The sequence below is a fragment of the Bacteroides sp. D1 genome (assembly GCF_000157095.2).
GTDB lineage: Bacteria > Bacteroidota > Bacteroidia > Bacteroidales > Bacteroidaceae > Bacteroides > Bacteroides xylanisolvens.
The window spans coordinates 150,964-208,634 of the sequence record NZ_JH114331.1 but is presented as its reverse complement, the minus strand read 5'-3'; the positions used below and the strand labels follow the sequence as shown (position 1 = coordinate 208,634).

Here is a 57,671-nt window from a genome sequence, read left to right as displayed (position 1 = left end):
TATGGATGAATACATCGGTATACATCCGGAAGCCCCACAAAGTTTTGGACATTTCCTTAGAATTCGTATCTTTGACAAAGTTCCTTTCAAGAAAGTCAACTATCTGAATGGTCTGGCGGAAAACCTTGAAGAGGAATGTCAGCGATATGCAGACTTGCTGACTAAGCATCCGGTTGACATCGTTTGTTTGGGAATTGGAGAAAATGGGCATATTGCTTTCAATGATCCGGATGTAGCAGACTTTAATGATCCCAAACTTGTGAAAGTAGTTGAACTGGACCCAATATGTCGCCAACAGCAAGTCAATGAAAAATGCTTCAAGACACTAGACTTAGTACCCAAAGAAGCTTTAACACTCACGATACCGGCTTTGCTAAAAGCTGAATGGATGTTTTGTATCGTCCCGTTCAAAAATAAAGCTCAAGCAGTCTATCAGACTGTTTATGGTGAAGTTTCAGAAAAATGTCCGGCCAGCATATTGCGAAGAAAAGAAAATTCTTCGTTATATTTGGACCCGGAAAGTGCAGAAAGAATTAATTTATAAAGGATTATGAAAAACAGAATCTCACTTCTTCTTATACTACTGGCTATCAGCTTCAGTATACACGCACAAAAAGTTATGCGAATCGGAATTATTGGTCTGGACACATCCCATTCCACCGCTTTCACCGAATTGATTAATAGTGGTTCGGATGAGACCTTTTCCAAAGGTTTTAGGGTAGTAGCAGCGTATCCGTACGGTTCAAAGACTATTCAATCCAGTTACGAACGAATCCCCGGATACATTGAAAAGGTCAAAGCAAATGGCGTGGAAATCACCTCATCAATAGCAGATTTACTGGAAAAAGTAGACTGTGTCCTTTTGGAAACCAATGACGGCAGACTACATTTGGAACAAGCCGTCGAGGTATTCAAATCAGGTAAGATATGCTATATTGACAAACCTGTCGGAGCTACTTTAGGAGATGCAATCGCTATTTATGAAATGGCAGAAAAATACAATGCACCTGTTTTTTCCTCTTCTGCTCTTAGATTTACTCCTCAAAACCAGAAATTAAGAAATGGAGAATTTGGCAAAATCCTTGGAGCCGATTGTTATTCTCCTCACAAAGTGGAGCCAACGCATCCGGATTTCGGTTTCTATGGCATTCATGGAGTAGAAACATTATACACAATTATGGGAACAGGATGCGAATCAGTCAACCGGATGTCTTCAGATAGAGGGGATGTAGTAGTAGGACGATGGAAAGATGGTAGAATCGGAACTTTCAGAGCGATTATAAAAGGACCGCAAATTTATGGTGGAACTGCCTATACTTCAAAAGGAGCAGTAGCCGCAGGAGGTTACCAAGGTTATAAAGCGCTTCTTGAACAGATTCTTAAATACTTTCAAACAGGAATCTCTCCTATCTCCAGAGAAGAAACAATTGAAATATTCACTTTCATGAAAGCATCCAATATGAGTAAAGAAGAGAATGGAAGAATTGTCACATTGGAAGAAGCTTACCAAAAAGGATGGAAAGACGCCCGGAAATTAATCAAAACCTATAATAAATAAGAAAATGAAATTTATATATAAAGGAATCGGGCTTATATCAATCTTAGTTATAGTTTCTTCATGTTCTTTCTCCAAGAAACAGACTATGAATAAGGCGGAAGCCAATGATTCATGTAAAATAGAAGTAGTCGTTCTTGATCCAGGACATTTCCATGCCAGTCTGCTTCAGAAAGATGCATTAGCTGTTATTAATGATACCATCCGGATATACGCTCCTGAAGGAATAGGCGTCAATCAATACCTGGAAAGTATAGATTCTTACAACCATCGGCCAAAGTCTCCCACCACATGGAAGAAACAAGTATATACAGGCGAAGATTATCTCCAGAAAATGCTTTCAGATCATAAAGGTGATGTCGTAATTCTGGCTGGAAATAATCAGAAGAAGACACGATATATTATAGAATCTATCAAAGCCGGATATAATGTTCTTGCAGATAAGCCACTGGCTATTAACTCACAGGACTTCCAATTATTGACAGAGGCTTATCAGCTAGCACAACAAAAGGGGCTCCTTTTATATGATTTGATGACGGAGCGATATGATATTCTCAACATCATAGAAAAAGAGCTCTTACATCAAACAGAATTATTTGGAGAATTACAAAAAGGCTCACCGGACAACCCTTCTGTAATAATGGAAAGCGTACATCATTTCTTTAAAAAGGTTTCCGGTAAACCGCTGGTCCGTCCTGCATGGTACTATGATATAGCACAACAAGGAGAAGGAATTGCAGATGTAACAACACATTTGATAGATCTTATCAACTGGCAATGTTTTCCAGATGAAGCAATTCATTATCAATCGGATGTCAAAGTACTTTCGGCCAAACACTGGCCAACCCCAATCACATTGGCAGAGTTCAGCCAATCAACGCAAACAGACTCTTTCCCTATTTATCTGAATCAATACATAAAAAATGATGTATTGGAAGTTATGGCAAACGGAAGTCTCAACTACACCGTCAAAGGAATTTGTATGGGAATGAAAGTCACATGGAATTATATGCCACCAGTTCATGGAGGAGATACGTTTACTTCTATCAAAAAAGGTAGCAAAGCAACTTTAAAAATCGTTCAAAATGAGAAGAATGGTTTTGTGAAAGAATTGTATATTCAGAAAAAGCCAAACATTGACAGCCATACTTTTGAGACTCAATTGCAAAAGACGATAGAACAACTTCAAGAAAGCTATCCGTTCTTATCCGTCAAAAATAAAAGTAACTGGATTTATCTTATTGATATACCACAGGAATACAGACTAGGACATGAAGAGCACTTCAGTAAAGTAGCAAAAGCTTTCCTGCATTATATACGTAACAAAAACATCCCGGAATGGGAAAACGAAAATACATTAACCAAATATTACATTACTACAACTGCTGTAGAAATGGCAAAGAAAGAAAATAAATAAGACAATAGGTGTTAGAGACAGGATGTAAATATTATAAAGATGAAGCCATGTTTCATGGCTTCATTCCTCATATCATGGGGACACGATTCGATATATTGCTTATTCATTCTGATGCAGAACGTTTAAACGGACTTTGGTGCCATATCATCAACGAGCTGGAACGTTTGGATAAGATCTTGAACCGTTTTGATCCCCACAGTGAGGTCTCCGGAATTAATAAACATGCTTTGCAAAGTTATATTCAAATTAGCAAAGAACTGGAGGAAATATTGCAACTTTGCCAATATTATTACGAAAACACCTTTCATCTATTTGACATTACATTAAAAGATTTCTCCAAAATACAAATTCACGACCATCAACGCATTTCCTTTGCATCTTCCACTATTTCACTCGATTTCGGAGGCTTTGCCAAAGGGTATGCTTTGAAGAAAATCAAAGAACTCATAGAACAAGAAAACATCAACCATGCATTTGTCAATTTCGGTAATAGCTCCATTTTGGGCATGGGACATCATCCTTATGGAGACAGTTGGAGAGTAAGTTTTCTGAATCCTTATAATCTGTCTCTTTTAAATGAGTTCAACCTTCAAAATACAGCATTATCCACTTCCGGTAATACGCTGCAATATACCGGACACATTATGAATCCGCTTACGGGTTTATTTAATGAACAACGAAAAGCAAGCTCTATCATATCTACAGATCCGTTAGAGGCTGAAATTCTAAGTACCGTATGGATGATTGCGAATAAAGAACAGCAACAATTACTCACAGAGAATTTTAAAAATATACAAGCAACCCTATATGATTTATAACATGAAAGACAATAAAAAAGAAGGAGTAGACTTAGGGCTCAGACAATTTATAAAAAGTCTGGGATATGTTGCCGGAGGAACCGCTTTATTAGCTACCACTCCCTGGCTTACCTCTTGTACCCCCGAAAAATTGAAAGAGATTAAACATGAAAAAGCACGGATTGCTTTAATTGGCACAGGTTCCAGAGGGCAATACCACATCCATAACCTCAAGGAAATACCTCATGCACAAATTGTAGCCGTGTGTGACAATTATGCTCCCAATCTTCAGCAAGCATTGGAGCTTTGCCCGGATGCCAAATCCTATACAGATTACCGTAAGTTGCTGGAATCGAAAGACATCGATGGAGTCATCATATCCACACCACTAAACTGGCACGCACCTATTGTGTTGGACGCATTAGCTGCCGGCAAACATGTCTTCTGTGAAAAAGCAATGGCACGCACCCTTGACGAGTGCAAGGCTATCTATGACACTTACAACCAGTCTGAAAAAGTACTCTACTTTTGTATGCAACGAATGTATGACGAGAAGTATATCAAAGGGATGCAAATGATTCATTCCGGACTGATCGGAGATGTGGTAGGAATGCGCTGTCATTGGTTCAGAAATGCAGACTGGCGTCGTCCTGTTCCTTCACCGGAATTGGAGCGCAAAATCAATTGGAGATTATATAAAGACAGTTCGGGCGGACTAATGACTGAACTAGCTTGCCATCAATTAGAAGTATGTAACTGGGCAGCTAAAAGAATGCCGGTAAGTATCATGGGGATGGGTGATATTGTTTACTGGAAAGACGGTCGTGAAGTATACGATAGTGTAAATGTGACTTACCGATATTCCGATGGAACCAAGATTGCCTATGAATCTTTGATTTCCAATAAGTTCAATGGTATGGAAGACCAGATTCTAGGTCACAAAGGTACAATGGAAATGGCTAAAGGTATTTATTACCTGGAAGAAGATCATTCTACTTCGGGTATCCGCCAATTAATCGATCAGGTAAAAGACAAAGTTTTTGCCGCCATCCCAACGGCAGGCCCCAGCTGGCGACCGGAAACGAAAATGGAATACACTCCACATTTCATCATTGACGGAGATATTCACGTTAACAGTGGTTTAAGTATGATCGGAGCAGACAAAGACGGATCGGATATCATTCTATCCTCTTTCTGCCAATCTTGTATCACTGGAGAGAAAGCACAGAATGTAGTAGAAGAGGCTTATTGTTCTACGGTCCTTTGCTTACTTGGGAATCAAGCAATGAATGAACAACGCCATATCCTCTTCCCCGACGAATATAAAATACCCTATATGAAATTCTAAACTATGAAAGATATTATTATCACCTCAAAAAAGTTGAAACAAGAAAGGAATATCTTTCTTCTAAGTTTCCTGCTTGCATTTATCATCAATGTAATTGCAATCATTATCTATTCCCGCCCATGGATTGAAATAATATCCCAAATCGGGTATGTCATCGTGATTAATTTTTTCATCTATCTTATATTATGGATTCCCCGAGGAATCTTGATATTCTTGAGTCACCTTTTCCGAAGAAAAAAATAAGAGATTTACGTTTTTTGAAGGAGAATTGACGGAAAAGCTCATTCACATATTCTAATAACAACCTAATTTTGGAGAAAAATAGATACTATGACAACAAGAAGAGATTTTATCAAAAAAACAGTAGCAGGTACAGCTGCACTTTCATTAGGAAGCATACTTCCAGGATTCGGTTCAAGCCGTTATCAAGATATTCTGGGAGCTAACGAAAAAATACGTATCGGAGTCATTGGAGTGAATTCGAGAGGTAAGGCCCTGGCGCAAGGATTTGCCAAACTTCCAGATTGTGAAGTAACTTACATTTGTGATGTGGACTCAAGAGCATTAGAAAAATGTCAGGCTGCTATCCACAAAATTACCGGACGTACTCCCAAAGGAGAAAAAGACATTCGTAAGATGTTAGAGTCGAACGATTTTGAAGCAGTGGTGATTGCTACCCCTGACCATTGGCATGCCAAAGCAGCCATTATGGCTATGCAGGCCGGAAAACATGTTTATCTGGAAAAACCGACCAGTCATAATCCGGCAGAAAATGAAATGCTGATTCGAGCCGCTTTGAAATATAACCGAATTGTTCAAGTGGGTAACCAACGCCGCTCCTTTCCCAATGTAATTAAAGCTATGGAAGAAATCAAATCCGGTTCTATCGGAAAAGTGAGATATGCCAAATCTTGGTATGTCAATAATCGCCCTTCCATTGGAACAGGGAAAGTTGTACCTGTACCTGATTATCTGGATTGGGATTTATGGCAAGGTCCTGCCCCACGTGTTGCTGATTTCAAAGATAATTTCATCCATTATAACTGGCATTGGTTCTGGAATTGGGGAACAGGTGAAGCGCTCAACAATGGAACTCACTTTGTTGATATACTCCGCTGGGGATTGGGTGTAGATTATCCTACAAAGGTTGATTCTATCGGAGGTCGGTATCGTTTTCAGGACGACTGGCAAACTCCTGACACACAACTCATCACCTTCCAATTTGGCGACGAAGCATCTTTTTCATGGGAAGGACGTAGTTGTAATACGATGCCGGTAGACGGATATGGAGTAGGAACCGCATTTTATGGAGAAACCGGAACTCTCTTCATTGGCGGTGGCAATGAATATAAAATTGCAGATATAAAAGGTAAAACGATTAAAGAGGTAAAAAGTGATTTAAAATTTGAGACCGGAAATCTGTTGAATCCATCCGAAAAGTTGGATGCCTTCCACTTCCGAAACTGGTTTGATGCCATTCGTAAAGGAACAAAGTTAAATTCCGGAATTGTAGATGCCTGTATCAGTACCCAGTTAGTACAATTAGGTAACATTGCCCAACGTGTTGGACATTCATTACAGATTGATCCGGGAAGCGGACGAATTCTCAACGATTTGGAAGCCAATAAACTTTGGGGAAGAGAGTACGAAAAAGGTTGGGAAATACGGGTTTAAATCAACTTCTCATTAAATTATCAGAGATATGTCATGTATACGACATATCTCTTTCTACTATAAAATCCACCCATTATCATCACACTTCCTTCTCTCCATCTAAAGAAGCCACCCTACAAAAAGAGCAAAGAAGCTCCCTAATTGTTCCTTAAAAGTACGGAGAGCCAGTTCTATATGTTTCTCGACAGTACGAATGGAAATACCGAGTTTATCTGCAATCTCCTGATTAGTCAGAGATTTAAAGCGACTAAGGCAAAACACACTCCGGCGTTTAGGTGGCATCGTGTTAATCACACTTTGTACTGCCTCTCGCAATTCACGATAGTCTGTAGTCGGTTCATCTATACTTGAAGGTCGCTCCAATGTCATCATGTCTTCCGTTAACACTACATGAGTATTGTATTTGGCCCGAAGATGATTAAAGACTTCACGTTTGGAGAGTACATAAATATAGTTTTTGATTGACATTGTTTCGTCCAGCGCCTCACGGTGTATCCAGATTTTCATAAACACATTCTGAATAATATCTTCCGCTGCCCCTGCATCTTTCAGCATACCTTTGGCAAAAGCAAAAAAGGTAGGATAATAACGATGAAACAAGGTTTCATAGCTCCCCATGTCCCCTTCTCTCAACCGCTGTAACAACAGTTGCTCTTCAGTAGCAGAAGATAAATCAGTTTTATTCATCGTTTTTTCTAAAAAAGATTCTAGTCAACAAAGCTATAAATAATATAGAAGATATACCAAGCCATATTTAAAATCACATCATATTGTAATATGTAAGGGAGAAATAAACAGGGAGTAGCATACTTCTGGTGACAAAACTATGAAATTAATATGAAAAATTCAAGTCTTATTGAAAATAGTGATGATTAAAAAAAAAAGTTCAAATCCGATTACGTACCCCCGTTAGATGATGTGTTCTTCATTATAGAAACGAATCACACATAGCGCGCTATTAACCATTGAATCAATTTATTTAAAGAACATGAGAAATTTTCTACTTTTATTCCTGCTACTCATGCCCGTGATTGGCAGTTGCACCGATGACTATGATGACTCGGCTGCCTGGAAGGACATTGATGGAATCTACAAAGATCTCGATCAACTGAAAGAGAAGCTAAACAGTTTACAACTGCAAGCGAATGCGTTGAGCCAGATTGTGAAAGGAGGAGCCATCACCTCTGTCACAGAAGCTGCTAACGGTGGTTATGTCATTTCTTATAAAGGAAGTGACAATATTGAGCATAGTTTCACCATTGCTACCACTGACCAAATGGTTTCCAGTCCGATTATCGGAATACAAGAAGAAGCCGGAACATATTATTGGACTACTACCACCAAAGGTCAAACGACTTTCCTGCTGGATGCCAACAAACAAAAAATACCGGTATCAGGTAGCGCCCCTCAAATACGAGTGGATGAGAATGGATATTGGATTATTAACGGCCGGCAAATTCTAGACAGCAACCAAAAGCCGATTAAAGCTGAAGGAAAAACAACTTCACTTATTACTAAAGTGGAAATGAACGATAACGGAACTGCTTCAATTACTCTAGGCAACGGAGAAACTCTATCGGTCAATACCTTTACACTATTTAATGTGGAGTTTAAAAATGCAGATCAGACTGCCATTTCTCCTATTATTATAGAGGAAGGAACAAAAAACCTTACCTTAAATTATAATATCATTGGGAAAAAGGCAGCACAAGCATTGATGCTCATCACACGCAACGACGATGGATTAGAAGCCAGGTTAAATAGTAGTAATAAAACATTGGTCGTCACCTTCGCTGATGATTTCGAAGAAGGGGTAACAATGATTATGCTTTATGACACTGAAGATAACGTACTGATCAAACCGATGCGCTTCACTTTGCCTATCATTGAAAACGGAGGCATTGCTACTGCAACAGACTTCAAAGCATTTATAGATGCTGTGACCAGTGGAAGTAGTTTGCGTAAATTCAAAGATACGGAAGGAAATGTTATTCTGTTGAACGATATTGATATGAAAGATATCACGTTGACGAGCGGTGCAGGAAGTAATGTAACAAGCAATACGACCAACGCCAATACAAAAGTGGTTTATACAATCGGCGAGCAAACCTTTAACGATGTATTTGATGGTAAAGGACATTCAGTTATTAATCTGACTTTTACATATAATCTTGAAGACGGCAATATTGCCCATGGATTATTCAATGCACTCGGCAGTTCCGGTGTCATCAGGAATTTAGTGATTTCGGGTAATGCCACCATTACAGGTAAAGCTCCGCAAGGAGCTGCTATTGGCGGCTTAGTAGGCTATTGTGAGGGAAGCATACTGGCATGTACCAACCAAATAAATCTATCTTTTGAAGGAACAGACGCTGCTAATGTAGGTGTTCGAATGGGAGGTTTAGCAGGTGTATTATACGGAAATAAAATAGGCGACACAACACAAGCAAACGGTTGCAGCAACGAAGGTAACCTGACGTGCAGCAACATAGTCAACACTGCTTCCGGTGCCTATTCAGCTTTCAACCAAGGAGGTATTGCGGGATATATAGAAAATGATGAGGCTTATATCGGCTACGCAATCAACAAAGGAAATATCAGTGCACCTTCCGGGCGTGGTGGTGGAATTGCAGGAACTCTACAGGAAGGAATTATTGAAAACAGCACTAACGAAGGAGTCATTCAAGATGACGTGAATGGTGTTTTTGCTTCAACTTCCAAACGATATAATGTGAAACGCATCGGCGGACTTGCAGGAGGTATAAATACAGATAAATACCTCAAAAATTGTATTAACAACGGAAATGTCTATTCCCAAAACGGAAGTCGTGCAGGTGGATTTGTCGGACACAATGCCGGATTTGTTCAATCGTGTACAAACAATGGAATCATCTTGTCCGATGCAACTGCTGATGGAGCCAACAAACATGGTGCCGGATGGGCCTGTGGTTATAGTGGCACCAAAAACGGTACGGACTATATCACGGATTGTCATATCGGAGGTAAAGTTGGAGATTACAGTATTTACAAAAATAATCCAGAAGATACTCCGGGAGCAACTTACAGCAACGCTGTCCGTCACGGAGCTTTCTCCAAAGAAGCCAATAATTTCTCTAATCAGGATGAGGCATACTATGACTGGCAGGTGACCGAGGACCGTGAACTGGCATCAGGTATTGTGTACAAACACTACTCCTTTACCAATTTCAATCAAAATATCTATGCTATTGAAATTGACATGAACAACCCCAAAGTTACATTCGAGACAGTCATGGCAGACGAAATTTGCCCAAACCCGAATGGTAATAATAATTCAAATAATGGTAAAGTCCTCCGTGAAACCTTATCGGAGACTTGTACCAGACGAAGAGATGAAGGAAGAAACATTATTGTAGGTATAAATACCGGCTTCTTCAATTCACATGACGGCTTCCCCAGAGGAATGCATATTGAAGAAGGAGAACCGGTATTCATCAATAACCCGTATGTACGTTCTATCTTAACTAATCATGTTTGGGGATTCACCTTCTTTGACAACCGTACGGTTAGCTTCGAAAAAAGAGATTTCACAGGCAAACTGAAAGTTGGTACCAAGGAATATGAATATTATTCAGTCAATGATACTATTGTCCGTTTGAGTGGAAAACCATCATACGATGCAAACTTGTACACCTTCAGGTATGTAAAAGAGCCCCATCCCGGATTAACTAACCCGATAGGAACTAAAGCCCTATTTATCATCGGCAAGAACAACCAACCGCTAAAGGTTAACTCTGGTGATTTTGAAGCCACAATTACTAAAATCATTGACGGACGAGGCACTACAGTAGAAGCCCCATACGTAACAGATAAAAATGAATGGGTACTGCAAGTAACAGGAGACAAAGCTGACGAACTAGTTCAAAACCTAAAAACCGGTGATAAAGTACAAATCAGTGCCGAACTTAAAATAGGCAGTTCTACTAATCCAATCAAAGTACACAACTCCAGTATGTACCGCTATGTATATAATGGCGTATACTCTGCACCTCCTAAAAAAGAAGATGCAGAGACAATCAACCCGACCACCAATCTCGGTATGACACAGGATAAATCAAAGATTGTTATTTTCTGTGTAGACGGAAGGACAGATAGTGACAGAGGACTTGATTTCTACGAAGCTTACCGTGTTTGCAAAAAGTTGGGATTATATGATGTAATCCGTTTCGATGGGGGAGGCTCTACAGTAATGTGGACTTATGAGAATGGTATCGGAAAAGTAATCAATCACGTGTCGGATACGAAAGGTGAGAGAAGTTGTATGAACTATCTGCATGTCAGAGTACTCGAATAATGAATCAAACGAATGTTAATCACTGAATATATGAAAAAGTTTATAAGTATATCATTATTTATATCTGCCTGTTTTCTGGGAAGTTGCAGTTCTTACGACGACGAACGAATCTGGCAGGACCTCAACGAAATAGAAAAGACGATCGGAGATTATGAAGCTCAAGCCGAAACATTGACCAAGCAAATGACTTCACTGTCTAAAGTGATCGGGAGTTCGTTTATCACTTTAATCAGTCAGGATGCCGATGGCAACCACGTAATATCTTACAGTGACGGTGGTGGGGAAACCCACACCGTTACGATCGCTACTCAAAAAGATGCCATCAAACTTCCTATCATCACGGCCAAACAGGATACTGACAGTAAATTCTATTGGGCGCAGACGACTGATAAAGGGAAGACTTATACATTCATTCTCGACGGTGACGGAAAGAAATTTCCGATAGGCGGAACGATGCCTGACGTTAAAATAAACGAGAACGGTTATTGGAGTGTGAATGGCGCCAGCACCGGTGTATTAGCCAATGATTTAAGTAATCTGTTATTCAAATCGGCTTATATAGATGATAAAACAGAAGAAGCCGTATTTATTCTGGCAGACGGTCAGGAATTGCGTATGAGTTTACAAGAGGCACTCGGTATCCGGTTCAACAGTCCGGTTTACAATGCAGTAACAGACTATGCTACTCCGGTTAGTATTCCATATGAAATATATGGTACCCAATCGGAAAATGCATATGTAGACTTGTTTACTGCCTACAATATGGAAGTCAAAATAGATAAAGCCTCTTCCACCCTCATCGCTACCATGAAAGAAGGAGCGACTGAAGGAAATATTCTGTTGCTGGCAAGTGCAGGAAATAATACCGTATTGAAACCGATATACTTTACATACGGTACCGCAATTCTGGACGAGCCACTATACCAAGGTCATGTAGGTCCTATCCAACTCAAAGGCACCCAAATGGACATAGAAATGCAGATATCTGCCAACATATTCTATCAGGTCAGTACAGAAAACGAGTGGATCACTTACAAAGGAACCCGTGCATTAATTACAACCACACATGCCTTCACCATTCTGGCTAATGAAACGGGTGACGAACGTTCCGGGAAAATAATATTCTCTAATTCGCTGTATAATATATCTTCAAGTATCGATGTGATACAAGAAGCTAAAGAAGTGGAAGCTAAAGGAGGAATCAGTACTGCTGCCGATCTAGTTAATTTTGCAAAAGCCGTAAATAACGGAACAAGTACCTCCCGCTGGCAGAATGACGCCGGAGAGATAGTATTGTTGAATGACATTGATATGTCATCCGTGACCAGTTGGACACCTATCGGTGATATAGATGCTTCCAACTATACTACGGCCGAGCCCTATGTTTCCATACATCCGTTTACTGGAACTTTCAACGGACAAGGCCATGCTATCAAGAACCTGAATTGTAGTGCAGATATAACAAATGGTGGATTGGCGTATGGTTTATTCGGTTCGATAGAAAATGCGACAGTCAAAAATTTAGTTTTAGGAGATGCCAGTACCACTATAACTTGGATGATGAGCGGAACAGCACCTAAATATACTGTCATAGCTCCTCTTGTCTGCTTCGCCAAAAAATCGGTAATAGAGGGCTGTACCAACTATTATAATATCGACTTCACAGCCGATAATAAATCCGGAGAATTTAACGCACTTTCCGGCCTGGTAGGTACAATTGTCAACACAACCATTGGAGGAGAATCCAAAGCACAAGGTTGTTCCAACAAAGGATTTGTCCGTACAGGACGCATCAGCAATACAGCTAATGGCGGTACAGGTATGCAGACAGCCGGAATCTGCGCCTTCATGGCTAAAGCAGAAGGAGGAAAATTGAATTACTGCACCAACTATGGCGATATCAGTTGTCCGAGTGGAAGAACGGGCGGAATTATAGCAACACTAATGTATGGTAACATTTACAACTGTGACAACAGAGGAACCATTGAAGATGACAAAGTAGGGCAACATGAAGGCAAAGAAGCGAGTGTGACCTACAATTACAAACGTATGGGTGGAATTGTAGGAGGTACAGACGACCTGAAAACCAAACCGGAATATACAGTAGAGTCCTGCACAAATTACGGAAATGTCATGACTCACCTAAGTGTCCGCACAGGAGGCATCATCGGTCACTCTAACATACAGATTATCGGTTGCGTAAACAAAGGTGCTGTTTTGGGAGATGTATTCACCGAAGGAAATGGGACCAACAGACATGGTCCGGGCTGGTTATGTGGTTATTCTGGTGCTTCCACTGCAACCTGGACCAATTGCAAGGCTTGTGTATGTGGAGGCTATGTCGGTGATTACAGCAAGTATAAGGACGATCCTACTTCTGCACCAGATGCCACTAACCAGAATGCATTTTGTCATGCAAACCAAAATTTCGATCCTAGTATTAATTTCTAAAAGACACAAGATATGAAAAGAATATATTTTGTCTGTTCGGTGCTTCTTTCCCTCCTGCTCACCAGTTGTGGGGATTATGATGACTCTTCGATTCAGAATAAGCTCAATGATTTCAAAGAGCGAATAGCCGCCCTTCAAACCAAAGCGGATAAACTCAATGAAGATATCTCAAAACTGGGATATTTGACGGAAGGAAATGTAATTACCTCTGTTTCCCGAAACTCGGACGGGCAATATGTTATTACCTATAAAGACAACAATAATGAAGAAAAAGCAGTTGTTGTAGCAACCCAGGAAGATGTAATAGAAGCCCCTATACTCGGTGTACGCCTCAACGATGACGACCAGTTGTATTACTGGACCACCACTATTGGCAATGAGACAAACTGGCTCACAGATGATACCGAAAAAAAAGTACCCGTCTGTGGCTATACCCCCGAAATGGGGGTAAATGCCGACGGTTACTGGACAGTCAATGGTGAGATACTCAAGGATAACAAGGGGACTCCTATTACAGCTACAACCGACGAGACGGCCATTTTTAAAAATATTACCAAGACTGATGAGGGATATCTCAAAATCACATTGGGTAATGGGGAAACACTCACACTGGAAGTGTTCAGTTCTCTGAATCTCAGGTTAAAAGCAAATGCTGTTACAAAAATAACCGATCTTTCCAGTCCCCTAAAAATTGAATATGAAGTAACGGGAGCATCTGCAGAAGAAGCATTAGTCACTATTGCCCAAGCGGTGAACGTAAAAGCAACAATCGACAAAGAGACTCATACCCTTACTGTAATATTCGAAAACAATTTTGATGAAGGTCATGTGATCATCACAGCTTACGATCTTCAGCATCTTGTACTTCGTCCTCTTTTATTCAAAAAAAATTAATCCTTAAAATGATATGAATATGAAAAAAAGAATCTTATTCACCGGACTTCTTCTGTTGCTGACTCTAGGCACTTTTGCAGTCACTCCTGTCGCTCCGGACAAGACACATGCGCAAAAGATAGTAGAAGCCATTCACAATCCGAAAACAGACTATGTAGTGGTAGTATCCCACCGGGGAGACTGGCGGGATTATCCGGAGAACTCCATCCCTGCCATCGAATCGATTATCCGCATGGGAGTTGATGTCATGGAACTAGACCTGAAACTAACAGCAGACAGTGTACTTGTCCTTTGTCACGACGGTACTATCGACCGGACTACCACAGGAAAAGGCAGAGTCAGCGACGTAACTTACGACTATATCAAAAGCTGTTTCCTGAAAACAGGTCATAACTGCCCCACTAAATACAAGATGCCGACCTTAAAAGAAGCATTGGCCGTCTGCAAAGACCGTATAGTGGTTAACATAGACCAAGGGTACCAATATTATGATTTGGTAATGGCTATCACAGAAGAATTGGGAGTCACAGAACAAATCTTGATTAAAGGTAAAAAGTCGGTTGATTTTGTAGATGCACAAGCTAAGAAGTATAAACACGCCATGATGTACATGCCCATTATTGATATCAACAAACCAAGCGGACAAGATTTGTTCCGTCAATATATGGACAAGAAAATCATTCCTCTAGCATATGAAGTATGCTGGCAGCAAGAAACTTCGGAAGTAAAAAAATGCATGAAGGATATACTTGCACAAGGTTCTAAAATCTGGGTAAATACTCTTTGGGCCTCACTCTGCGGAGGTGAAGAAGCAGGTATGTACGATGACTATGCTTTTGAACATGGGGCAGAAGTTTACCAAAAGGTATTAGATCTCGGCACATCCATCATACAAACCGACCGACCGGAGTTATTAATCAGCTACCTGAAGAAAATCGGACGGCACAATTAATCCCCGAAAGTAATTATTCTATTTACCAGATAAGAAAACATGAGAAATTTCAGATTGCTCCTTTTGGCTTCGCTTTTGGCACCGACTATCCTATGGGGACAAAGTATAAAAGACATCCGCTATGTAGATGCCTCCCAATTGACCCTTGTAGGAAAAGCCTTGCCTACCCCACATCTATATCACCGTATAGATACGGTAGCTTTCAAGGGATTTTCAAAATCAGAAAACCAGCAAGCCAGATGTTCAGCAGGATTAGCGGTTGTTTTCAGGACCAACTCACCCCAGATTGACCTGCTTCCCTCGTATAAATGGGAATACAGGAAAGATAATGTAACAGGAATAGCAGCTGCCGGCTTCGACCTCTATATCAGACAGAATAATGAATGGATATATGCCAATTCGCTAGCTCCTGCTAAACGGAACGAAGCATTCACACTGATGTATGGTATGGAGCCAAAGGAAAAAGAATGTCTGCTTTACCTGCCGATGTACAGCGAACTCGAATCTCTGAAGATAGGCATTCAGCCGGGATCTTCAATCGAAACGATCCCGAATCCTTTTGGGCAAAAAGTCGTATTCTTCGGTTCCAGTTTTACGCAAGGTATTGGAGCAAGTCGTCCGGGGATGAGTTATCCGCTGCAAATAGAGCGTAATACAAACTTACATGTCTGCAATTTAGGATTCAGTGGCAATGCCAAACTTCAGTCTTATTTTGCGGAAGTGATAGCAGCCACCGAAGCCGATGCTTTTGTATTTGATGTGTTTTCCAACCCCGACGCAATGCAAATCAAGGAACGTTTACAAGCATTTGTAGATATCATTGTAGCCAAACACCCTAAGACTCCTCTGATATTCGTACAAACTATTCAACGGGGCAATGAAGCATTTAACACCTTGATTCGAGCCAGGGAGAGTGACAAACTGGAAATAGTAGAAACTCTTATGAAAGAGATCATCCGGAAATATCCGAATATCTACCTGATAGGCAATCCGTTGCCATCTCCCGAAAACAGGGATACCTGTACCGACGGAACCCATCCGTCTGACCTCGGCTACTACTTTTGGGCTAAGAATTTAGAGAAAAAAATAATCGAAATACTAAATAAAAACAAGTGCTTATGAATATGAGATCAGATTAAAAATACAAATCTATCCCAAATAGAATATCTTATTCAGAAATAATCAACATAATATACTCATTGATAAAGAAAAAAAATGCATTTTTGTACTTTAAACAAATACGCTATGAAGATAACTAATGACATATTAAAAGATTATTTCTATGATAAGTGTTCTCACGAGGAAGAAATAGAAATCCAAAAGTGGTTGACAGAAAATGACAATAGCCTAGTGGACCAGAGTTTCCGTGAGATTATCTCTGAAATTCAAATGGAGAATCATGAGTTATCTCAAAAAGCTTTTGAGAAATTTCAAAAAGCAACTCAACCCCAACAGGTCCGCACACCACGCCCGGGACTTCAGCGTTCAATCCGCTGGATGCAGCGTGTGGCAGCCGTCCTTTTTATACCACTCTTATTTTTAGCCGGATATTTACTTCTTGACAAGAAGGCAAATACACACTGGAATGATATCACCGTACCACACGGTATGCATCAGACACTCACTCTTTCGGATGGAACGACGCTCCATGTCAATTCAGGCACGCGAGTAATTTACCCTTCCGATTTCACAGAAAATAAAAGAGAAATCTTTGTCAGTGGAGAACTCTTTGCCGATGTGGCAAAGGATCCGGACAAGCCTTTTATCATTTCTGCTGGTGACGTCCATGTGCAGGTGCTGGGTACAAAGTTCAATCTCCGTGCCTACGAGAATATCGAGACAGTAGAAGTCGCGCTCGTAGAAGGTTCGGTACTGTTCAAAACTCCAACTCATCCTAATGAGATTTTGAAGAAAGGAGAAATGATTCAGTATAACCGAACTTCACAAAAGATTGTCCGCGATACATTCCTTGCCAATCTGTACAAGTGTCCGGCCAAAAACGAAGGATTCTATTTCAGTAATCTTCCCCTTAATGATATTGTGAAGGAACTGGAATATTATTTCGATACCAGAATCATCATATTAGATCAAAAGCTAGGTGACAGCACTTACATTGCTTACTTCACTAACGGGGAAACTCTCGATGAGATTTTATCCAATCTCAATACAGACGGACAAATGTCCATAACCCGGAGTCAGGGAGTAATCTTGATTACTTCTGCAGCTCCATAAAATTAGCAGTAGTATAACCTGATATGAAGCAAACTAATATTTATAAAAAATATATATCAACGATCTGGTTTGCTTGTGTGATGATATTTTTCTCTCAACCCATTCTAGCACAAGACATAACCTTACAATTAAAGAATGTTACTGTAAAAGAAGCAATAGAAGCTTTACATAAGACCAAAAATTATTCTGTTGTGATCAAATCCGCAGAGATCAACATGAGTAAAAAAGTGTCAGTCAATGCCACTAATGCGCCTATTAAGGCCGTTTTGGATCAGATTTTTGTGGGACAGAATGTTAGCTACGCCATCAACGGGCATAGTATCATTATCAGTAAAAAGTCAGATACCAGTCAGCAAAAGCCCGGTGAGAAAAAGAAACAGACGATTACCGGTATTGTTTATGACGAAGAAGGTAATCCTGTTATAGGCGCTTCAGTGATGAACAAAGAAACCGCACAAGGAGCAATTACCGATCTGGATGGAAAGTTTTCTTTAGAAGCTTTCATACCTTCAACAATCGAAATTTCGTACGTAGGTTATGAAATGGCAACAGTCAATGTAAAAGACAATCAGACCAAGACCATCCGCCTGATTCCTTCCAGCCTGATGATTGACGAGGTAGTCGTAGTAGGCTACGGTAGTCAACGCAGAAGTAACCTGACAGGTGCCGTTTCCACCATCTCTAGTAAAGACCTGAACAACCGCCCGGTAGTGTCTGCTGCCAATGCATTGCAGGGAGCCGATCCATCTGTAAATCTTACTTTTGGTACAGGTTCGCCCGAGTCAGGGTATTCATTAAACATTCGTGGAGGTATCTCTGTCAACGGTGGCACTCCGTTAGTATTATGTGATGGCGTAGAAGTACCGCTAAATCAAGTCAATGCAAATGATATCGAATCGATTTCTGTATTGAAAGATGCATCTTCGTGTGCCATTTATGGAGCAAAAGCATCGGCTGGTGTGGTACTTATTACCACTAAATCGGGAAGTGCCGCAACAAAAGGAAAAGCCAAAATTTCCTATAACGGTCGTTTCGGATGGACACAGAATACGACTTCCACTGATTTTATCCGTACCGGGTATGATTATGTAACTTTCGCCAACAAGTTCTACCATGCATACAATGGTGTGAATATGTATTTGTATGAAGATGAAGAACTCCAGAAGCTCTACGACCGCAGGAATGATATGACTGAGAATCCTGAACGCCCCTGGGTAGAAATCGGAGAAGACGGGAAGTACTATTATTATGGAAATACAGATTGGTATGGACACTTCTACAATCGCACCCGCCCACAGATGGAACATAACGTTTCCATCACCGGAGGTGGCGAGAAGGTGAATTATTATATCAGTGGACGCTACTATCAGCAGTATGGTATGTTCAACATTGATAAAGACCTCTATAAAGATTACTCATTCCGTGCCAAGATGGATGCCCAACTGAATAAATGGATAAAATGGTCGACAAATATCGGATTGGACAACAACAATTACAGATATAACGGAACTTCCAATTATGCAATGACCATTGCTCGTCTGGAATCGAATATCAGTCCGTCATTCGTGCCTTTCAATCCTGACGGAACAATTGTGCAATATACAAACCAACTTTATGCCAACTCCCCTCTCGGAGCCGGCGACGGTGGCTATCTGACATCTCAAAGAGGGCATAACACCAAATCCAGAACACTCTTGTCTGTAGTCAACCAGATTGATATTACTTTACTGGAAGGATTGACTTTGACTGCCAATTACAGTTATCAGCAAAGAAAACAGCTGTATCGCTATCGCAACAACTCATTTGAATATTCACGTAGTCAGGGAGTGACACAAACATTCACTTCCGGAAGTATCTTTAACAACTATGAAGAAGACGAATCTTTCCCCGTCACTCATATGCTGAATTACTATGCTACTTTTGAACATTCATGGGCAAAGAAACATAATCTTAAAGTGGTGGCAGGTAGTCAGTATGAGACTTACCGTAATGTCAACAAAGATACTTCCATGACCAACTTGTCCAATGATAACCTCGACTCCTTTTCGGCAGTAACACCCGAAAGTGTGCTTACCGTATCACAAGATATCAGTGCCTATAAGACTCTTGGTTTCTTTGGTCGTATCAACTATGACTACATGGGCAAATACTTGCTTGAGGTATCCTGCCGTGCTGATGGTTCTTCCCGATTTGCAGAAGGAGACAGATGGGGAGTATTCCCCTCGGTATCAGCAGGGTGGAGAATTTCTGAAGAAAACTTCTTCAAACCTGTAAGTGACTGGTGGAGCAGTTTAAAATTACGTGCTTCTGTCGGCAGTCTGGGTAACCAACAAGTAGATTATTACGCTTATCTGCAAACAATCACTTCCGATAACCAATTCAGTTATACCTTTGATGGAGAAGGAAAAGCATACTATGCGAAAATTTCCAATCCAATCTCTTCCGGGCTGACCTGGGAAACTGTTACAACATACAATGTCGGATTGGATATGTCATTCCTTAGAAACCGTCTAAGTATGAGTGCCGACTATTACGTCCGTAAAACAACGGATATGCTGACCACCTCATTGACTTTACCGGATGTATACGGTGCTTCTACCCCAAAAGCCAATTGCGCTGACTTACGGACAAACGGATGGGAATTATCTGTTTCATGGAACGATTCGTTCAAAGTAGCCAACAAGCCTTTCCGATATGGGATACAAGCTACCTTGGGAGATTACCAGCGCACAATCACCAAATACAACAACCCGGACAAACTGATTTCCGACCACTATGTAGGAAAGAAAATGGGAGAAATCTGGGGATACCATGTAGACGGATTGTTTAAAACAGACAAAGAAGCTGCGGAATATCAGGCAAAGATTAATGACAAAGCCGTGAACGGACGTGTTTACAGCAGTAAAGTAGACGGTTATCTACGTGCCGGTGATGTACGCTTTGCCGACTTGAATGGAGACAACGTGATCGGAGCAGGAGCAGGAACCGTAGATGACCCGGGCGACAAACGGATCATCGGAAATACGACTCCAAGATACAACTATTCTTTCCGCCTGGATGCAAGCTGGAATGGTTTTGACGTATCTGCTTTCTTTCAAGGGATCGGTAAAAGAGACTGGTATCCGTCCTCCAGTTCTAGTTCACAAGGAGCGAATTCTTTCTGGGGCCCCTATTCTTTCCCTTCTACCTCATTTATAGAAAAGTCATTTCCGGAAGACTGTTGGACTGAAGATAACAGAAATGCCTTCTTCCCACGCATCAGAGGTTATCAATCCTACTCCGGAGGTTCACTCGGAACAGTCAATGACCGATATATACAGAACATTGCTTATCTGCGTTTCAAGAACCTCTCTATCGGATATACCCTGCCCATCAACAAGCGTTTTTTCGAAAAAGTCCGTGTTTATGTTTCAGGAGAGAATCTATATTATTGGTCGCCTCTGAAGAAGCATAATAAAACCATTGATCCGGAATTGGCTATCTCTAGTAGCACTTACTCATCCAACACAGGTTCGGGATATGCTTATCCACGTGTTTATACTGTTGGAGTAGATATTACTTTTTAATTAATGATTAATCAGATATAGTATGAAAGCTATCAACAAAATAATTATCCTGGGAATGGTGACAACCCTGTTCAGTAGTTGCGACCTGACACTCCTACCGGAAAATGCAGTGACACCGGAGAATTACTTTCAAAATAAATCCGACCTGGAGTTATGGACCAATCAATTTTATACTTTGCTGGATGAACCGGACGCTTCAGCCGGTACAAATGCAGACGATATGATTGACAAAGGCATGGGACAGGTGATTGAAGGTACCCGTTCGGCTGCTAGCGAAACCGGATGGTCATGGAGCAAACTCCGTCACATCAATTATTTTCTGCAACATTCCTCCAATTGTGATGATGAAACCGCCCGCAGCCAATATAACGGTGTGGCACAGTTCTTCAGAGCTTATTTCTATTTCGTAAAGGTACGTCGTTATGGAGACGTGCCCTGGTATGATCAGGTATTAGGTTCGGAAGATCAGGAATTACTGGCTAAAGCCAGAGATTCACGCGAATTTGTGATGGATCGGGTCCTCAAAGATTTCGAAGATGCCGCCACCAGCTTACCAACTAAAAGCACAGACACTCGGAATACAAGAGTCACTAAATGGGCAGCACTGGCATTTGCCAGTCAAGCTGCACTCTATGAAGGAACTTATCGGAAATACCACGGACTGGACAATTATGAGAAATATCTGGAAATTGCAGCAAGCACTGCCAAGCAGTTTATTGATGAAAGCGGCTTCAGTCTGTATAAAGAAGGAACAGAACCTTACAGAGATATGTTCTGTGCGGACAATGCCAAAACAACAGAAGTTGTACTGGCAAGAGCTTATAACTTCGAAGGTCTACAATTATCACATTCCGTACAATTCAGCATCGCCAATCTGCAGATGGGCTTCACCCGCCGGTTTATGAATCACTACCTGATGACTGACGGAACGCGTTTCACAGATAAACAAGGATATGAAACTATGTTCTATACGGAAGAGGTAAAAGACCGTGATCCACGCTTACAACAAACTGTACTTTGCCCGAACTATATCCAGAAAGGAGAAACCACCGTTACTGCTAATGATTTAACTGCCTACTGCGGATACAGACCTATCAAATTCGTAGGAACGAAAGACCATGACGGAGCCGCCAAAAGTACCTCCGACTGGCCACTGATGCGAGCCGCAGAAGTGTACCTGAATTATGCCGAGGCTAAAGCAGAATTAGGAACTCTTAAACAAGAAGATCTGGATATCTCTATCAATAAAATTCGTGAACGGGCAAAAATGCCGGATTTGATTCTTACAGACGCCAACAACAATCCTGATCCGTATTTGGGTACCTGCTATCCGAACGTTGAGCAGGGAGCGAACAAAGGAGTCATTCTCGAAATACGTCGCGAACGTACCATTGAATTAGTTATGGAAGGCTTGAGACAATGGGATTTGTTCCGATGGAAAGAAGGAAAACAAATGTTCAATCAGTACATTCCTTACTACGGCATCTATATTCCTGGAGTAGGAACGTATGACATGGATGGAGACGGAAAACCTGATTTGGAAATCTACGAAACCACAGCTACTTCGCAATGTGATAATAAAAAGAAACTGGATAAGGATATTTACCTCTCCAATGGTACATCCGGCTATATTATCGGATTTCCTAAAGTTACTTATGGCAATGACTGGAAAGAGGAAAGAGACTATTTATGGCCAATTCCTGCCGATCAACGCGTATTGACACAAGGCATTCTGACCCAAAATCCGGGTTGGGAAGACGGCTTAAGTTACTAATTAATCCACAATTTATATTTTTATCAGTAAGGTGTATCGGTAATCCCCGATACACCTTACTATCACTATTGCTTTTTTTTAAAGCAACAAACACTAATTACCATGTTAAAACAACTTATCAAATTCTATCAAATCAGTACTCCTGCACCAGTTCTTAAAGAGAACAAGAAGAAGCTCAAAAAGCTACAATGGGCAACCTTTTTTTCCGCAACTGCCGGATACGGTATTTATTACGTTTGCCGACTTAGTCTGAATGTAGTAAAAAAGCCGATTGTCGAAGAAGGTATATTTTCAGAAACCGAACTCGGTATCATTGGTGCCGTGCTGTTTTTCACATATGCCATCGGAAAATTCACCAATGGATTTCTAGCAGACCGCAGTAATATCAGACGCTTCATGTCCACCGGATTACTGATTACCGCTTTGGCTAACTTATGTTTAGGGTTCACTCATTCTTTTATTCTATTTGCCGTACTATGGGGAATCAGCGGCTGGTTTCAGTCAATGGGAGCAGCTTCCTGTGTAGTCGGACTATCCCGTTGGTTTGAGGACAAGAAACGAGGGTCGTTCTACGGTTTTTGGTCGGCAAGTCACAATATCGGAGAGGCTATGACTTTCATCATTGTCGCTTCCATTGTGAGCGTTTTAGGGTGGAGATATGGTTTCATAGGAGCCGGTAGTATTGGAATAATCGGAGTTCTAATTGTCTGGAACTTTTTCCACGACTCTCCCGAAAGTGAAGGACTGTCAGCAGTTAATCATCCACAAATAAAAGATGAAACCGATGATAAAGCTGACTTCAACAAGGCACAAAAACAGGCGTTAATGATGCCGGCAATTTGGATACTTGCCATCGCAAGTGCGTTGATGTATGTCAGCCGATATGCAGTGAACAGTTGGGGAGTCTTTTATCTGGAAGCCCAGAAAGGGTATTCTACGTTAGATGCCAGTTTTATCATCTCCATCAGTTCGGTTTGTGGAATTATTGGTACGATGTTTTCCGGGGTAATCTCCGACAAGTTTTTCAATGGACGTAGAAATGCTCCTGCGCTTATCTTCGGTTTGATGAATGTAGCAGCACTATGCCTGTTTCTACTAGTCCCGGGCGTCCACTTCTGGATAGACGCATTATCCATGGTACTATTCGGAACCGCTATCGGAGTACTTCTCTGTTTTTTGGGTGGATTAATGGCTGTCGACATTGCTCCCCGGAACGCTTCTGGTGCAGCGTTAGGTATTGTAGGCATTGCCAGTTACATCGGAGCAGGTATACAAGATATAATGAGCGGAGTTCTCATTGAAGGGCACAAAAGCATCGTTGATGGTAAAGAAATCTATGATTTTTCTTACATCAATATTTTTTGGATCGGAGCAGCATTACTTTCCGTTTTTTTCGCTTTATTGGTGTGGAATGTGAGATCAAAGGATTAACAGAACTGTCAGTATCATAAAAAACGTGAGTTCTTTTCGTCCTCATATGAATTTATTTCGTATTTTTGCGTGGACATCCCCTTTTTTGATGTTCAGGAAGATAATTTGTTGTTAAAGCAAAGCGAAGATTGATATATGAGTGACGAAATCAACGAGATAACGGAAGAACATTCAGACTACAAACCAGCGGACGCGCGGGACGAAAGCGTAAAACATCAGTTAACAGGCATGTACCAGAATTGGTTTCTGGACTATGCTTCATACGTTATTCTGGAACGTGCCGTACCTCACATCAATGACGGTTTAAAGCCTGTGCAACGTCGTATCCTGCATTCTATGAAACGTCTGGATGACGGGCGGTATAACAAAGTGGCAAATATTGTGGGACACACCATGCAGTTCCACCCGCATGGGGATGCTTCTATCGGGGATGCCCTAGTACAGTTGGGACAGAAAGACCTGTTGATTGACTGTCAGGGTAACTGGGGTAATATTCTCACCGGAGACGGTGCGGCTGCTCCCCGTTATATCGAGGCACGTTTATCCAAGTTTGCGCTGGATGTTGTCTTCAATCCCAAAACTACCGAATGGAAATTGTCATACGACGGACGAAATAAAGAACCAGTCACTCTTCCTGTGAAATTCCCGTTATTACTGGCGCAGGGAGTGGAAGGTATCGCCGTTGGACTTTCTTCCAAGATATTGCCGCATAACTTCAACGAACTTTGCGATGCTTCCATCAGCTATCTGCATGGGGAAGAATTCCAACTGTATCCCGATTTCCAGACAGGCGGATCGATCGATGTAGCCAAATACAACGACGGAGAACGTGGCGGAGCAGTGAAAGTACGTGCCAAGATCAACAAGATTGATAACAAAACGCTTGCAATTACAGAGATCCCTTATGGGAAAACCACTTCAACAGTGATCGACTCTATCCTGAAAGCAGTTGATAAAGGAAAAATCAAAATTCGCAAGGTAGATGACAACACAGCTGCCAACGTAGAAATATTAGTGCATCTGGCACCAGGTACATCATCGGACAAAACAATCGATGCATTGTACGCATTCACCGATTGCGAAGTTAGTATCTCACCCAACTGCTGCGTGATTGACGACAGCAAACCTCATTTCCTCACTGTCAGCAAAGTCTTGAGAAAGTCGGCAGACAACACGCTGGATTTGCTAAAGCAGGAGCTGGAAATCAAGAAAAACGAAATACTGGAAGCGTTACACTTTGCTTCGCTCGAAAAGATATTTATCGAAGAACGCATCTATAAGGACAAAGAGTTCGAGCAATCCAAAGATATGGACGCAGCTTGTGCACATATTGACGAACGCCTGACGCCTTATTATCCGAAGTTTATCCGCGAAGTAACCAAAGAGGATATTCTCAAACTGATGGAAATCAAAATGGGACGTATTCTGAAATTCAATTCGGACAAAGCGGATGAACTAATTGCCAGGATGAAAGAAGAAGTGGCCGAGATTGATAATCATCTGGCTCACATCGTAGATTATACCGTCAACTGGTATCAGATGTTGAAAAACAAATACGGCAAGAACTTCCCGCGCCGTACGGAACTGCGTAACTTCGACACCATCGAAGCTGCCAAAGTAGTAGAAGCAAACGAGAAACTTTATATCAACCGCGAAGAAGGATTTATCGGAACAGCCTTGAAAAAAGACGAGTTCGTTGCATGTTGTTCGGATATCGATGATGTCATTATCTTCTTCCGCGACGGTAAGTATATCGTTACTCCTGTTGCCGACAAGAAATTCGTCGGCAAAAACGTTCTCTATGTCAATGTATTCAAGAAGAACGATAAACGTACGATCTACAATGTAGCCTACCGCGACGGAAAAGAAGGAACGACATACGTAAAACGTTTCGCCGTGACCTCTGTAGTTCGCGACCGCGAATATGATGTCACACAGGGAACTCCCGAATCACGGATTACCTATTTCAGCGCCAACCCGAATGGAGAAGCCGAAATCATCAAGGTGACACTGAAACCGAATCCGCGTGTACGCCGTATCATTTTCGAGCATGACTTCAGTGAGGTCAGCATCAAGGGACGTCAGGCACGAGGCGTGATTCTCACCCGCTTGCCGGTACATAAGATATCCCTGAAACAAAAAGGAGGTTCTACGCTCGGTGGACGTAAAGTATGGTTTGACCGTGACATACTCCGCCTCAACTATGACGGACGAGGTGAATATCTGGGTGAATTCCAAAGCGACGACAGCATATTGATTGTTCTGAACAACGGTGATTTCTATACTACCAACTTCGACTTGAGCAACCACTATGAAGATAATGTAAGCATCGTGGAGAAATTTGATCCTAACAAGATATGGACTGCCGCGCTTTACGATGCCGACCAACAGAATTATCCGTATCTGAAACGTTTCTGTTTTGAGGCCTCTAACCGTAAACAGAACTACTTGGGAGAAAATAAGAACAACCGTCTGATCCTGCTGACTGACGAGTACTATCCTCGTCTGGAAGTCATATTTGGCGGACACGACAATTTCCGTGATCCGTTGAATATCGATGCGGATGAATTCATTGCTGTCAAAGGTTTCAAAGCCAAGGGAAAACGTATTACTACCTATGCAGTGGAGACGATCAATGAGCTTGAACCAACTCGCTTCCCCGAACCCTCACAAGAACAACAGGAAGTTCCTGAAGAGGAGCCGGAAAATCTGGATCCGGACAGCGGCAAAAGCGAAGGCGATATTATTGATGAAATCACCGGGCAGATGAAATTATTCTGATGAAGAAAAAACTAATATACCTGGGGCTGACAGGTTGCATCCTGTTCGCCCTTTGCACAAGATTACAAGCGCAGATCGACAGTCTGCAAGCCCATCGGTATGTAACACGTGCCACCATGTATGGTATCGGATTTACTAACGTTTTCGACACCTATCTTTCACCGCAGGAATACAAAGGTATCGACTTCCGTGTTTCCCGTGAGTTGATTCGGATGACCAAGTTGTTTGATGGAAATGTATCTGTGCAGAACTTCTTTCAAGCAGACATCGGCTATACGCACAACCGGGCTGATAACAATAACACTTTCTCCGGATTAGTCAACTGGAACTATGGATTACACTACCAGTTCCGCCTGACAGATAATTTCAAATTATTAGCCGGAGGATTGATAGATGTCAACGGAGGCTTTGTCTATAATCTGCGGAACACCAACAATCCGGCATCCGCACGGGCATACGTCAATCTGGATGCCTCCGGAATGGCTATTTGGCACCTGAAAATCAAACGGTATCCGATGGTGCTTCGTTATCAGGTCAATCTGCCGGTTATGGGAGTGATGTTCTCTCCCCACTACGGACAATCTTATTACGAGATATTCTCTTTGGGAAATTCGAGTGGAGTAATAAGATTTACCTCCCTGCACAATCAACCTTCGTTGCGACAGATGCTCTCCGTCGACCTGCCGATAGGATATACCAAAATGCGCTTCAGCTACCTGGCTGATTTGCAGCAATCCAACGTTAACAATATCAAGACACATACCTACTCACACGTATTCATGGTAGGATTTGTGAAAGACCTATACCGTATCCGAAATAAGAAAGGAACCGCTCTTCCTTCATCGGTTAGAGCTTACTAAGAGAACAAAATTTAATGTTGAAACTTCAAGTGAGAGATCAATTAATGATGAGAAATAAGATTAGACAATTACTTTGGCTGCTCTGCTGCCTTCCGGTGCTGACTGGTTGCATTGGGGAAGATGACTACGCCAATGATCCTAGAGGTAATTTCGAACAACTATGGAAGATCATCGACGAACAGTATTGTTTCCTGGATACGAAAGGTATTGACTGGGATGCTGTTCATGACGAATACAGCAAACTGATTATTCCGTCGATGTCCAATGATGACCTGTTCGACATCCTAAGCCAAATGCTTTATATCTTGAAAGACGGGCATGTCAATCTATCTTCTGCCAGTCGTATTTCTTATTACGATGCATGGTATCAGGGCTACCCCTGGAATTATAGAGAAGATATTCTTTATAACTATTATCTGGGTAGTACCAATTCAGGCTATCGCACATCCGCTGGTCTTAAATATAAAATATTCGACAATAACATAGGATACATACGTTATGAAAGTTTCAGTGCCGGAGTTGGAGATGGCAATTTGGATGAGGTCCTTTACTATTTACAAATCTGCAATGGATTAATTATCGATGTCCGTGATAACGGAGGAGGTAATCTAACCAATTCTTCACGCATAGCTGCCCGGTTCACTGATAAACTGGCACTAACAGGATATATCCAACATAAGACAGGTCCGGGACACAATGATTTCTCAGAGATGGAACCCATTTATTTAGAACCCTCCAACAGTATTCGTTGGCAAAAAAAGGTCGTGATACTAACCAATCGTCGATGTTATAGTGCCACAAATGATTTTGTTAACATAATGCGCAGTTTAAACAATGATAACGAGGATAAAAGAATCATCCAGCTGGGCGATCAGACTGGTGGTGGATCAGGACTACCATTTTCATCAGAATTACCCAATGGTTGGAGCGTCCGCTTCTCTGCCAGCCCCCACTTTGATAAGTATGGAAAGTCATTGGAGGATGGAATAAAACCTGATGTATACGTAAACATGGATAAGATTCTGGAAGAAGGGATAGAGCAGGGTGACATAGAATCACAAAAGAAAGATCCACTGATTGAAAAAGCATTCGAAATCTTAAGTGAATAACTTTATTGCCGAATTATTTGCCAAATCAGAAAATCTTCCTATCTTTGCACCGCTAAACAAAAAAGCTACGCATGCGGCTGTGGCGTAATTGGTAGCCGCGCCAGACTTAGGATCTGGTGTCGTGAGACGTGTAGGTTCGAGTCCTATCAGCCGCACAAACTACACTGTATTTACAGTTAAAAAGCCCCTAAAACGGACATTTTAGGGGCTTTTTTGTGTCCTCTTCGCTGGTTATCCGAAAAATGCTAACAACAATTCGGTGCCATTCTCGGTGACAGGATTCCTTTTTTTATCTTGATTTTTTGGATTCAAAGTAGGATTCACCAAAAAAAATCAAGTATGGAAAGAAAAAAAACTTTCAACGTTCTGTTTTGGCTACGGAAAAGTCGAACAAATGAAAGTCTGTCACCTCTGTTCTGCAGAGTTACAATCATGGGGCAAAGATACGAAATTCCGACGAATTGTCATATCTCCCCCGCTTCATGGTCGGCAGTCGCCCAAAAGTCACTCGGAAAAACAGCTGTAGACAAGGAAACAAACAGGTATATCGAAGATTTAAAACTGCAAATTGAAGAAACCTGTAACAAGCTCCGGCAAAAGAACTATCCCCTCAACATCGAGAACTTTAAACTCATGTTCCAATCAGAGGATAACGAATATTCTACCATTAAAACGCTGTTCGAATATCACATGATTATGGAAGGGAAAAAACTCTCCCAGTCAACATGCTACCAATACGGAGTTACCTTGAAATATCTACTAAGCTACGTGCGAATCAAACACAAAGTGGCCGACTACGATATAAGTATCATCGACGCAGCTTTTGTCAATGAGTTTTTCGCCTATCTGCAAGGTTATTTGCGACAGGACAACATGAAACGATGCGATATTAACGGAGCATTGAAACACATGGAACGCTTCAAAAAAGTCATGGAAATGGCGTTCAATAACGAATGGATAAATCGAAATCCGGTAAAAGCACTCAAAGCACATAAAGAAAAAACCGACATCAACGAACTGGACGAAGAAGCCGTAAAACGACTTTCCACTGTAATACTACCTCCTAATCTGGGCATTGTCAGAGACTTGTTCATTTTTGCCGTGTATACCGGAGTCTCATACGAAGATATGACACGATTAACGCAAAAGAACATCGTTATCGGCATAGACAAAAGCCTGTGGCTGCATTACAAACGGGTCAAAACAGGTGTCCGTGTATCATTGCCATTACTAGAACCTGCATTGGAAATTATCAATAGATATGACACCTACCACAAAGGCGGCAAAAAGAACCAGCCGCTATTCCCATATGTCAGCAATCAGATCATGAACCGTTATCTCAAAAAAGTAGCCAAACTCGCCGGAGTAGAAGACAGAGTTACGTATCACGTTGCAAGCCATAGTGTATTTTCTTTTTTCTTAAAAATCAATAGCTTACAAAATATCCCAGTTTGACAGGTAACGATTTAGAAACCAGCGAAAATCTGTATTCCACTTCGTTTTGCAGTAATTCAAAAGAACGCCTTTTAGCATTACAAAGATAGGCATTATAATTGGATTATAATAGGTTTTAGCCTACAAAAAGTGAATTCCATATATTTTTATTGCTCAATTACTGCTAACTTCACTAAAAATGAGTAATTTTGTACTTTAATAAGTATGAGTGTTACCATGGTTGTAAAAACAATAAAATTGACATCACTATTTGTCAATACTGAAAATTATAGATTTGAGCCTCTGTCTTCACAAAAGGAAGCGATAGACAAGATGGTAGAGGACCAAGGGGATAAATTATATTCTCTTGTAGACGATATTGTAACTAATGGTCTTAGTCCAGTCGATTTAATCATTGTAACGCCTAACGAAGATAACAACAAATATATAGTACTCGAAGGTAATAGGAGAATAACATCATTAAAATTATTAAACAATCCAACATTAATTGATGACAAGTACATTTCTTTAAGGAAAAAATTTCAGAAATTGCAAAAAGAAAATCCTAATGCTATTTCTGAATTGAAGAATATTGCTTGCGCTGTTTTTGAAAACCCAACGGAAGCTGATATTTGGATAAAACGTAAACACTCGGGAGAGCTGAATGGTATCGGTACAGTTACTTGGAATGCTCAACAAAAGCAAAGATTCGAGGAGAAGACAGAAGGAAAATCATCGATTCCATTGCAAATTATCACTTTATTGAAATCACAAGATAATGTTTCTGATACGATTAAGGATTCGTTATCCAAACTAAATATTACCAACCTGCAACGTTTGATGTCAGACCCTTATGTTAGAGAACACCTTGGTTTGGGAATTAACAATGGAACTTTAGTTTCAAAGGTTGAAGTGTCAGAAGTCGTCAAGGGGCTTATAAAAGTTGTTACGGATATTCTTAATCCAGAATTCAAAGTTTCAGAAATCTATAATAGAGAAAAAAGGAAGCAATATATTGACAATTTTGACACGAACCAAAAGCCAGACCTATCTAATGAAGCGTCTGAACAATGGAGTGTTCAAGATATTGTAGACAATAAAGGGCAGGTATTAATAAATAGTGAACGCAGAGAAATAAAAAAGGCTAATAATCAGAAAGCTAGAAACAGAGCTGGCTTAGTGCCCAAGACTTTGATTTTGCATATCAACAACCCCAAAATCAATAAAATTTTTGAGGAGTTAAAACATATCCAAGTTAAAACATGTCCTAATGCATCTTCTGTACTGCTGAGAGTGTTTTTAGAATTGTCAGTTGATGCTTATTTGGAAAGATATGATTTGGTAAAAAACAATGCTATAACTGCGTGTTCTTCCAAAGAGGATTTGAACGGGAAAGTTTGTAAAGTATTAAATCATATGACCCAATTAGGAACAATGAGTAATGATTTATCTAAAGGTATAAGGTCTGAAATAAATGATAAAAATTCAGTCCTATCCATTGAATCCTTGAATGCATATGTTCATAATGAGTTTTTCTATCCTAAAGCAGACAATTTGATTATAGGATGGGACAACATAGAAAGTTTTTTTATCCAATTATGGGAATCTATAAATAAAGAATGACATTATGGAGTTTTTATCACCTTTAAGATATCCCGGTGGAAAGGCAAAAGTCGCTGATTTCGTACAGTGTTTAATCAAAGAAAATGCATTGCTTGATGGTACTTATGTTGAGCCATATGTAGGAGGTGGTTCTGTTGCTTTATCCTTGCTCTTTAATGAATATGTTAGTGATATATATATAAACGATAAAGACATATCTATTTATGCCTTTTGGTATAGTGTTCTTAATAACACGGATGCTCTTTGCCAATTAATTAAGGATACTCCCATAAATGTCGAAACATGGTTTAAGCAAAAAGAGTTTCAGCAGAATAAAGAAAATAGAAATGTTGATTTATTAAATTTAGGGTTTTCCACTTTCTTCCTAAATAGAACAAATCGTTCAGGAATTTTAAAAGCTGGAATCATAGGTGGATACGACCAAACTGGAAATTACAAGATTGATGCGAGGTTTAACAAAGAAGATTTGATAAAAAGGATTCAACGTATAGCAGACTACGCGGAGAGAATTCATCTAACAAATGACGATGCTGTTACTTTAGTGCAACGATTAAAAGATGAATTACCTTACAATACTCTATTATATTTAGACCCGCCATACTATATAAAAGGAAAAGGGCTTTATCTGAACTACTATAATGACACAGACCATCAAAACATCGCAAATGCTATAGGTGCAATAGTAAATTGTAAGTGGATTGTCTCTTATGATAATGTGCCATTCATAACCAACCTATATTCAAAATATAGGCAACAATGTTTTGAATTGAATTATAGTGCGAGTAACTCAGGAAAAGGTGAAGAAATAATGATATTTTGTGACGATATAGTTATTCCCAAACACAAATTATTTAATCATTCAACAAAGTGAAAATAACTCACATTCATATCGAAAGGTTTCGAGGCTTCCAAAATGAAGACTTTGAAGTAGGCTCTCAATTAACAGCAATTGCAGGACAAAACGGAACTCAAAAGTCAACATTACTGGGTATTGTAACACAAACCTTCACTCTTAAGCCTGAGGATCCAATGAGAGCGGAAAAACCTTTGTGTGGTGGTAGCTATATTTCTGCATTCAAAGATAAGTTTAGATTATCGCCCATTTTTGATAGACCTAAAGGTCATGAATGGACCATTTCTTTTGATATAGGAGTAGATGACTTTACTGTCGAAAGCATCAAACGTACTGGAGACCCTAATGTGCGATTTTGGAAGAAAGGAGCAAGGCAAGAAGGGGATGGATATATCTCCTTTCCCACAATCTTTTTAAGTTTAAAGCGGTTAGTTCCTATGGCAGAGGAGGCCAAGATTATAACTGATGACACATTATTAACTCCAGAGGAACTAAGTGAGTTTAAACAATTACACAATAAAATTCTAATAGTACAAACTCCCATTTCTTCTGCAACAACAATAACCTCAAAAAATAAGCAATCTATAGGCGTATCCACTGAATTATACGATTGGAATCAAAACTCTATGGGACAAGATAATCTGGGCAAAATTATCTTGGCATTATTTTCTTTTAAAAGATTGCATGACAAATATCCCCAACAATATAAAGGTGGAATTCTTGCCATTGATGAGATGGATGCTACAATGTATCCAGCGTCTCAAGTTGAGCTATTAAAGATTTTGCGCAAATATGCGTCTAAACTTAATTTGCAAATTTTATTTACTACTCATTCAATGTCTCTTCTTAAGGTTATGGACGATTTAGTTCAAGAAGTAAGTAAACAAGAAGAAACAGCTAAGTAGGTAAAGATTCTTTATCTAAAGAAAGTCGATGACAAGATAACAATCAAACAAAATGTAGATTTTAAAGGTATTAAATTGGATTTGAATGTTGTTGCAGAAGGAAAAAAACGTAAGAAAAACAAAATTACTGTATATACAGAGGATAATGAAAATATATTATTCGTTAAAGCTATTTTAAAGACTAAAGCATCTATATTAGATTTTGTAGATGTAACTCTGCCGTGTTCAACCTTAACTGAACTTGTAAATAAAAACATACCTGCATTTAAACACCCATATTCTATCATCATATTGGATGGAGATGTTAGGATGAATAGGGCGTATCTTAAGAAAATAAAAAATGCAGATAACATTTTAATATTGCCAGGGAACAACTCTCCTGAAAGACTGCTGGCATCCTATTTGTATAATCTCTCTGATGCAGATCCATTATGGGGCAATATAGCAAATGGATATACCAAACAATTATGTTTCCGAGACTATACTATGGAACAAATAAATGCAGGAGGTGAGTTGGGGCGTCAAGATGCAAAAAAATGGTTTAATGGTCAGTTGGAATATTGGGGACGAAATGGTAATAAGGTTTTTAATCCCTTTTTACGTTCGATTCCTATCGAAGTACAAGAGTTTAAAAGAAATTTTGAAAATATGATAAAACGGTATATTTATGACTAAACTTCCGGTGACCACAATAAAGGAGCTTAAATGCCGAAAGTATTCTTTGGGTTCTTGGTCGATATATAATCAGAATCAGACTTTCTCTTTCATTAACCGAATAAGATACTGTTTCTTTTAGAGCTTTTGCTCAGGCACACTCAGTGAAACAGTGTCTGATTATCAGTTATGATTGCTTGAATTTATATTTAAGTCCATACTCTTCAAGTTTACTGTATAGTGTAGCTCTGCTTATTCCCAACAGTTCGGCGGCGGCACTCCGGTTGCCGTTTGTCTGCTTTAACGCACGCATTATCCGCTCCTTATCCTCCGCATCATTGCGCAGGGCGAAGCTGACAGGTGAGGTCGGTTTCGTCACGGCAAGTTCAAGATGCTCTTTCGTGACCACACCTTCCTGAGCCTGCAACACGGCTCCCATGATTTTCTGCCGAAGCTCCCGCACGTTGCCCGGCCATGCGTGGGTCAGCAACGCTTTACGGGCTTCGGAACTGAAACCGCTCACATTGCACTCCAGTTCCTTGTTGGCTATCTCGCGGAAGAACTCCGCCAACGGCATGATGTCCTCCTGACAGTCACGCAAGGGCGGCACGGTTATCACGAAGTCTTGCAGACGGTAGAGTAAATCCTGCCGGAAACGCTTTTCGCTCACTGCCGCCTCCAGATCCTCGTTGGTGGCGGCGATGATGCGGACGTTGAAACTCTTGTCCGATTTGTCACCGACCGGGCGATACCGCCTCTCCTGTATGGCACGGAGCAACATCTGCTGGGTCTCCAACGCAAGGTTGCCCACCTCGTCAAGAAACAGCGTGCCTCCTTCCGCCTCATGGAAATATCCTTTCTTGGTGCTGTCCGCACCCGTGAACGCGCCTTTGACGTGTCCGAAGAAAGCCGACGGCGCAAGTTCTCTGGATAGCGAACCGCAGTCCACCGCCACGAAGGGCTTGCCAGCCCGTTTGCTCTTGTCGTGCAGATGGTGGGCGATATGCTCCTTGCCTGTGCCGTTCTCTCCGAATATCATCACGCTCATGTCGGTGACGGCTACCAACTTTATCCTGTGCATGATTTTCTGAAAGGCGGAACCTTCACGGGCGAAAACGGGCATCCGGCTGTGTCTCGACTGACGCTCTTTCTGTATGGAGCGGATAAGGGGGACGAGTTTGTCCTCTATCAGTTTCTTCGGAATATAGTCTATCGAACCGAGTTTCATGCTTTCGACTGCCGTATGCACTTCGGCGTAGTCGGTCATTATGATGAACGGCTGCATCTTTCCCTCCTTGCGCATCCAGCGCAGCAGGTCTATTCCGTTGCCATCGTTTAGGCGCAGGTCAGAAACTACTATATCATCATCCGTTGCCTGTTGCAGATGTTTCTTCGCTGTTGACAGGTGGTAAGCCTTCACGGTACTGTATCCCTCCCGTGCCAGCAGATTGCAGACATATTCGCAATACACGATGTTATCCTCCACCACGATTATTCTTGTCTTATCCATTTTCGTATTTTCTCCTTTCCTCCTTTGCCAACTGTATAATCTCCGCTCCTTTATCCAACACGGTGGTCACGGAATTACTTAACGCCTCGTTATCGGACTTATCCTTTCCATGAAGCACACCATAAAGCACCTTCAGCGGCTGGTCGGCACGGAGTATCTCCCACGAACTGCGTAAGTGGTGTGTCAAGGCATCAAGTTCTTGCAGATCGTTTCGCATTGCCGCATCCCGTACCGCCTGCATTTCTTTCTCGGTTTCCGTTATCAGTTTTTCCAGCATGACAACTTCATTGCCGTAGGACAACAAGGCGGAAAAATCCGGTTTACCGTCCTGTGTCGCTTTAATGGCGCACTTGTCGGAAATTTCCAGCAGTTCCGATATGGAGAATGGTTTGAACAGGCATCCGGCAAAGCCTCGTTCCAAAAGTTCCTCCGCATCGCAACTGCCCGAAGCGGTTGCCACGACCACGGGGATTGTCTGTGAATTGCCAACATTGGACGATCGGAGCAGTTCCAGCAGCTCGAAGCCGTTTATGCCGGGCATATTCAAGTCCGTCAGCAACAAGTTGTATTCTTTTCGGCGTATCATTTCCATCAGTTCCGCCGCATCGGTGCAAGTGTCGCAATGTATTCCCTCCTGTGCATACATCTCTTTCAACATCAGGAGCAGCACCTCATCATTGTCGATGGCGACAACATTGAGGTTTCTCTCCTCCCGGTGGATATAAGTCTGTATCTCTTTTTCCGGTATTTCTTCGGCTTTCTGCATGGGTATTTCCACTGTGAAACGACTTCCTTTCCCTTTCTCGCTTTCCAAATGGATTTTGCCGTCAAGCATCGCCACTATGTTATGCACGATGGCAAGTCCAAGTCCGAAACCGTCTTTTGCGGCGGCGTTTGAGAGGCGTTCAAATGCCCCAAATACACGTTGCTGTTCATCTTCTGTCATGCCTGTGCCTGTATCCTCGAAAATCAGTGTCAGCACTCCGTTGGTATAATCGATAGTCAGCGACACACCGCCTTTCTCCGTGAACTTGATGGCATTTGACAGCAGATTGTTTCCAATTTGGATGATTCGCTCCTTGTCGGTCAGTACAACCGCATCGTTTCCGTTCTTTACGGTCAAGGAAAGCCCCTTGTTCATGGCGACGGGCATGAACTCCGTTTCAAGGGTATGCGTGATTGTGGAGATGCGGCAGGGCAACAGTTTGGGCTGCTCCTTGCCGTTGTCCAAGCGGAAGAAGTCCAGCAGGGTGTTAAGCATATCCCGCATACGGTCGGAAGATTGTTGTATGCTTTGAAGAAAATTCACATTGTTCTCCTTGCTGCACTCTTTCTGTAACAGCTCAGTATAACCTGTTATTGCCGTTAGTGGTGTGCGCAGTTCGTGGGTGATGGTATGTACCGCTTTCTTCCTTGATGCTATCAGTGCCTCGTTCCGTTGTACGGATTGTTCCAGTTGCCCTATCAAATCCGTTGTCTTGCGCTTGTATTGTTTGATACTCTTTGCATCACGGTGTATGATGATGTAGGAAATTAACAACAGCAGAAGGACGAATCCCATTAAACCGCCTACCTGCATAAATGACTTTCCACGCATGGCAACTATTTCGTCTTCCCGCCCTTGCAGGTCGGCTTGTACCTTATTTTCTATTTGACAGATTAGCCCCTTCAACTGCCTGTTAAGATCTGCATTGCGGGCGGCAAGACTGTCGGCTTGTTCCGACAATCGACGGCTTTGCTCTTTCTGTTCACTGACCATGCTTCTATTGGGTGAACGAAGCGTAGTTGTTGTTGTCGGCGGCTTCGTTTCCTCTTTTTTGCCGAATATGCCCAAGAACCCTTTTCGTTTCGGTTTCTTGGGCTGTTCCTGCATACTTGTCTGAACAATGAGAGGTACTTGACTGGCAATCTTCTTGTTGATGGATTGTTGTTCGTCTATTAACCGAACAATCTGAAACATCTGCCGTTCCTTATCTTCCAAAAGACTGCGCACACTGTCAATACGTCCAATTACATGAGTTTCATTGAACAGGCACAATGTGCTGTCCAATGCAATGCGTTGGGCATGGTAATTCTCCAAATCCGTTTCGTCCCAATCCAATGCAGTTTCTCCTAATAGCGAAAACTCTATCAGTTGGATATGAATACGGTTTACCTCCTTCCTGAATTCATCTATATGCCGGTTGCCAACCTCCAATGCTTCCACTTCCTGCCATTCATTATGACAAGTAAATGCAATGGCTACTACTATTAGAATTATGAAAGTGTGACTTAATGCTATTGCCTTACGTACAAATTCCATCTATTCTCTTACGAATTAAAATCGTCCTCCTCCCAACGCGTGATAAAGTTTGATTACACTTTGTATGCGTTCAAAACGAGTTTGCAGCTGTTGCACTTCCGCTTCAAGGAGAGATTGCTGGGCGGTCAATACTTCCAGATAGGTAATATTGGAATGACGCATCAGTGATTCTGTTTTCCGCACGGCATCGCATAATGTTTCCACCTGCCGAGCATTGATTTCAAGTTGCGATTTCGCAGTCTGCCATGCGGTCAAAGCATCGTTTACCTCTTTGCCTGCGTTCAACAAAGAGTGTTGGAACAGTAACTTCGCTTCTTCCTGGCGGATTTGGGCAGTCTTCAGGTTGGCGATGTTTGCGCCTCGATTGAACAAGGGCTGTGTCAGGGAACCGATGGCATTGAGCAACCATTGTCCGGGATTGGTGATTATACCGCCACCGTTATTGGTCCATCCAAGTGTTCCCGAAAGGGTGATATGGGGGTAGAATGCGGCACGTGCCGCATTGGTTGTGTAGAACGCCTGCGCCAGTTCCATTTCTGCCTGACGCACATCGGGACGGTTGGAAAGTAACTGCAAGGGGACTCCGATAGAGACGGTATCGGGGAAAGCTGCTTCGACCAGATTACTTCGTGCTATTGAGTGTGACGGCATGGCAAGTATTGCAAACAAGGCGTTTTCTGTTTCGGAGATGCTCTTGCGGATGGATAATAGGGACGATTCGAGCTGCATCACGTTCGCTTTTGCCTGCAATACACCGGCTTCGTTTGACTGTCCGGCTTTTTTCAATGCTTCGAGAGTGCGCACGGTAGTCTGCCAGTTTTCAAGGGTGCGGTGGCTTATTGCCATTTGCGCGTCGAGCATGGCAAGGGTATAGTAACTGTCGGCAATAGTGGCGACAAGCTGAGTCTGTACGGCTTGCCGGTAATCACGGCTTCCTTGCAAGGCGGCAGCGGCACCACGTTTTGCAGCTGTGAGGTTGCCGAAGATGTCCAGTTCCCAGCTTGCTGTCGCTCCTGCATTATATGTCTTTGCCGTTGCTCCATCGTGCTTGCCGGCATTACCTTCGGCATTCAGTCCGAGTGAGGGTAGATAGGAGAGTTTAGCTGTCAGCAAGGCGGAGGCTGCCGCTTCCACCCGTAGCCGTGCCACATTGAGGTCTGTGTTTCGGTCAAGTCCTGTTTCAATCAAGGACTGAAGTTTAGGGTCGGTAAACATTTCCCGCCACGACAGGGAGGCCAGAGTGGTGGTATCGGCGTCTGCCGGAAGGGTGCTATACAGATTCTCCATCGAGAGGTCGGGGCGATGATACCGGCTGTACGTGCCACAGCCGGTAAGCATCCATCCTGACAATATGATATATATTGCTGTCTTTTTCATTTAATTATGCTTAATACGTTCTTGGATATATTGGAAGACGATGAACAATGAAGGCACGAGGAACAACAGAGCCAATGTACCTACAATCATTCCGCCGATTACACCTGTGGCAAGCGAACGGCTACCGTTGGCACCCACTCCGTGAGCCAGCATCAGCGGGATAAGGCCGAACACCATAGACAACACGGTCATCAGGATGGGGCGCAGACGGACTTTTGCCGCACTGTATGCCGCTTGTGCCAGTGTCATGCCTTCCGACCGCCGCTTGCCTGCATATTCGGTAAGCAGGATGGCGGTCTTGGCAAGCAGGCCGATAATCATAATCAGACCGGTCTGCATGTAGATGTTGTTCTCCAGACCGAAGAGCCATGCGAACAGGAAACTGCCCATCAACCCGCAAGGCACTGCCAGCAGAACCGCAAAGGGAATAAACACGCTTTCGTACAAGGCACACAGAATCATATAGACCAGGACCATACAGAGCAGGAATATCAGCGTGGCATTGTTGGTTGTCTTGCTCTCCTCGCGCGAGATGCCGCCAAACTCGTAGGTGTAATTTGCCGGGAGAACCTTGCGTGCCGTCTCACTGATGGCTTCGAGCACCTGCCCCGAACTGTAACCCCGGGCCGGAGACCCATTGATGGAGATGGCATTGAACAGGTTGAAGCGGGTGAGGTCTGACGGACCGTTGGTCTTGGTCAGACGCACGAACCGGCTCAACGGTGCCATGCCGCCATCAGAGGTGCGTACATAGATATGATGAATGGACTCTGCATTCACACGGTATTCCGCCGGAGCCTGCATGGTGACGTGGTAGAGCTTGGAGAAGCGATTGAAGTCGGAAACATATTGTCCGGTATAATAGCCCGACAGGGTGGAAAGCACCTCTGCGGGCGACACTCCCGACTGCTCGCATTTGGCGGCGTCGATATCCACCCAGTATTGCGGATAGTCTGTGGCAAAGGAGGAATAGACTTCGCCTATTTCGGGCCGCTGCGACAAGGCCTCGACAAACTTGTCCGCCTCTTTCTTGAAAGCGGTAATGTCTCCGCCTGCCTTGTCCTGCAAGTAGAGCTCAAAGCCGTTCCCCATGCCATATCCGGCTATCATTGGGGGCGACATGGCAAACACCGTGGCATCAGGGATGTCGGAGGTGGCGGCATAGATTTTTCCGATGACGTCGTTGACCGACTGCCCCTCTCCCTCACGCTGTTCCCAGTCTTTGAGTGTCACGAAATACATGGCCTGCGACGGACCGGAACCGCTGAAAGAGAAGCCGGCAACCGCACCGTTGTATTCTATCTCGCCGATACTGTCGAGGCGGCTGTTGATGCGCTCCATCACCTTGACGGTCTGCGCCATTGACGTGCCGGGCTTCGTATTCATGCTCACCATGACCGTTCCGGTGTCTTCTTCGGGGATAAGGCCCGTCTTGGTGGCGTTGACCAGCAGCACCAGCAATACAAAGGACACTGCTATAGAGCTCCACATCAGCCACCGGCGGTGGAGGATGAACATCACTCCACGCACATAGCGTCGGCTCAGACGGTAGAAAACGGCATTGAACGCCTTTCGGAAACGGGCTGCAAAGTTGTCCTTTGTATTGCCGTGCTCGTCGATATAGGGCTTCAGCAACAGGGCGCAAAGTGCCGGTGAGAGGGTGAAGGCATTGATGGCCGAGATGCCCACGGCAACCGCCATCGTGATGCCGAACTGCGCATAGAAGGCTCCCGAAGTGCCGCCCATCATGGCAACGGGAAAGAACACTGCCATAAAGATGATGGTAGAGGTCAGAATGGCCGATGAAACGTCTTTCATGGCATCATCGGCCGCAAGCACCGCCGACTGGTAGCCCTCATCAAACTTCGCCTGCACCGCTTCCACCACCACGATGGCATCGTCGACCACGGTGCCGATGGCAAGCACAAGCGCAAACAGGGTGAGCAGGTTGATGGAAAAGCCTATCATGGACATCACGGCGAACGTGCCGATGATGGAAACGAAGATGGATATGGCAGGAATAAGCGTTGACTTGATGTCCTGCAAGAATACATATACCACTACGATAACCAGCAGTATCGCCTCCAGCAAGGTGCGGATGACCGAGCGGATGGAGGCATACAGAAACTTGTTGGTGTCGGTAAGCACTACGAATTCCGCTCCTTCGGGCAGGTCACGGTCCAGTTCGTGGAGCACTTCGTGAATCTCGTTGATGGTGCTCGACGCATTGGACCCTGCCTTCTGGTTTATCATCATCATGGCTGCCGGATGGCCGTTCACTTGGGAGGAGTAGTTGTAGTATTCATCGCCCAGCTCCACATCGGCAACCTCTTTCAGCCGAAGCACGTTGCCACCCGGCAAGGACTTGACTACCAGTTCGCCAAACTCATCGGCACCGGACAAGCGTCCGCGGTACTTCATTGTGTATTCGTTGGCCGTGGGGTGATTGGCACCGAAGGAGCCGGTGGCGGCTTCGATGTTCTGCCGCGCGAGTACGGCGGATATGTCGTCGGGTATGAGCCCGTATTGCGCCATACGGTCGGGCTTCAGCCAGAGGCGCATGCTGTAATTGGAGCCGAACAGTTGCGCCTTTCCCACGCCGCTGATGCGCTTCAGTCGCGGTTCGACATTGATTTTCATGTAGTTGTTCAGAAACGTCTGGTCGAAGCGGTCATCGGGCGAGTAGAGGGCAAAGGTCAGCAGCTCGGCATTCTGCTGCTTTTCGGTGGTGACACCGGTCTTGGTGGCTTCTGCCGGAAGCTGGCTCAATGCGGCGTTCACACGGTTCTGCACGTTCACGGCTGCCATGTCGGCATTGGCTCCTTGCTTGAAGTAGATGTTGATGGAGGCGTCTCCCGTGTTCGATGCCGTGGAGGTCATATAGGTCATGTCTTCCACGCCGTTGATGGCTTCTTCCAGCGGCACTATCACGGCTTTCTGCACGGTTTCGGCGTTGGCTCCGGGATAGGATGCCCATACATTGATGGTGGGCGGGGCGATGTCGGGATATTGCTCCACCGGCAGGGAGAACATGGCGATGACGCCCAACAGCACAATCACCACCGAGATAACGCCCGAGAACACCGGGCGGTCTATAAAAAATCGTAGCTTCATTTCGTTTCGTCTTTAGGGGTTATGCTCATGCCTTCTCTCACCAGTCCCACGCCTTCGGCGATGAGGGTGTCGCCGACCGAGAGACCTTCTTTTACGATAAACCGGTTGCCATCGTTCAGGCGGTCCACCGTGAGATAGGCAGCTTCCGCCCGTCCGTTTTTCAGTCGGTAGGCGATGATTTTGTCTTGCAGTTCCACGGTGGCGGTCATGGGAATGGTGATGGCATCCGTTTGGGGGTTCCGAAGGACGATGTTGCCGATGCTGCCGCTCAGCAGTTCGCGTTCGGGATTGGGGAACAGGGCTTTGATCTGCACCGCTCCGGTCGCAGGGTCCACCACACCGCTTACGGTCTCGATGCGTCCCTTCGCTTTGTACAGACTACCGTCGTTGAGTTGCAGGCTCACTTCCGGCATCTTGGCTATCAGGCTGTCAATCGAGCCGTAGCGAGTGGATAGGTGTCGCAGCATGTTTTCCGACACGGAGAAGTAGGCATACATCTCCGCATTGTCGGACACGACCGTGAAAGGCTGCTCCATGTTGGGACTGACAAGCGCACCGATGCGGTAGGGCAATGTGCCTACCACGCCGTTACTCGGACTTTTGATTTCAGTATAAGAGAGGTTGTTTCGTGCATCCGCTTCCTGCGCCTCGGCCTGTTGGAGTTCGGCAAGTGCCACAGCTAGTTGGTTTCGGGCAAGAGAAAGGTCGTATTCGGATATTACCTTCTCATCAAACAAGGCTTGCTTACCTTGCAGTTCGATTCGTGCCGTTTCCGCTTTTGCCCGTGCTGCGCTGACATTAGCCAAAGCTGTGCGTAAGGCTGCCAGATAGGGTGTTTGGTCTATCACTGCCAGTACTTGCCCTGTCGTCACCCGTGTGCCCTCCTTCACGCATAGACGCGTGATGCGGCCGGATATTTGCGGCATGATATCCACATCTTGTCGCCCGCGGATAGTGGCGGAATAAGATTCGGATATTTCCACCGGCATGGACGATACTGTTATGACCCGATAACTCGGTACCGCATCCTGCTTACCGTCCTGCTTGCATCCAGTCGACAGAAACAGCATGACGGCAAATGCGGCGAAATTAATGATAATGAATCGCTTGTTCATATTCTTTTCTTGTTCTTAATTATTCGTAATTGATTTAGCACTGATTGAATTCCATTCTTTTTTTAGAATGGAATAAACACGGGTATCTTCATATTTCGGGGTGCCGTTAGGATTGTTTATAAATGTCACAAATTCCTTGAAGCATCCTTCGCGGCGCATACCAAGGCGTTCGCATAAGCGTTTGGAGCGAATATTGTCATCTTCCACAAATCCATAGATACGCCGTGCACCCGCCTCCCGAAAAAGATAATCCAACAATCCGATAACCGCTTCACGAGCTAATCCTTTGCCCTCAAAACGTTTGTTGAAATGCCAGCCCACATTGTAAGTATCTTCATTTTCACGCAAAACGAAAACATCACCGATTATAAAGTCCTCCTTTTTCAAACTCACTGCATAGCGTTGCATATCTTTTTGGGAATACTGCATATATACGAATGCCGCCTCTTCAGAACAAAGGCGGTCGGCGGCAAAGCAATTCACACGAGGATTTGAAAGATATTCCAAAAGTCCAACAACGTCTCTCTTTTGAAAGTCTCTGATTACAAGACGTTCTGTTTCAATTTTCATACACTTTTTTTTGAGATGCAAAATTATACCCCTATAAAAGTTCTTGCAATTCAAAGAGTATCGAAGCGGATAAATTAAAGTCCGAACTATCCAAACTGACAGTTAAGACCGAAAAAAGGATAATCTTTCAAGTGCAGATCGGTTTTAACAAATACAATGTGTATTTCACCAATAGTTATTATCGTTTCGATAGTAATTTTATCCGTTTCAGCCTGTTTATCCTATCAACCAAAGGAGTAAAGCCTTATCTTTGCCGAATCAAGAGTAACTTTGCACCCGATATGACCCAAGTGAAAATGAAAATAATGAGTTGGAAGAACGGCCTGTTGCTATCTGCCGTCTCCTATGTATTCTACCTTGTCATGTGGTTTATACTCGATGACAAGACCATCGACCAATTGCCGGGAATGACAATCGCTGATTACATGGTCGATTTTCTGCTGTGTATGCTTTTTACCTACATATCCTTAGGATTCTGTTTTCTGGTCTTCAGGGTATTGCCGTTCAGGACATCCTACGTGTGGGGAATGGTCTATGCATCCTGCCTAATGGCACTGAACAATATCGTTGCGTTCGGTATGATAACCTTGTTCAATTTCCTATGGGACGAAACCGACAACGGGCTTCTCGACGAACTCCTCAACATGAAAGGCGCATACACCTTTGCCATGATATCTACCTTCCTGTCAAGCGTCTATGCCAACTCCTTCTACCTTCAGTCTTACATCAAGGCGCGCGACGAGAAACAAGCACTCGAAATGGCGCTGATGAAGGAAAAAGAGATCGCCTTGCAGTCGCAACTCAACTCGCTGAAACTGCAAATCAACCCGCACTTCATGTTCAACAACTTCAACAACCTGCTGGAACTGATTAAGGAAGATACCGAGCTTGCCGGAAAATTCCTGAGTAACCTATCGAAAGTGTACCACCGATACATCATCACCAATCTGGACCGCAATCTGATACCCGTTGCCGACGAAATCAAGTTTCTTGATTCATACTTGTATTTGATGAAAGTACGCCACAACGAAGGGGTCATTGCAAAAGTAAGTCCGGGCGTCAGACAATGCAAAGGTTTTCTTCCTCCGGCTGTATTGCAGCTTCTTGTAGAAAACGCAATAAAACACAACAGCTTTTCATCTGAACATCCGTTGGTTATCAACATAAAGTTGTCCGATGATTACATAACCGTCTGCAACCTGAAACGACCTTTGATGTCCCCAATCGAATCAACCGGTTTAGGACTTAAAAATATCATAGAACGATATGCTTTACTTTGTGATAAAAAGGTCAAGATAGAGAATGCCGAAAACTTCTATTCGGTAAGTCTGCCCATCATAAAAAACATCAACCCTTATGAAAATACTGATTCTTGAAGACGAACAGCGCAATGCCAAACGCCTCATAAGGCTGCTGAACGATATTGACAGAACATTTATTGTTGAAGGTCCGCTTGCCAGCATCAAAGAAACAGTCGAATTCTTTCAATCTGGCAAAACCACAGACCTCATCCTTGCTGATATCCGGCTAACTGACGGTTTGAGTTTCGAGGCTCTTAAACATGCCCAGGCAACCGTTCCCATCATATTTACCACCGCATACGATGAATATGCAGTACAGGCATTCAAGTTCAACAGTTTTGACTATCTTCTGAAACCGCTGGATCCGGATGAACTTGAAGCGGCCATTGACAAGGCAGTCAAAGCCGGAAAGAATTATACCGACGAAAACTTGCAACAGCTTTTTGACGCCTTACAGAAGAGCAAGTTCCGTTATAGGGAGCGTTTCCTGCTTCCTTATCGTGACGGATATAAGACCGTGCGAGTTTCGGACATCAACCATATCGAAACAGAAAACAAGATTGTACATCTTCGTCTCAACAATGGCACTTCCGAAGTGGTCAATGTGTCAATGGATGAACTTGAACACCAACTGAACCCGGACTATTTCTTCCGGGCAAACCGCCAATATATCATCAATGTAGAGCACGTTTTGTTCCTCGGTAATTATTTTGGAGGAAAGTTGATTGTCCGTTTGAAAGGTTATCCGAAGACGGAAATACAAGTGAGCAAGGAAAAGGCGCAGAGGCTTAAAGAATGGATTGACAGGTAGACTATTCTTGCAAAAAGAGTATCAAATATATTTAGTTTGTAAATCAAGTATCTAGATTTCTATTTATCAGTTAGAAAGCCAGATACTTGATTCTACTATATTTTCATCCCTTTCAGTTAGTTCTTATTCTTAACAGATGTCCGACAATGACATGGTCGGCAATGAAGTTACCCGTCGGACTTCGTTCACTTGCCGAACTGCGAACCAAAGGGACATCCAGCTATACCATAGAATCATCCCGTCTTTGTTGCCACTTAGCCTCCATTTCTCTTGAAAGCTCCATTATCTCCCGGCTCAGCTTCACAAGGTCGATGGTGCACTCCTCCAGCTTGTAGAGCAACGCCATCGCCTTCTTCTCCGAGAAGTGGATGCGCAGCTCCTTGACGACCTGATTGTAGTTCGTGCCTATGCCACGGAACTGGGCATGGAAATCCGACAGCTTGGTGTAGTAGTCCACCAGCGTCTTGTCCACTTTCAGCACCTTGAACTTCTGTCCGAAGAAGTGCGCCTTGAGAAAGACGGCTTTCGCGTACACGTTAGATTCCTCGTACATCGTCAGGAATCTGTTCCATTCCACATCATCGAAGCGCACCATCACGCAGTGCGTCTTCGGGTTCAACTTGGGATTTCTCCCGTACTTGCTCTTCTTTTTCATACTTCTTATTTTTTCAATTTTATGGCTTGTCCATTGTTTAATCTTTGATTAATGAACCCCGAAATTATCCGACTGCGGAGGATAATTCTGCCCACGGCGGTGAAGGTGTTTTCAGTTACTTAGAATTATTCGGGTAACTGAAAATATATCTTGCTATGTCTTTGAAGACATAACAATCCTCCGCTTGTCGGATTGTTTTCCGAGTGTAATCACTCATCTTGGGTATCGGTTAAGCCGATGAAGTGTATTCACCAGCCTAACCGACTTTCTGTAATCCCGTCAGAGCTTGCGCCACTGCTCGATGTCGTTCCGATAGGTGTCGAGGTGCAGGCGGACGAGGTTTTCAATCAGCCCCGATGCGCTCATACCCTTTCCTCCGAGGAAGCGGACAACCCTGTCCAGTTCGTCACGCACCGTCTCGCTGACAAACACGGGCTTGCGGTTGATAATCTTGGGGACTTGGAGATAGGTGGCGCGGTACTCCTCCAGCGACAGCCTGCGCTGCTTGCTGCTGACACGCTTCTGCGGCATTGCTGTTTCCCCGACCGCCTCACTTGACGGTTCATCCGCCATAGCGGTCTCCGTTTCTTCCGTGACGGTCTTGCCGGGCTGTTCCGGCTCATCCGGCTCCAGGCCGATACGCCTGTAGATGTCATTCATCGACTTGGGAGTGTAGGATTCCCTGCGTCCCATCTTTTCCACGATTTCACGAGCCTGCTGCTCTGTAATGCTTGGTTCTCTCTTCATTGTAAAAAACAAATTGATTAAGTTATTAACTGTGGTCTTGGTAAGCACCTCGACCGATTATCGGGAGCAAAGTAAGATGCTTCAGTGCAGTCTGTCAAGCACTTGGGTTCTCTTAGGCAATTTTGTATGGTTTTGCTTTATGGTGATAGAAATAACGGTGCAGACTTCACCGTTTTGCCGGATGTATATAACCGAAAGGGAAAAAGGTTTAGTTACGGGTGATTTTGAATTAAGCTCTTATTTGGGCTGTGGTGTCCTTATTAAATATAGGAATTAAGGGCTAAGGACTGGGCGGATTGGGCAATCGGTGAACCATGCCTGTGCCAACCTCTACCACCCTGTGCCACTTGCTGCCAGACCAAATTGAATCCATTGCCGGATGCCGGATTATGTATTTCTTTGCGGGAGAAGGAATGATAGCCGCCAAAGGAAAAGTCGGTATCACGGACAATGACTACCGTATCAGCGCAACATGCTACCACTTCCGGGAAACCCATTGTCAAGTAACGGATTATACATTCCTTTGCGGCATAAGAAACAGTAACAACTAAAAAAAGACAATATGGAAATCGTATCAATCGAAAGAAAGACCTTTGAGGAGCTGGTCGCCAAGTTCGACCGCTTCGTCTGCCGTATGGATGCCATCTGCCATCGGCACGGCGAAAAGAAAATGAGCGAGTGGATGGATAATCAGGACGTATGCCGGATGCTCAATATCAGCCCACGAACCTTGCAGACGCTTCGGGACAATGGGACTTTGGCATACAGCCAAATCAACCACAAGACCTATTACCGTCCCGAAGATGTGCAACGTATCGTCTCCATCGTGGAGGACAGACGGAAGGAAGCAAAGTTCAAAGGCAGGACAATCTGATAACCGAATAGAGTAATGACAATAATTCCACTAAATCCAGAGTAATATGAACGAACTGATTAACAAAGACAACGAGTGGATAATCCACTTCATGGGCAGTCTTGACCGTCTGCTGGACAACGTAGAGCATCTGACTGCCAGCTACCGCCCGACACTGAACGGGGAGCGTTTCTTCACGGACAAGGAGGTGTCGGCACGGTTGAAAGTGAGCCGCCGAACACTTCAGGATTACCGCAACGAAGGGCGGATAGCCTACATTCAGTTGGGCGGCAAAATCCTCTACCGAGAGTCCGACATCGAAAGGATGCTGACTGACAGCTACCGTACCGCCTACCGACAGACGGCTATCTGATTTTCTTGAAAGAGCGCAGTTTGCCGTCTGCCCTATGTTTGCGACAGCAATGGTACAATAAAAAAGGAACGGCTTACGGATGAAGCATCAATGTTTAGCTTCGTCTGTAAGCCGTTCCTTCTCTTTCTTCTGATTTCCCGTCAGTCGCTTGTTTCCGTTGCCGGATGCCCAAAATGCGTGTGGTTGGCAGGGGCAAGGTTTTCGGGCTGAATACGCTCAACCCCGTTGAGGAAGATTCTGCCCGAAACGGCTATGCCGCCCGACCTTGCCAATGCTGTCAGAGCCACACGCTACCTTTGCATCCGTGCATCGGGAACAGGTGGCTGACGGGAAGAACCTCGACTATACCATAGGTTGCCATTCTTACCATAGGAAACAAACAATGTAACCGGGATTCCTTTCTTGGTGGTGCAGATTTCATTTATTACGAACCGCCTGAACAAAAGGGTCTCTTTGCTACATATTCTGAAAGCGATGGCTATAATCATTTCAAAATTATACACATCATAACTGATGCCGTCAGTTTGCTTGATATACTTCATCGTATCAGTTTCGTTCAACTCTTTGTTCTTGTAAATTGCCTGTATCATCTTGCGGATATTGCAAGAGAACACCCCGAACAGGTCGGCTATCTCGAACTGGGTCATCCACACTGGGGCTGTCGGTACGGTGACCGCTCCCATTTTACTGATTGTTATTATTTCTCTGCTCATAATCCCTTTATTTTATGATGATTATATACTGTTTTCTTTCTTTTCGCCAGCCGATATTTTCTTTCTTCGCTCCATCAGTTTGTCCATGTCTTTGGAGATTTTATCATCGGTTATCCGTGCATACCCCTGAGTAGTTCTGATGTTGGAATGTCCCATCATCTTGGCGATGCTCTCAATCGGTATATCCGCTGAAATCAGGAAAGTTCCGAAGCTGTGCCGACTTTGGTGATAGCTCAGATTTTCCTCCTTGCCTATGGCAACACCCATCTCGTGGATGTCAAACCAAAGTGAATCACGGCTTGGGAGAGGAAACACGGGCTTCTCATCATCGGTTGTGTTGTACAACGACAATATCTGTTCCGCTATGGGATGTAAGGGTATGAAAGCCTCCACCTTTGTCTTCTTGCGGTTGATGCGGATATACCGTCTGCCCTCCGCATTCGTCCCGATATGATGGGGATGAAGAAGTTTGATGTCCACATACGCCAGTCCCGTCAGGGTCGAGAAGATGAAAGCCCGTCTTGCCAGTTCCATACGCTTGTCATACATCGGGGTGGAAAGTATCTTTTTGAACTCATCGCGGCTGATGTACCTGTGCCTTGCCTCCGGCTTCGGTTCATACTCCAAGTCCTCGCAGGGGTTCACACGGATAATCTCCTTATCGACTGCCAAATACAATAAACGATTAAGCCAGCACATACATTTGTTGGTTTGGGAAGAGCTGAAATTCTTGCACTTCTTCAGGAAAGCTTTATAGGACTTGCCAAAATCCTCCGTCACTTCTTCAAGAGGAATTTCCTTTTTCCCGATTGACGCTATAAAGTCCGTCAGGTATTTCTGATAATACATGGAGTGACGGTAGGAAGAAGTGGAATCTATTTCCTCGGAATGTTTCTTCAACCGCTCCCGTTCCCATTCACCCATTTGCAATAAGGTAGTCGGATGGATATTATTCAGGGAAATATGGTTCTTCAACATTTCCGCACTGACCACTCCTTGCGATTTAAGTATCTCGGTATAGGCTTCCTCAGTCAGACGCAGGTATTCCCGTAAGCGGTTGTTCTCCCTGACGGTCTTTATCTCATTCTTCCTGCCGTTCCAGTCTTCGGGGCGGCAATAGATACCTGTGCTTATGGCGGTCTGCTTGCCGTCAATGGTTATACGGCAGAGTACGGCGGTCGTACCGTCAGCCCTCACCTTGCTGCGGTTAATATATGGCAATAATGAAAATGTGCTTCGCATATTGTTGTTGGATTTATAGGGTTAGTTTGAAATCTTGTGTCGCCTCTATGAACTTGTCCATATCCTCGAAGAGTTTTTTCGGACTGACACGGGCATATACTTGAGTGGTGGAAATGTCGGAATGTCCCAGCATCCGGCTGATGGTCTCAATCGGCACACCCGCTTCGAGCGTTATCAGCGAGGCGAAACTATGCCTCGCCTGATGATAGCACAAATCATCCTTGATGCCAGCCAATGCCGCCAACGCCTTCATGTGTCTTCTAAGATTAGGCCAGCGTAGTAAAGGGAACAATGTGTCCCTGTCCTCACTGTGATACTTTTCAATCAGTGCAATCGCTTCGGGAAGCAACTTCACGCTTGCCCGATGTTCGTTCTTCTTCCTGCGGTATTTCAGCCACAACGCTCCGTTATCGTCCGTGTACAAGTTCTCATCGGTAATGGATATCACATCCGCATACGAGACCCCGGTATAACACCCGAAGAGAAACATATCCCTTGCCAGTATGTGAGATTTACGATGCGGTTCAATTTCCACATCACGGATTTTCTCGAACGATTCACGGCTCAATGCCCGTGGGGTTTTATCCGACTGCTTGGGCAGGGTGAAATGCTGGAAATGGATTTTGTCTGCATAGCCTTCCTTATAAGCCAGACGGCATATTTTTTTCAGTATGGCAAGGTGATGTCGGACAGTATCTATTGCATAACCCTTATTCTCCATAGCGAAAACCTGATAGTCATGGATGAACTGTTCCGTAAGCTGCCCAAATGCTAAATCCTTGACCTTGTACTGATGCCCAATGAACTCACCAAGTGTCAGACGCATATAATGATAAGTCGAGTAAGAAGTTTTCGCACGGTCAATACCAATACGGGCTTTGAGGTCGTCACAGACAACATCAGTCATTCGCATGAGTGTCATCTGCGTTTCCATACTTCCTTGAAAATGATTCTTCACATCGGTGGCATCGAAATCCATTTTACGGCTCACAAGGTTGTCAAAGGCGTTGTTTACCGCCAACAACAGTTTCTCAATCTTGGTGTTGGTTTCCACCGCCTCCTTGCTCTTGCCATTCAGACGGCTTTCACAGGGATTCCACAGTTCGGGAGGGCATGACAGCTTGCATCCGAACTGCGCCATCGTGCGGTTGACGGTAATGCGTCCCATGATGGGAGCCTTGCCCGACTTGTCCAGTCCGCTCTTTTTGAGGTAGAGCAGCACCTTGAATTTTTCTACTTTCATACGCTTATATTTTTAAGTGCAAATTTACTTGCCATATAAGCGTCCCTTGATGCGCAAAACACTGTGTATTAACGCAAACAAAACGGTGGGGATTTCTTTTCATCGCTTTCCGTTACCTGTTCCCGTTTCGGTAACTGCCCGGCTAACGGTTTGGTAACTGAACAACCTCAATATTCCGTTGTCGTTTGCATTTTTTCAACTTCGCAAAATACCGAAATATCGCTTATTCCTAACGGTTTACGTTTAATCTATACCTGTTCGCTGTTGCTTGCTTTGCCGTGTATATTCCACATGGCCCGCCACACGTTCGCAACGACAATCACCCTGCAACATGAAATCCCACTCGAAACCGTATCAAAAATGCTGGGACATACCAAAATCACAACGACACAGGTATATGCACGAGTAGTCGATACGAAGGTAATGCGCGATATGGCAACACTCAAAGATATGTATTCACATAAAGAAGATAAATCACCCAATAATAAAGCCGCAAACGAATGAAAGCAACCGTAATTATCAATCAGGAAGAACTGGAACTGAAAGCTATCGACAGCATGATAGCGTATGAGAAAAGCTTCATCACCTATTCAGAAATGAAGAAGGCGGTTAGTGATGCGTTGCGGCATTATGGCAGCAGGGAAGGACACCGGAAAATTGTCCTGAAAGGGTGGATTATAAAGACGATCTACGCTCTCGACAGTAACCAACTGAAGGACCTCGACCGGATTACTTTTGAATACCTGAATGAACATTAATCACTTGAATGAATATTAACCATATAAAAAGCAGAATTATGAAAACAGAAACCAACAGCATGAGAATCGTGAAACCTGAAAAGACAGATACAGCCGGAACTCCCCAACAGGAAAAAGACCCTGAAAAATCGAAATACAAGCCCGTTACGCCCGTTATGCTTGACACCGTGCCCGAAGATGCTGTATTCATCCGATCGGCCGATGTATGCAAGCTGCTCAACATCAGCAACTCGACATTGAGAAACCTGCGCGCGGAGCGAGCTATCCCGTTCTATAAACTGGGTGGGACTTTCCTATACAGCAAAGAAGAAATCATGAATTACCTGGCATCTAATTACAGCAGAAGAATATGAGCAAGAACGGATTTTCCTATTACAAAGCGGAAACAGACCGCTTTCAGGACATCAAAATAAAACGCCTGAAAAAGAAATACGGGTGCGACGGCTATGCCGTATACCAATATGCATTGAACGAAATCTACCGTGTCGACGGTTCGTATATCCGCTGGACAGAAGATCAGCTTTTCGACTGTGCCGACTATTGGGGCATGAACGAGGAACGGGTGAAAGAGATCGTAGACTATTGCGCTGAAATCTGCCTGTTTGACCCCGTCGTGTGGAAGATGAAATGTATTCTCACCTCCCGGGCCATTCAAAGCCGATATATAGACATCTGCAAGCTGGCGAAGAAGAAAATGTATATCCCGCTGGATATTCTTCTCGTAGAACCGGAGCAGCCCATAAAGGAACCCGTCACTATGCCTCTGTTTGAAGCTGCGACAGCCGCGGAACCGACCGGGCAAAACATACCGGACGTGTCGGTGTCACCGACAACAGTAGAACCTACTTTCGAGAAACTTCCGGAAGATTTCCAGAACTTTCCGGAAACTTCTGGAAACCTTCCGGAAAAAATCGACAAAGAAAAGAAAAGCAAAGAAAAAGAAAACAAAGAAAAGTCCTCCTCTATCCCCCTACCGACTATCGGAGAACTCACGGAGGAGGAAGCGAGAGCTTTGCTTTCTTCCACTCCGTTGGGGAGAAACAAGCCTGAAACGACCATTGCAACAGGTGGCAATACTGCTTCCACAACTACCGGGAAACGCCCGCCACAAGTGGAGGCGGCGGCGCACGAACAAAAGCCACGCAATCCCAAAGGGCTGATAGAGGCCCTAAGCCCTTACAATCTTTCCCCCCGGGAACTTGAGGAGGTGCTCAAACTGTCCGGACACGGCGAAATAGGAAATCCCGTATGGCAAATTCTAGGCGAAATGCATGGAAACAAACGCCTGCGGATGCCCCGGTTGTTCCTGTTGAAGCGGCTACGGGATGCCGTGGGGGTGATAGCGGACAGCAGTCACGGAGATGACGAAATAAAAAACAAATCGGCTTCATAGCCTCACAAAAAGCAACAACGATGAGCGAAAACAAAAAAGCAACCGACACGCCGCTCTACTACCCCCGCAAAATGCGTACAGGGTGGTGCGTGGCGCACGAAGTGACAGCCGCAGGCATCACTATCGAGAGATACGGAATACACTGCCAGACGTATGCGGAAGCATACCGGCGGGCGGAAGTGATGAACCGGAAACAACAGGTGGAAACGGAAGCGGGGCGCGAAGGAACACAAGTCGGAGAAACCATCGGTTCGCTGGAACCGTCCGCCTCCGATGGCGAGAAAGGGGGTGAACGATCATGAGCGAAAAAGTAAGCACCATCACGCTACGGTTGACTGCCGAGGAAGTCACGCAGCTTGAAATTTTGAAGAATCTTACAGGAAAGCGAACGGCCAGCGAAGCAATCAAACACGTTGTGCAGGAGTACCCCCGTTTCTGTACCCACTACAAGCAGGAAGCGAAGGAACACGGAGAACTGAAACGAAGGTACCAGGAGCAAGGCGAAGCCGTGCGGGGTTTTCTGTCGGCACTCGACAGGTTGGAGAAAGCGGGCAGGGAGAAAGAGTAGGGGAAACGATTGCTAGCAAAATACGCTCCGGAAGATCTTGGCCAATGAAATATTTGCTAGCAGATGTTTCCGGATCGTGTGCTCGAGCTGCGTAAAAGTGCTAGCGGATTCTTCCGGATCGTGTGCTACAGATCGGGAATAATGCTAGCAACAGTTTCATCCTGGAAGAATCCGGCTGCCGGATTCTGCTAGCGGATTCTTGTTCCCGGTTCGTTCCGGAGCAACTAATTTGCTAGCAATTAACGGGGATATCAAGTTGATGGAGCCGGGATCCCGACAGGTATGTGATAGCAAGTGAAGGTAATAGGCAAGTGCCGAACCAAGCGGATTACTTTCGCGAGCGACTTATCGTCTGACTACTCACCGTGCCGCCGTGTGGTTCGTGGCAATGCGTGCAGCGGGAATACCGCCGCCCACACAGCCCCGTCCCCCGCAGCAGCACTCCGTCAGTGTTTAATCGGAACATTCCTTCACCGGCAGCGTTTCTCGGACGTTCAGTGTTTCTGTGCACCGTGCCGCTTTCCTTGCTTTCCCGTAGCTGCCCAATGGGCGCAAAGAAAGCCGCCCTCTGACAGTGTTTCTATGGAACGTTCTTGGGGGAAGTCTTCCCAAAAGTTACTCCTGTGTGTAACAGTCGAGGCTGGCAAAGTGGGTGATTACGGAAGTTACTACCGCCTGACGCATACGGCTCCGGCTTCCGCTCACACCCCGGCACAGCCGGACTACAAGCGACAGCCTATGCGGTGGAAACCCTTGCGGAAGGGTATCCCCTGCGGAACGGGTGACAGCTGTGATGCCCGGTGCGGTTTCGCTCCGCCCGGCACTTGCTGCCGGGACTAAGGCGAGAATCCGCCACCTCTTTTCGGCTGACTATAGGAACGGAAGTGTCAGTCAGGAGTGCAGCCCTGCGGTGCGGGGTTCCCGGGTTTACGGTTGAGCGGGTTTGTATTGTGGAAGTAAGCACCCTTCGCCGTCCTTCGGGCGCGTGCAGACGTGATGCTGCGTGCGCCGTGACAGCAATTGTTTTCCTTCCGCCTTCCTTTTTGGGGGACACCCAAAAAGAGACCGGCAGAAAAACAAAGGGGTAGCGATATTCAACATAACGGGTCATTATGCCCGCACGCCTTGCCATTCAGGCAAGTCGGGTGCATAATGCGTGGTTATGTTTAATATGGATTGTTTTATTTTTCCGCCCCCAGGCGAAAAAAGCCATGCGGAGTGGAAACGCCACCACTATGGCGGCAAGCCGCCACCCCGACCACCGCCCCTTAGTTACTTCTGCCAGTCCCGAGCCGTGCGGTTTTCTGATCTGTTGCGGGTGCTTCCTGCGGGTTGCGCCTGGCGGCGTGCCCGGCTGACTGTTTACGCCTTTCGGAACATTGGAAATTCCCGGCGGTCGGCTTCGCCGTCCGCTCCATGAAGCGGGGCGAAGCGCCCCGCCGAAAAGTGCAAATAACAAATCCGTGACAATCGGGCAAATGTCACAAAATAAAATAGTAAAAAACGTAAGTTCTTAAAACTTATATTAAACAGAATAGAAATGAAAGAATCACATACAGGTATTGGTATCTGCCGTTGCTACCAATGCCGAATGAAAAAAAAAGAACTGCAGCACATCGGGACGTAAATCGCTCAAACGGGCAATCAACAAGTTTCGCCGCAAGCAATTGAAGTTAGACAAAGTAACCAGGCACAATCACTTCGGCGAATATTGGGCCTAAGACTAATACATGCTTTTATCCGCCCCACACTGCACAGGAACACATTTTTTCCTTTTTTCATCTACCTCTCCAAGGGCATGGATGAACGGCAGACAAGAAATTTCAGATAAAAATACCGCACGACGTAGGAGCGCAGGATATTTTTATCTGAAATAGCGTAGCGGTTCTTGACTGACGGACGGCCGTGACCTATCTTTGTAGAAGAAAAGAGGAAAAATACGCTGTAAAACAGCAAACTTATCATTTATCCTTTCCCGTCACTTTATAGATAATTGCGTTTCTGTCTGTGTCATTCTGTTTATTTACGGATAGAACCATACGGGAATAAAACGTAAAAACCCCGAAAACAGTCGGAACGGAAGTAAAAACGTACTTGAAACCCTTCGAGATGTTTTCAAAAATTCATCAGACGTTTTTTTTATTTCGTCAGACGTTTTTCGAAAAACTCCTGATGTTTTTTATGAGGCTTTCAGAAGCATATTCCGTTCACCAAATACCCGCAAATGAAAAGCCCGGTGAAATGATTTCTCATTCATCGGGCTTTTTCTTTGACTGGTTTGTGATGTGCGAAACGATGATAATTAAGCTGCCGGGTCCGGAGCTTCTCCGCCGCCTTCGTCAGGTTTCGGGTCTGGTTTCTCGTCTCCGCCTTCTTCATTCGC

The 57,671-nt window shown here is 43.9% G+C and carries 50 protein-coding genes and 1 tRNA gene (2 of these 51 only partly in view); 36 read left to right on the top strand and 15 right to left on the bottom strand.

Annotated elements, in window-relative coordinates; translation table 11 throughout:
• From BSAG_RS20600 to BSAG_RS20630, 7 genes are all read left to right on the top strand, one after another.
• Nucleotides 1-544 carry the 3' portion of a glucosamine-6-phosphate deaminase gene (locus BSAG_RS20600; protein ID WP_004305159.1) on the top strand. 248 nt of this gene lie to the left of the window's left edge, so the window shows 544 of its 792 coding nt (coding positions 249-792); the start codon falls outside the window, past its left edge; its stop codon occupies nucleotides 542-544.
• Nucleotides 545-550: 6 nt separating this feature from the next.
• Entirely contained in the window at nucleotides 551-1,558 is a 1,008-nt protein-coding gene (locus BSAG_RS20605; protein WP_008770387.1) for a Gfo/Idh/MocA family protein, read from the top strand.
• 4 nt (nucleotides 1,559-1,562) lie between these two features.
• Nucleotides 1,563-2,972: a putative oxidoreductase C-terminal domain-containing protein gene (locus tag BSAG_RS20610; RefSeq protein ID WP_004314076.1), complete on the top strand. Its 1,410-nt coding sequence runs from the start codon at nucleotides 1,563-1,565 to the stop codon at nucleotides 2,970-2,972.
• Between the two features lie 47 nt (nucleotides 2,973-3,019).
• Complete coding sequence (locus BSAG_RS20615) at nucleotides 3,020-3,790, top strand: FAD:protein FMN transferase (RefSeq protein ID WP_050427309.1); 771 nt, start codon at nucleotides 3,020-3,022, stop codon at nucleotides 3,788-3,790.
• A gap of 1 nt (nucleotide 3,791) precedes the next feature.
• Entirely contained in the window at nucleotides 3,792-5,117 is a 1,326-nt protein-coding gene (locus tag BSAG_RS20620) for a Gfo/Idh/MocA family protein (RefSeq protein WP_008770389.1), read from the top strand.
• A gap of 3 nt (nucleotides 5,118-5,120) precedes the next feature.
• Nucleotides 5,121-5,360: a hypothetical protein gene (locus BSAG_RS25420; protein WP_004314079.1), complete on the top strand. Its 240-nt coding sequence runs from the start codon at nucleotides 5,121-5,123 to the stop codon at nucleotides 5,358-5,360.
• A gap of 87 nt (nucleotides 5,361-5,447) precedes the next feature.
• Nucleotides 5,448-6,791 (top strand): Gfo/Idh/MocA family oxidoreductase, encoded by a 1,344-nt coding sequence (locus BSAG_RS20630; RefSeq protein ID WP_004314080.1) that lies wholly within the window; start codon nucleotides 5,448-5,450, stop codon nucleotides 6,789-6,791.
• Nucleotides 6,792-6,890: 99 nt separating this feature from the next.
• Here the strand turns inward: BSAG_RS20630 and BSAG_RS20635 are convergent, their stop codons facing one another.
• Nucleotides 6,891-7,478: an RNA polymerase sigma-70 factor gene (locus BSAG_RS20635; protein WP_004314081.1), complete on the bottom strand. Its 588-nt coding sequence runs from the start codon at nucleotides 7,476-7,478 to the stop codon at nucleotides 6,891-6,893.
• Between the two features lie 301 nt (nucleotides 7,479-7,779).
• Between BSAG_RS20635 and BSAG_RS20640 the strand changes: the two genes are divergently transcribed.
• From BSAG_RS20640 to BSAG_RS0222520, 18 genes are all read left to right on the top strand, one after another.
• Nucleotides 7,780-11,124, top strand: coding sequence for a PL29 family lyase N-terminal domain-containing protein (locus BSAG_RS20640; RefSeq protein WP_008020129.1), 3,345 nt, complete (start codon nucleotides 7,780-7,782; stop codon nucleotides 11,122-11,124).
• Nucleotides 11,125-11,154: 30 nt separating this feature from the next.
• Nucleotides 11,155-13,575, top strand: a complete 2,421-nt coding sequence (locus BSAG_RS20645; protein WP_232286449.1) for a PL29 family lyase N-terminal domain-containing protein — start codon at nucleotides 11,155-11,157, stop codon at nucleotides 13,573-13,575.
• 12 nt (nucleotides 13,576-13,587) lie between these two features.
• Nucleotides 13,588-14,469: a PL29 family lyase N-terminal domain-containing protein gene (locus BSAG_RS20650; RefSeq protein WP_008020126.1), complete on the top strand. Its 882-nt coding sequence runs from the start codon at nucleotides 13,588-13,590 to the stop codon at nucleotides 14,467-14,469.
• Nucleotides 14,470-14,482: 13 nt separating this feature from the next.
• Nucleotides 14,483-15,421: a glycerophosphodiester phosphodiesterase family protein gene (locus BSAG_RS20655; RefSeq protein WP_008020125.1), complete on the top strand. Its 939-nt coding sequence runs from the start codon at nucleotides 14,483-14,485 to the stop codon at nucleotides 15,419-15,421.
• A gap of 39 nt (nucleotides 15,422-15,460) precedes the next feature.
• Nucleotides 15,461-16,543, top strand: coding sequence for an SGNH/GDSL hydrolase family protein (locus BSAG_RS20660; protein ID WP_004312647.1), 1,083 nt, complete (start codon nucleotides 15,461-15,463; stop codon nucleotides 16,541-16,543).
• A gap of 123 nt (nucleotides 16,544-16,666) precedes the next feature.
• Complete coding sequence (locus BSAG_RS20665; RefSeq protein ID WP_004312646.1) at nucleotides 16,667-17,653, top strand: FecR family protein; 987 nt, start codon at nucleotides 16,667-16,669, stop codon at nucleotides 17,651-17,653.
• 23 nt (nucleotides 17,654-17,676) lie between these two features.
• Nucleotides 17,677-21,219 (top strand): TonB-dependent receptor, encoded by a 3,543-nt coding sequence (locus tag BSAG_RS20670; RefSeq protein ID WP_004312645.1) that lies wholly within the window; start codon nucleotides 17,677-17,679, stop codon nucleotides 21,217-21,219.
• A gap of 22 nt (nucleotides 21,220-21,241) precedes the next feature.
• Nucleotides 21,242-22,993: a RagB/SusD family nutrient uptake outer membrane protein gene (locus BSAG_RS20675; RefSeq protein ID WP_004312644.1), complete on the top strand. Its 1,752-nt coding sequence runs from the start codon at nucleotides 21,242-21,244 to the stop codon at nucleotides 22,991-22,993.
• A gap of 102 nt (nucleotides 22,994-23,095) precedes the next feature.
• Nucleotides 23,096-24,424 (top strand): MFS transporter, encoded by a 1,329-nt coding sequence (locus BSAG_RS20680; protein WP_004312643.1) that lies wholly within the window; start codon nucleotides 23,096-23,098, stop codon nucleotides 24,422-24,424.
• A gap of 135 nt (nucleotides 24,425-24,559) precedes the next feature.
• Entirely contained in the window at nucleotides 24,560-27,205 is a 2,646-nt protein-coding gene (locus BSAG_RS20685) for a DNA gyrase/topoisomerase IV subunit A (RefSeq protein ID WP_004312642.1), read from the top strand.
• Nucleotides 27,205-28,065, top strand: a complete 861-nt coding sequence (locus BSAG_RS20690; protein ID WP_004312641.1) for a DUF3316 domain-containing protein — start codon at nucleotides 27,205-27,207, stop codon at nucleotides 28,063-28,065. The genes BSAG_RS20685 and BSAG_RS20690 overlap by 1 nt, the downstream gene beginning before the upstream one ends.
• A 47-nt stretch (nucleotides 28,066-28,112) precedes the next feature.
• On the top strand, nucleotides 28,113-29,174 hold the full coding sequence (locus BSAG_RS20695) for a S41 family peptidase (RefSeq protein WP_008770394.1): 1,062 nt from the start codon (nucleotides 28,113-28,115) through the stop codon (nucleotides 29,172-29,174).
• Nucleotides 29,175-29,247: 73 nt separating this feature from the next.
• Nucleotides 29,248-29,329: transfer RNA gene (locus tag BSAG_RS20700), tRNA-Leu, on the top strand.
• Nucleotides 29,330-29,513: 184 nt separating this feature from the next.
• Nucleotides 29,514-30,629 carry a site-specific integrase gene (locus BSAG_RS20705; protein WP_008997313.1) on the top strand — a complete coding sequence of 372 codons (1,116 nt, stop codon included), beginning with the start codon at nucleotides 29,514-29,516 and terminating at the stop codon, nucleotides 30,627-30,629.
• A 216-nt stretch (nucleotides 30,630-30,845) separates the two neighbouring features.
• Nucleotides 30,846-32,231, top strand: coding sequence for a hypothetical protein (locus BSAG_RS20710; protein WP_004312638.1), 1,386 nt, complete (start codon nucleotides 30,846-30,848; stop codon nucleotides 32,229-32,231).
• Between the two features lie 4 nt (nucleotides 32,232-32,235).
• Nucleotides 32,236-33,102 (top strand): DNA adenine methylase, encoded by an 867-nt coding sequence (locus BSAG_RS20715; protein ID WP_004312637.1) that lies wholly within the window; start codon nucleotides 32,236-32,238, stop codon nucleotides 33,100-33,102.
• Nucleotides 33,099-33,989: an AAA family ATPase gene (locus tag BSAG_RS0222525; RefSeq protein ID WP_004312636.1), complete on the top strand. Its 891-nt coding sequence runs from the start codon at nucleotides 33,099-33,101 to the stop codon at nucleotides 33,987-33,989. Before BSAG_RS20715 ends, BSAG_RS0222525 begins: the two co-directional genes overlap by 4 nt.
• Nucleotides 33,990-34,064: 75 nt before the next feature.
• Nucleotides 34,065-34,664, top strand: coding sequence for a hypothetical protein (locus BSAG_RS0222520; protein ID WP_008640975.1), 600 nt, complete (start codon nucleotides 34,065-34,067; stop codon nucleotides 34,662-34,664).
• A gap of 166 nt (nucleotides 34,665-34,830) precedes the next feature.
• Here the strand turns inward: BSAG_RS0222520 and BSAG_RS20720 are convergent, their stop codons facing one another.
• Genes BSAG_RS20720 through BSAG_RS20745 form a run of 6 tightly spaced genes read right to left on the bottom strand, consistent with a single transcriptional unit; the run spans nucleotide 34,831 to nucleotide 44,631 of the window.
• The gene (locus tag BSAG_RS20720) at nucleotides 34,831-36,153 is read right to left on the bottom strand and encodes a sigma-54-dependent transcriptional regulator (RefSeq protein ID WP_004312633.1); all 1,323 of its coding nucleotides are present in this window, start codon (nucleotides 36,151-36,153) and stop codon (nucleotides 34,831-34,833) included.
• Complete coding sequence (locus tag BSAG_RS20725) at nucleotides 36,146-38,455, bottom strand: ATP-binding protein (protein ID WP_004312632.1); 2,310 nt, start codon at nucleotides 38,453-38,455, stop codon at nucleotides 36,146-36,148. Before BSAG_RS20725 ends, BSAG_RS20720 begins: the two co-directional genes overlap by 8 nt.
• A 15-nt stretch (nucleotides 38,456-38,470) precedes the next feature.
• Nucleotides 38,471-39,832, bottom strand: coding sequence for an efflux transporter outer membrane subunit (locus BSAG_RS20730; protein WP_004312631.1), 1,362 nt, complete (start codon nucleotides 39,830-39,832; stop codon nucleotides 38,471-38,473).
• Entirely contained in the window at nucleotides 39,833-42,946 is a 3,114-nt protein-coding gene (locus BSAG_RS20735) for an efflux RND transporter permease subunit (RefSeq protein WP_005822092.1), read from the bottom strand.
• Nucleotides 42,943-44,061, bottom strand: coding sequence for an efflux RND transporter periplasmic adaptor subunit (locus BSAG_RS20740; RefSeq protein ID WP_004312628.1), 1,119 nt, complete (start codon nucleotides 44,059-44,061; stop codon nucleotides 42,943-42,945). Before BSAG_RS20740 ends, BSAG_RS20735 begins: the two co-directional genes overlap by 4 nt.
• 15 nt (nucleotides 44,062-44,076) lie before the next feature.
• On the bottom strand, nucleotides 44,077-44,631 hold the full coding sequence (locus tag BSAG_RS20745; RefSeq protein WP_004312627.1) for a GNAT family N-acetyltransferase: 555 nt from the start codon (nucleotides 44,629-44,631) through the stop codon (nucleotides 44,077-44,079).
• A 281-nt stretch (nucleotides 44,632-44,912) separates the two neighbouring features.
• Between BSAG_RS20745 and BSAG_RS20750 the strand changes: the two genes are divergently transcribed.
• Together BSAG_RS20750 and BSAG_RS20755 are read left to right on the top strand one after the other, a co-directional pair.
• A complete protein-coding gene (locus tag BSAG_RS20750) occupies nucleotides 44,913-46,007 on the top strand; it encodes a sensor histidine kinase (RefSeq protein ID WP_008770396.1) in 1,095 nt (364 codons plus the stop codon).
• Nucleotides 45,988-46,743 (top strand): LytR/AlgR family response regulator transcription factor, encoded by a 756-nt coding sequence (locus BSAG_RS20755; RefSeq protein WP_004312625.1) that lies wholly within the window; start codon nucleotides 45,988-45,990, stop codon nucleotides 46,741-46,743. The genes BSAG_RS20750 and BSAG_RS20755 overlap by 20 nt, the downstream gene beginning before the upstream one ends.
• Before the next feature lie 220 nt (nucleotides 46,744-46,963).
• Here BSAG_RS20755 and mobA read toward each other — a convergent pair whose 3' ends face one another.
• The 3 genes from mobA to BSAG_RS20770 all read right to left on the bottom strand — a co-directional run bounded on the left by mobA (nucleotide 46,964) and on the right by BSAG_RS20770 (nucleotide 48,642).
• Nucleotides 46,964-47,398, bottom strand: coding sequence for a conjugal transfer protein MobA (gene mobA, locus BSAG_RS20760; protein WP_004312624.1), 435 nt, complete (start codon nucleotides 47,396-47,398; stop codon nucleotides 46,964-46,966).
• 279 nt (nucleotides 47,399-47,677) lie between these two features.
• On the bottom strand, nucleotides 47,678-48,145 hold the full coding sequence (locus BSAG_RS20765) for a DUF3408 domain-containing protein (protein WP_004312623.1): 468 nt from the start codon (nucleotides 48,143-48,145) through the stop codon (nucleotides 47,678-47,680).
• A gap of 260 nt (nucleotides 48,146-48,405) precedes the next feature.
• Nucleotides 48,406-48,642, bottom strand: a complete 237-nt coding sequence (locus BSAG_RS20770; protein ID WP_005822095.1) for a hypothetical protein — start codon at nucleotides 48,640-48,642, stop codon at nucleotides 48,406-48,408.
• A gap of 65 nt (nucleotides 48,643-48,707) precedes the next feature.
• Here BSAG_RS20770 and BSAG_RS20775 point away from each other — a divergent pair, with 65 nt between their 5' ends.
• Both BSAG_RS20775 and BSAG_RS20780 read left to right on the top strand, forming a co-directional pair.
• On the top strand, nucleotides 48,708-49,019 hold the full coding sequence (locus BSAG_RS20775) for a helix-turn-helix domain-containing protein (protein ID WP_004312622.1): 312 nt from the start codon (nucleotides 48,708-48,710) through the stop codon (nucleotides 49,017-49,019).
• Between the two features lie 46 nt (nucleotides 49,020-49,065).
• A complete protein-coding gene (locus BSAG_RS20780; RefSeq protein ID WP_005822096.1) occupies nucleotides 49,066-49,371 on the top strand; it encodes a helix-turn-helix domain-containing protein in 306 nt (101 codons plus the stop codon).
• 140 nt (nucleotides 49,372-49,511) lie between these two features.
• Here the strand turns inward: BSAG_RS20780 and BSAG_RS25140 are convergent, their stop codons facing one another.
• Genes BSAG_RS25140 through BSAG_RS20795 form a run of 4 tightly spaced genes read right to left on the bottom strand, consistent with a single transcriptional unit; the run spans nucleotide 49,512 to nucleotide 52,569 of the window.
• Entirely contained in the window at nucleotides 49,512-49,658 is a 147-nt protein-coding gene (locus BSAG_RS25140) for a hypothetical protein (RefSeq protein WP_008770397.1), read from the bottom strand.
• A 3-nt stretch (nucleotides 49,659-49,661) separates the two neighbouring features.
• The gene (locus BSAG_RS20785; protein ID WP_004313907.1) at nucleotides 49,662-50,084 is read right to left on the bottom strand and encodes a hypothetical protein; all 423 of its coding nucleotides are present in this window, start codon (nucleotides 50,082-50,084) and stop codon (nucleotides 49,662-49,664) included.
• Between the two features lie 21 nt (nucleotides 50,085-50,105).
• Nucleotides 50,106-51,326: a site-specific integrase gene (locus tag BSAG_RS20790; RefSeq protein ID WP_004313906.1), complete on the bottom strand. Its 1,221-nt coding sequence runs from the start codon at nucleotides 51,324-51,326 to the stop codon at nucleotides 50,106-50,108.
• Between the two features lie 13 nt (nucleotides 51,327-51,339).
• Nucleotides 51,340-52,569: a site-specific integrase gene (locus tag BSAG_RS20795; RefSeq protein ID WP_004313905.1), complete on the bottom strand. Its 1,230-nt coding sequence runs from the start codon at nucleotides 52,567-52,569 to the stop codon at nucleotides 51,340-51,342.
• Nucleotides 52,570-52,719: 150 nt separating this feature from the next.
• Here BSAG_RS20795 and BSAG_RS0222515 point away from each other — a divergent pair, with 150 nt between their 5' ends.
• The 7 genes from BSAG_RS0222515 to BSAG_RS25415 all read left to right on the top strand — a co-directional run bounded on the left by BSAG_RS0222515 (nucleotide 52,720) and on the right by BSAG_RS25415 (nucleotide 56,128).
• The gene (locus tag BSAG_RS0222515; protein ID WP_008770398.1) at nucleotides 52,720-53,073 is read left to right on the top strand and encodes a tyrosine-type recombinase/integrase; all 354 of its coding nucleotides are present in this window, start codon (nucleotides 52,720-52,722) and stop codon (nucleotides 53,071-53,073) included.
• Nucleotides 53,070-53,327, top strand: a complete 258-nt coding sequence (locus tag BSAG_RS20800; RefSeq protein ID WP_004313901.1) for a hypothetical protein — start codon at nucleotides 53,070-53,072, stop codon at nucleotides 53,325-53,327. The genes BSAG_RS0222515 and BSAG_RS20800 overlap by 4 nt, the downstream gene beginning before the upstream one ends.
• A gap of 38 nt (nucleotides 53,328-53,365) precedes the next feature.
• On the top strand, nucleotides 53,366-53,680 hold the full coding sequence (locus BSAG_RS20805; RefSeq protein ID WP_004313899.1) for a helix-turn-helix domain-containing protein: 315 nt from the start codon (nucleotides 53,366-53,368) through the stop codon (nucleotides 53,678-53,680).
• On the top strand, nucleotides 53,677-54,720 hold the full coding sequence (locus tag BSAG_RS20810) for a DUF4373 domain-containing protein (RefSeq protein WP_004313897.1): 1,044 nt from the start codon (nucleotides 53,677-53,679) through the stop codon (nucleotides 54,718-54,720). The genes BSAG_RS20805 and BSAG_RS20810 overlap by 4 nt, the downstream gene beginning before the upstream one ends.
• Before the next feature lie 20 nt (nucleotides 54,721-54,740).
• Nucleotides 54,741-55,022: a hypothetical protein gene (locus BSAG_RS20815; protein ID WP_004313895.1), complete on the top strand. Its 282-nt coding sequence runs from the start codon at nucleotides 54,741-54,743 to the stop codon at nucleotides 55,020-55,022.
• Nucleotides 55,019-55,288, top strand: coding sequence for a hypothetical protein (locus BSAG_RS20820; protein ID WP_004313893.1), 270 nt, complete (start codon nucleotides 55,019-55,021; stop codon nucleotides 55,286-55,288). Before BSAG_RS20815 ends, BSAG_RS20820 begins: the two co-directional genes overlap by 4 nt.
• 294 nt (nucleotides 55,289-55,582) lie before the next feature.
• A complete protein-coding gene (locus BSAG_RS25415) occupies nucleotides 55,583-56,128 on the top strand; it encodes a hypothetical protein (protein WP_232286450.1) in 546 nt (181 codons plus the stop codon).
• Nucleotides 56,129-57,590: 1,462 nt separating this feature from the next.
• Here the strand turns inward: BSAG_RS25415 and BSAG_RS20825 are convergent.
• A protein-coding gene (locus BSAG_RS20825) for an HU family DNA-binding protein (protein ID WP_004313890.1) crosses the window boundary here: on the bottom strand, nucleotides 57,591-57,671 show its final stretch. 390 nt of this gene lie beyond the right edge of the window; 81 of the gene's 471 nt are visible here — the last part of the coding sequence; its start codon lies beyond the right edge, outside the window; it ends in the stop codon at nucleotides 57,591-57,593.

Coding starts and splice junctions, on each gene's coding strand:
- BSAG_RS20605 (WP_008770387.1), top strand. CDS start 551: ATGAAAAACAGAATCTCACTTCTTCTTATACTACTGGCTATCAGCTTC.
- BSAG_RS20610 (WP_004314076.1), top strand. CDS start 1,563: ATGAAATTTATATATAAAGGAATCGGGCTTATATCAATCTTAGTTATA.
- BSAG_RS20615 (WP_050427309.1), top strand. CDS start 3,020: ATGTTTCATGGCTTCATTCCTCATATCATGGGGACACGATTCGATATA.
- BSAG_RS20620 (WP_008770389.1), top strand. CDS start 3,792: ATGAAAGACAATAAAAAAGAAGGAGTAGACTTAGGGCTCAGACAATTT.
- BSAG_RS25420 (WP_004314079.1), top strand. CDS start 5,121: ATGAAAGATATTATTATCACCTCAAAAAAGTTGAAACAAGAAAGGAAT.
- BSAG_RS20630 (WP_004314080.1), top strand. CDS start 5,448: ATGACAACAAGAAGAGATTTTATCAAAAAAACAGTAGCAGGTACAGCT.
- BSAG_RS20635 (WP_004314081.1), bottom strand. CDS start 7,478: ATGAATAAAACTGATTTATCTTCTGCTACTGAAGAGCAACTGTTGTTA.
- BSAG_RS20640 (WP_008020129.1), top strand. CDS start 7,780: ATGAGAAATTTTCTACTTTTATTCCTGCTACTCATGCCCGTGATTGGC.
- BSAG_RS20645 (WP_232286449.1), top strand. CDS start 11,155: ATGAAAAAGTTTATAAGTATATCATTATTTATATCTGCCTGTTTTCTG.
- BSAG_RS20650 (WP_008020126.1), top strand. CDS start 13,588: ATGAAAAGAATATATTTTGTCTGTTCGGTGCTTCTTTCCCTCCTGCTC.
- BSAG_RS20655 (WP_008020125.1), top strand. CDS start 14,483: ATGAATATGAAAAAAAGAATCTTATTCACCGGACTTCTTCTGTTGCTG.
- BSAG_RS20660 (WP_004312647.1), top strand. CDS start 15,461: ATGAGAAATTTCAGATTGCTCCTTTTGGCTTCGCTTTTGGCACCGACT.
- BSAG_RS20665 (WP_004312646.1), top strand. CDS start 16,667: ATGAAGATAACTAATGACATATTAAAAGATTATTTCTATGATAAGTGT.
- BSAG_RS20670 (WP_004312645.1), top strand. CDS start 17,677: ATGAAGCAAACTAATATTTATAAAAAATATATATCAACGATCTGGTTT.
- BSAG_RS20675 (WP_004312644.1), top strand. CDS start 21,242: ATGAAAGCTATCAACAAAATAATTATCCTGGGAATGGTGACAACCCTG.
- BSAG_RS20680 (WP_004312643.1), top strand. CDS start 23,096: ATGTTAAAACAACTTATCAAATTCTATCAAATCAGTACTCCTGCACCA.
- BSAG_RS20685 (WP_004312642.1), top strand. CDS start 24,560: ATGAGTGACGAAATCAACGAGATAACGGAAGAACATTCAGACTACAAA.
- BSAG_RS20690 (WP_004312641.1), top strand. CDS start 27,205: ATGAAGAAAAAACTAATATACCTGGGGCTGACAGGTTGCATCCTGTTC.
- BSAG_RS20695 (WP_008770394.1), top strand. CDS start 28,113: ATGAGAAATAAGATTAGACAATTACTTTGGCTGCTCTGCTGCCTTCCG.
- BSAG_RS20705 (WP_008997313.1), top strand. CDS start 29,514: ATGGAAAGAAAAAAAACTTTCAACGTTCTGTTTTGGCTACGGAAAAGT.
- BSAG_RS20710 (WP_004312638.1), top strand. CDS start 30,846: ATGGTTGTAAAAACAATAAAATTGACATCACTATTTGTCAATACTGAA.
- BSAG_RS20715 (WP_004312637.1), top strand. CDS start 32,236: ATGGAGTTTTTATCACCTTTAAGATATCCCGGTGGAAAGGCAAAAGTC.
- BSAG_RS20720 (WP_004312633.1), bottom strand. CDS start 36,153: ATGGATAAGACAAGAATAATCGTGGTGGAGGATAACATCGTGTATTGC.
- BSAG_RS20725 (WP_004312632.1), bottom strand. CDS start 38,455: ATGGAATTTGTACGTAAGGCAATAGCATTAAGTCACACTTTCATAATT.
- BSAG_RS20730 (WP_004312631.1), bottom strand. CDS start 39,832: ATGAAAAAGACAGCAATATATATCATATTGTCAGGATGGATGCTTACC.
- BSAG_RS20735 (WP_005822092.1), bottom strand. CDS start 42,946: ATGAAGCTACGATTTTTTATAGACCGCCCGGTGTTCTCGGGCGTTATC.
- BSAG_RS20740 (WP_004312628.1), bottom strand. CDS start 44,061: ATGAACAAGCGATTCATTATCATTAATTTCGCCGCATTTGCCGTCATG.
- BSAG_RS20745 (WP_004312627.1), bottom strand. CDS start 44,631: ATGAAAATTGAAACAGAACGTCTTGTAATCAGAGACTTTCAAAAGAGA.
- BSAG_RS20750 (WP_008770396.1), top strand. CDS start 44,913: ATGACCCAAGTGAAAATGAAAATAATGAGTTGGAAGAACGGCCTGTTG.
- BSAG_RS20755 (WP_004312625.1), top strand. CDS start 45,988: ATGAAAATACTGATTCTTGAAGACGAACAGCGCAATGCCAAACGCCTC.
- mobA (WP_004312624.1), bottom strand. CDS start 47,398: ATGAAAAAGAAGAGCAAGTACGGGAGAAATCCCAAGTTGAACCCGAAG.
- BSAG_RS20765 (WP_004312623.1), bottom strand. CDS start 48,145: ATGAAGAGAGAACCAAGCATTACAGAGCAGCAGGCTCGTGAAATCGTG.
- BSAG_RS20770 (WP_005822095.1), bottom strand. CDS start 48,642: ATGGGTTTCCCGGAAGTGGTAGCATGTTGCGCTGATACGGTAGTCATT.
- BSAG_RS20775 (WP_004312622.1), top strand. CDS start 48,708: ATGGAAATCGTATCAATCGAAAGAAAGACCTTTGAGGAGCTGGTCGCC.
- BSAG_RS20780 (WP_005822096.1), top strand. CDS start 49,066: ATGAACGAACTGATTAACAAAGACAACGAGTGGATAATCCACTTCATG.
- BSAG_RS20785 (WP_004313907.1), bottom strand. CDS start 50,084: ATGAGCAGAGAAATAATAACAATCAGTAAAATGGGAGCGGTCACCGTA.
- BSAG_RS20790 (WP_004313906.1), bottom strand. CDS start 51,326: ATGCGAAGCACATTTTCATTATTGCCATATATTAACCGCAGCAAGGTG.
- BSAG_RS20795 (WP_004313905.1), bottom strand. CDS start 52,569: ATGAAAGTAGAAAAATTCAAGGTGCTGCTCTACCTCAAAAAGAGCGGA.
- BSAG_RS20800 (WP_004313901.1), top strand. CDS start 53,070: ATGAAAGCAACCGTAATTATCAATCAGGAAGAACTGGAACTGAAAGCT.
- BSAG_RS20805 (WP_004313899.1), top strand. CDS start 53,366: ATGAAAACAGAAACCAACAGCATGAGAATCGTGAAACCTGAAAAGACA.
- BSAG_RS20810 (WP_004313897.1), top strand. CDS start 53,677: ATGAGCAAGAACGGATTTTCCTATTACAAAGCGGAAACAGACCGCTTT.
- BSAG_RS20815 (WP_004313895.1), top strand. CDS start 54,741: ATGAGCGAAAACAAAAAAGCAACCGACACGCCGCTCTACTACCCCCGC.
- BSAG_RS20820 (WP_004313893.1), top strand. CDS start 55,019: ATGAGCGAAAAAGTAAGCACCATCACGCTACGGTTGACTGCCGAGGAA.